Genomic DNA, 55,991 nt, shown 5'->3' on the forward strand with positions numbered 1-55,991 from the left:
TGCAATTGGACCGGTGCGCCCGCCCGCTCAAGGTAGGCAGGCGCAGCGCAGCAGACGATGCGCACCGTGCACAGGCGCCGTGCAACCAGCGATGGATCGAGTTGCGCGGTGATGCGCAGCGCCAGATCGAAGCCTTCCTCGACCAGATCGATCAGCCGGTCGGATAGCGAGACCTCGACGTCCACCTGAGGGTAGCGCGCGCGAAACCCCGCCAGCAGGCCAGCCATGCGTTCCGCGCCGAACGACATCGGCGCGGTCAGGCGCAACAGACCGGAAGGCGCTGCCGATTGCCGCCCCACCAGCGATTCGGTTTCTTCGAGCTCGGCCAGCAGTGGCAGGCTGCGCTCGTAATAGGCCCTGCCTGCATCGGTCAGGCTCAGGCTGCGCGTGGTGCGGTTCAGCAAGCGCCCGCCCAAGTGGGCTTCCAAATCGGCGATCAGGCGCGAAGTCGCTGTAGTGGAAAGGCCCAACTGCTCAGCCGCACGGACAAAGCTGCCCGCCTCGACCACGCGCACAAACACCTGCATTGCGGTAATCCGGTCCATTGCCGCTCCAATTATCCCGAATACAGGGATTCAAATTCACACAATCACCAGTTTATCCCGGAACATGAAACCAACATACTGATTCCATCAACTCAAGGAGATTCACCATGATCGATACCCGTACCGCACCCTATGCCGCGCTGGCACTGCGCGCTGCCCTTGGCATCATGTTTGTCGCACACGGACTGACCAAGCTGCTTGTTTTCACCCTGCCCGGCACGGCCGCTTTCTTTGCCAAGGTCGGATTTCCCGGCTGGATGGCCTATCCGGTCACCGCCGCCGAAATCATAGGCGGGGCAATGCTGGTCATCGGCGTCTATCCGCGCATCGTCGCTGCAGCCCTGCTGCCGGTTCTGATCGGCGCAGCCAGCGTACACTTGAATAATGGCTGGTCTTTCAGCAACCCCCGTGGTGGGTGGGAATACCCGGTCTTTCTGATCTTTGCCGCACTCACCCTGGCGCTTCTGGGTGACGGCGCGTTTGCACTGAAGCCATCGCCAGCACTCGGCCGGAGGTAAGCATCATGAGCACCCTGCCCGCCCTGTTCGTTTCGCACGGCTCGCCCATGCTGGCGCAGGATGCCGGCCACACCGGGGCGGCCTGGCAGCAACTCTTTGCCAGCCTGCCCAGACCGCAAGCCATTCTGGTGCTGTCGGCGCACTGGCTTACCCCCGCTCCACAGGTGAGTGCCACGGCCCTGCCCAAAACGATCCACGATTTCGGTGGCTTCCCGCGCGAGCTCTACGGCATGCAATACCCTGCTCCGGGTGCACCCCAGCTCGCCGGTGAAGTGGCGGCCTTGCTGGATGAAGCCGGTTTCACCGCCAGTCTCGACCCCGAGCGCGGGCTGGATCACGGCGCCTGGGTTCCGTTACGGTTGATGGCTTCCGCTGCCGATATCCCGGTACTGCAACTCTCGCTGCAGCCGCAGTTCGGCCCCGACTACCACTATCGACTGGGGCAAGCGCTGGCTCCGTTGCGTTCGCAGGGCGTGCTGCTGCTCGGCTCGGGCAGTCTCACCCACAACCTGTTCGAGGTGCAATGGAACGCGGGCGATGACGAATCCGCCGTTCCCGAATACGTCTACGCCTTCCAGCGCTGGGTGCACGAAAAGCTGCTCGCGGGCGATACGGCGGCGTTGCTCGACTATCGCCGCCAAGCGCCTTCCGCCGAACGCGCCCATCCCACGGAGGAACATCTGTTGCCGCTGTTCGCCATGCTGGGCGCGGGTTCGCCGGGGGCGGTGCGTCGACATTTTGCGGGGATTACGGAAGGCGTGCTGGCGATGGATGTTTACAGTTTTGGTTTTTGAGCCTGTTGAACCACAGAGGCACGGAGAACACAGAGAAAACCAAAAACACAATGTTTAGTCTTCGGCAATCCGGATTCGGCGGGTTACGCCTTTGGCTAACCCGCCCTACCATCTGCGCCGGTATGACGACAAAAACTCAAACTTCACTTGGCCGGATCAATATGCAGACATGCATTTGCAGTCCTAAGTTCAATTCGCGGATTTCATCCGCTCCCACATGAATCTGCAGGTTCTTTGTTTGCCCTTCTGCAATCTGGACTTCTTGCAAAAATCCCGACGAATCTGCTTGCATGGAGACGGCCAAGGCGATTTAATGACTGACTGGTCAGTTATTTGATTATCTCCGAAATGTCCACTCATCCCCGTCCCCGCCAGCGCCGCAAAGAAGCCCGTCCGGGCGAGATCATTGCCGCCGCGCTGGAGCTGTTTTTGACCAAGGGTTTCGCCGCGACCAGGATCGACGACGTGGCAAAAGCTGCGGGCGTAACCAAGGGCACGGTCTATCTCTACTACCCGAGCAAGGAAGCGCTGTTCCAGGCTGCGTTGCGCGAAACGGTCATTCCCAACATCGCCCGCGCGGACGAGGCCATCGTCACCGCCGGCCAGTCCGCTGCCGGGCAACTGCGCACGACGATCCGCTTCTGGGCCACCAGCATCGCCGAATGTCGCGGCAGCCTGCTCAAGCTCCTGATTGCCGAAGCGGGCAACTTTCCGGAGCTGGCCGATTTTTACTTCGAAGAAGTGGTCAAGCCGGTACAGAACCACGTTGCCTGCATCATCCACCATGGCATCGAGCGCGGCGAATTCCGGCCGCTGGATGCCGAAATGCTGGCACGTACGCTCTTCGCTCCCATCGCGCTGACCAACATCTGGCGCTATACCCATTCCGGCCCGAACGCCCTGCAGAGCGATCTCGTGGCGCTGGCCGAGTTTCATCTGGATGTCGTACTCAACGGCATCATGCTTTCCAGGGAATCGACATGACAGAAAAGAAATCCCAGCCCCTGCGGCAGAAAAAAGCGCGTCAGGTCTTTGCGGCGCTGGCGATTGGCATCGTGCTGCTGCTTGTCTGGCGCTGGTGGTGGAGCACGGGGCATGTTTCCACGGATAACGCGCAGCTCGAAGGACACATCGTCCCCGTTTCCGCGCGCGTGGGCGGTTATGTGAAAAGCGTGGCGGTCGCGGACAACCAGCCCGTCGATGCCTCGCAACTGCTCGTCGAACTCGACCCGCGCGATTTCGCCGCGCGCGCAGCGCTGGCCGAAGCCGATTACCAGCAGGCGCTCTCCTCCGCCGGCAAGGAAGGTCAGCCCGGCATGGCGCTCGCGCAGATCGGCGCGGCTCAAGCCAACGCTGCGGCCGCAGCCTCGCAAACGCGCACCATGGAAGCCCAGATTGTCGAGGCCCGCGCCAACGTGGAAAAAGCCCAGCGCGACTATCTGCGCGCCAAGGAGCTGGCCGACAAGAAAATGGTCAGCCCCGCCGCGCTCGATGCCGCCGATACTGCGGTCAAGACCGCCCGCGCACACGTGGCGGCGCTGGAAGCGCAACTGAAAAGCTCGCGCGAATCCGCAGCGGCGGCGGGCCAGCAAGTCGGCATTTCGACCGCCGGGCTGAAATCCGCCCAGGCCAAGGTCATGGCGACAGAAGCCGCGCTGCAACTCGCGCGCAACCAGTTGCAGGATACGCGCGTGCTGGCACCGGCAGCCGGGCTCGTCAGCAAGAAGGCCGTGGAGCCGGGGCAGATGATCCAGGCCGGACAGACGCTGCTCTACCTCGTCCCGACCGACAACCTCTGGGTCACCGCCAACCTCAAGGAAACCGAGCTCAAGCACGTCAAGCCGGGGCAGGAAGTGGAAATCGAAGTGGACGCCTTCCCGAGCCTGAAGCTCAAGGGCAAGGTGGATTCGTTCAGCGGCGCGACCGGCGCGCGTTTCACGCTGCTGCCGCCGGACAACGCCACCGGCAACTTCACCAAGGTCGTGCAGCGGGTTCCGGTCAAGATCGCGCTCGATGCGCTGCCCAAGGACGTGCAACTGCGCCCCGGCCTTTCCGTCAACGTCACGATCCTGACGCGATGAACCCCATCCTGCCCGGCCTGAGCCGTTCAACCACGCCGGACGAAATCCGCACCAACCGCTACATCATCGCCCTGACGGTAACGCTGGGCTGCGTGCTGGAGCTCGTCGACACGAGCATCGTCAACGTCGCCATCCCGCACATGATGGGCACGCTAGGCGCTTCGCTCGACGAGATCACCTGGGTTTCGATCGGTTACGTGGTCGCCAACGTCATCGTGCTGCCGATCTCGGGCTTCCTGTCGCACGTTTTCGGGCGGCGCAACTATTTCATCCTCTCGATCCTGTTGTTCACCTTCGCCTCGTTTGCCTGCGGTAGCTCAACCTCGCTCGGCGCGCTGGTGTTCTGGCGCATCGTGCAGGGATTGGGCGGCGGCGGCCTGATCGCCACGGCGCAGGTCACGATCATGGACGTCTTTCCGCGCAAGGAAGTGGCGACCGGCATGGCGGTCTTCGGCATGGGGATCATGACCGGCCCGATGCTGGGCCCGACGCTTGGCGGCTGGCTGACCGACGAATATTCCTGGCCGTGGATTTTCTACATCAACCTGCCGCTGGGCATCCTGGCGCTCTTGTTCACGCTGGTCTACGTCCCCGAAGCGCTGCACCGGCGCAAGATCGAAAAGATCGACTACATCGGCCTGCTGATGATGGCCGCCGGAATCGGCGCGCTGCAACTGATGCTGGAACGCGGCGAGCGGCTGGACTGGTTCGAATCGGGCGAGATCGTGGCCTACGCCGTGACCAGCATCCTGGCGCTGGGTGCGTTCGTCATCCGCCAGCTCGAAAGCGAACACCCGCTCGTGGATTTCCGCATCTGCCGCGACATCCAGTATTCATCGGGCCTGTTGTTCACCTTCCTGCTGGGTGCATCGCTGTTTTCCACCGTTTTCGTCTTCCCGGTCTACGTGCAGACGCTGATGGGCTATACCGCGTGGCAGACGGGCTTGTTGATCCTGCCCTCGGCCATGGCCTCCGGCATCGCCATGCCGGTTGCAGCCAAGGCTATGGAGCGCGGCGTTTCCGCGCGCGGCATCATCGTCGCCGGCATTCTGGTCTTCGTTTACTCGATGTGGGGGCACTACCACTTCACAACCGAATCGGGCGTCAGCGACTTTCTGCTGCCACTGATCATCCGCGGCTTGGGGCTCGGCATGATCTTCATGCCGCTCAACGCACTGACCATGGCCAGCATCCCGCCGCAAACCCGCGCCGATGCCAGCGGCCTCTACAACCTGACGCGCCAGTTGGGCGGCAGCGTGGGCATCGCCGCATCGGCCACGCTGATCACCACGCTCGGCAACATCAAGTACGCCGCGCTCAACGAGCACCTGGCCGGCAACAACGCCCTGGCGCTTGAACGCCTCGCCCTGCTCAAGTCCCGGCTTTTAAGCCTGGGCACGCCGGATGCGCTGGCCGATCTGAAGTCCATGGCCATTCTCGGCTCGCAGATCGCCAGACAGGCGCAGATGCTGTCGTTCAGCCACCTGTTCCTCTTGTTCGGACTGGGTATGGTTCTGGTACTGCCGCTCCTGCTCTTCATGAACAAGGAGGGGGCAGTGGATAGCGAGGGCGGATTGCACTAACCCAACAAAATACTTTCAAATCAATCAAATACACCAACAAAAAAGGCGCTCAAGGCGCCTTTTTTACTGCACTCATCCAGGCATCAATGATGCCGTCCGCCCGGGCGTCGTCCGCCACCCAAAAGCGCCGCGACACCACCAGCAGGACGGCGGTTGCCTGATTGCGGCTTGGGGGCAACATTGCCGTTCACATCGGGCTTGGGTTTGGGAATGACATTACCATTCACCTCGCGCGGCGATGCTGGCGGTACGTTGCCCTTGCTGCGTGGCTGCGCATCGGCGGCTGGCTTGCCCTGGCGGGGCGCCGACTGGCTGCGCGGCTTGTTCGCGTTTTGCGAACGCCCACCTCCGCCCTGCCCCTGGCGCGGCTGCCCTTGACGCTGCCCGCCTCCCTGACGCGGGCCACGGCCATTCTGGATCGGCTCGGGTTTGGCTTTCGGATCCCAGGAGAAACCTTCCACGGTGCCAGCCGGAATCTCGCGCTTGATCTTGCGTTCGATATCGGCGAGCAGCTTCAATTCATCCACGCAAACCAGCGAAATGGCCTCGCCCTCCGATCCGGCGCGCCCGGTGCGGCCGATGCGGTGCACGTAGTCTTCCGGCACATTGGGCAGCTCGTAATTCACCACATGCGGCAATTCGGCAATGTCGATGCCGCGCGCGGCGATGTCCGTTGCGACCAGCACCTGCAAATCGCCGCTCTTGAATTCGGCCAGCGCCTTGGTGCGGGCGTTTTGGCTCTTGTTGCCGTGAATGGCCAGGGCGGTGATGCCGTCCTTGCCCAGTTGTTCCGCCAGGCGGTTGGCTCCGTGCTTGGTCCGGGTAAAAACCAGTACCTGATGCCAGTTGTTTTCCTTGATCAGGTGCGCCAGCAGTGCGCGCTTTTGGTCCCGGTCCACCGTGTAGACTCGTTGCGAGATCAGTTCGGCAGTCGCATTGCGGCGAGCCACTTCGATCAAGGCCGGATTGTCCAGCAGGCTGTCGGCCAGCTCCTTGATTTCATCGGAGAAGGTCGCGGAGAACAGCAGGTTCTGGCGTTTCTTCGGCAACAGCGCCAGCACCTTGCGGATATCGCGGATAAAGCCCATGTCGAGCATGCGGTCGGCTTCATCCAGCACCAGCGTATCGACGTGGGAAAGATCGACGCTTTTCTGGCTCACATGGTCGAGCAGACGACCCGGCGTAGCCACCAGAATATCGATGCGCTTTCTGAGCGCCTGCATCTGCGGATTGATGCTTACGCCGCCAAACATCACGAGCGAAGTCACCTTGGTGTACTTGCCATATTCGCGCACGGATTCTTCGACCTGAGCGGCGAGTTCACGCGTCGGCACGAGCACCAGGACACGGATTTTTTTGTGCTCGACCGGCTTGGTAATCAGGTTTTGCAAGATCGGCAGGGTGAAGCCGGCGGTCTTGCCGGTGCCGGTCTGAGCGCCGGCCATGAGATCGCCCCCTGCCAACACAGCAGGAATGGCTTGTTTTTGAATGGGGGTCGGCTCGTTATAACCGAGTTCGCTCACGGCGCGCACAAGCACGTCCGCAAGCCCTAGGGATGCGAAAGACATAAAACTCCAGAAGGGATAAACATCAGCCTGTCATCCATCGGGATGCCAGTCGGAAGGCGGACGGGAAAACAACACGAAAAGCGCTGACTGGTGGCGCAGTAGAACCAGAGAAAACAGACAAAGGGAATGACGCCACAACTGCGGGTTGCAGCGTCATTCAGTAAATCATCAGAGGTGCTGGCGAATCACCTGCAGCATCTGGCCGAACACGCGCGGCGTGCCGCAGAGCACGTTGCCCGATTCGAGAAACTTTTCTTCGCCGCTGAAATCGGTCATCAAACCGCCGGCTTCGGTCACCAGCAGGCTACCGGCCGCGATATCGTGCGGCTTGAGGCCAAATTCGAAGAAACCGTCGAAACGGCCGCATGCCACATAGGCGAGATCCAGCGCAGCAGCACCGGGGCGCCGCACACCGGCGGCCTTCTGCGTCATGTCGCGGAAGATGGCGGTATAGGCATCCAGATTCTGGAATTCGGTATAAGGGAAGCCGGTACCGATCAGGGAATCGGCGAGTTCGCGCGTCTTGGAAACACGGATGCGACGGTCGTTCAGGAACGCGCCCACGCCGCGGGTCGCGGTAAAGAGATCGTTGCGGCACGGGTCATAGACCACGGCCTGGGTCACGATGTCGCGATGCATCAGGGCAATCGAAACGGCGTATTGCGGGAAGCCATGCAGGAAATTGGTGGTGCCATCGAGCGGATCGATCACCCACACATATTCGGAATTGCCCCTGCTCCCGGATTCTTCGGCCTGGATGGCATGGGTCGGGTAGGCTTCGAGAATGGTCTCGATGATGGCCTGCTCGGCGGCGCGGTCCACCTCGGTCACAAAATCATTGTGCCCCTTCTTTTCCGGGGTGATGAACTCGATGTTGTTGGAGGCGCGCTGGATAACGGTAGCGCCACGGCGCGCAGCGCGCACCGCAGTGTTCAGCATGGGATGCATGGCAATTCCTGATTCGCTAAAGATCGATAGTTAGGGGCGCATTGTACCGTCAGATGCAATTTTAGAAAATGCCATCCGGCCGAGTGTTGTTTGAAGTTGACGTCATACCGGCGCAGGCCGGCATCCAGCAACGAAATAGCCTCAAGGGCCTGCGCCGGGGCGACGGGTTCAAATTGAATCCGGCCACGCACAACGCTCGAAATGTACTGCGATTGACGTGTAAACTGCCCGACATTCAAAAATCGCCGCACATCCATGTCCCAAACCGATCTTCCCGCCAACACCGACATCCTGGCCCGCTTCCGGGTTGTTCTTTCGCATACCTCGCACCCCGGCAACATCGGCTCCACGGCGCGGGCCATGAAGACCATGGGCTTTTCGCAGCTCTACCTCGTCAACCCCAAGGAATTCCCTTCCGACGTGGCGCGCTCGCTCGCCTCCAACGCCGACGACCTGCTGGAAAACGCGATTGTGGTGAATTCGCTCGAAGAAGCGCTTTCCGGAACGACCCTGCAGGTCGCGATGACCGCGCGCCGCCGCGAACTGGCGCAGCCCCTGCAAACGCCGCGCCAGCTTGCACCGGAACTGCTATCCGTAGCCCAACAAGGCGGCGAGATTGCGCTGGTTTTCGGCACCGAGATGTCCGGGCTGACCATCGACGAAGTGCAGATTTGCAACCGGCTGGTCACGATCCCCACCAACCCCGATTATTCCAGCCTGAACTTGGCTCAAGCCGTACAGGTATTCTGCTACGAGCTGCGCGCCAGCGTTCTGGACGACGTTTCCTGGCTCGCAGAGGTGCCCCGCTACGCCGATCACGATTACATCGAACGATTTTTCAGCCATCTGGAAGAAACGCTGATCGCCATCGGCTTTCTCAAGCCGGACCGACCCAAGCGCCTGATGCCGCGCCTGCGCCGCCTGTTCCAGCGCGCCCGGCTGGAGCAGGAGGAAGTGGACATCCTGCGCGGGATTCTGCGCGCCGCAGTGGAATTCGAGCGCCCGCAACCCGGTCAGGAAAACGTGCCGCGCAGGAGATAAAACCTGTATCGAACCACAGAGACACAGAGGGCACAGAGGAAAAACCAAAGCAGGCGTAGGGTGCGCCACGCGCACCTTTCACCCCCAGATCAAGCTAATGCCGTTCACTTTAGCCAAGTGAGCGGCATTTTGTATTGAACAGCGCTGCATGCAGCACGCTCCCGCCCTGGAAGGCGCCGAGAAGCACAGCAAGGCGCGGGAATTCGGCGAGCACTGTTTGAGGCCGCAGGCCGAGTTGCGCAGCCGCCGCGTCTTGCGAGCATCGCAGGGAACCCCGCAGGGGCGCCGGAGCGGGCTCGCCTAGGGGTGAAGGGGATTTGGCGAGACAAATCCCTTTCCCGTCTGCCGGGCGGAACCGGCTGTAAACCCTGCGCCGCAGGCGCGTAAAAATCTTTAAGTGAACGGCATTACCCCGATCAAGCGCGCACGGCGCACCCCACCACTCTGTGGTGAAATTTGGGCGTTATTCCAGGTAACGCTTCCCGCCATACCCCGAAAAACCCATCATGAGCCGCGTCAGCCCGAAGCAGGCCCAATCCATCACCCGCTGGAACCAGCCTGCCCGATGCAGGTCTTCAAGCCGGATTTGCACTGAATCCTCGTCCAGAACCCGTTGCAGGTCGGCACGCAGAATCCCGGAAAATTCGCCATCGCGCACGAACACGTTGGCCTCGCGCGCCAGGAGCAGGCTGAACGGATCAAGGTTGCTCGAACCCACGGTGCTCCATAGCCCGTCGATCACCGCCACCTTGGCATGCATGAAGCCCTTGCGGTATTCGTGAATCTCGGTGCCAGCCGCCAATAGTTGATGATAGAAACCGCGCGTGGCGTGGTGCAGAAGGACGTACTCCGTCACCCCCTGCAAAAGCAGCACCACGCGCACGCCGCGCGCCGCAGCCCGCTTCAAGGCATGGCGGAAACGCCAGCCCGGCAGGAAATAGGCGTTGGCGATAACGATTTCACGCTTTGCGGATTCGATGGCTCGCAGGTATTCGCGCTCGATGTCGCGCCGGTGGCGCAGGGTGTCGCGCACCACGAAGCGGGCCTCTGCTGCTCCTGCGATTTCGCCCACGGGACGCAAATGGCTCCTGCGCAGCCACTCGTGCTTGAATCGCGCCCATGCGGAGCGTCGCCATAGCCGGCTCATCGACGCATGCATGCGCGGCACCAGTGGCCCGCGCACTTCGACCGCATAGTCGTAACGTGGCGCCAAGTCGGCAATATCCTGGTTGTAATCGGAAATGATGTTGATGCCGCCGACAAAACCGACCTCGCCGTCGATGACAACCAGCTTGCGGTGCAAGCGGCGCAGGCGCGTACGGGCAAAAAACGAACGCCCGGCTTCCGGGCGGAAAAACAGCACCTGCACGCCCGCTGCAAGCAAACGATCCTGCTGCGCTTGCGGAAAACCGGCCGCACCGAATCCGTCGAGCAGCAGCTTGACCACGACACCTCGCGCCACAGCAGCGGTCAGCGCATCTGCGACCGCTTCGCCAATCTCGTCGAACTCATAGATGTAGGTTTCGATCAGGATCTCGTGCCGGGCGGAGCGGATCGCTTCCAGCAGCGAGGGGAAATACTCCACTCCGTTGAACAGAAGGCGCAGGCGGTTTCCTTTGACGTAGCCGGGCATGAATCGGTTACCCCCGATAATGCATGACGGCAAAAAGCGGCGCATGATCGGAAAGACCCACCCATGCGTCATGCGCCAGCACGTTGGCCTCTTCCACGCTGAAGCCGCGCGAATAGATGCGGTCCAGTTGCAGGAGCGGCAAGCGGGCCGGGAAGCTGCGCGCCGGCGCGCCGTGCAAGGTCTCGAAAGCTTCCGCCAGCCCCAGATCGCTTGCGAGCACGTGCGTGGCCTCGCGCCGCCAATCGTTGAAATCGCCGGCCAGCAGCAACGGCTCGTGCGCGGGAACATTGGTCTCGACATGCTCACTCAGCAATGCCAGTTGCTTGCGGCGGTCACGCGCCAGCAGGTTGAGATGCACGCACAAGGCATGCAGCGGCTGATTCCAGCCTGGCGGTTGCAACACGCAATGCAGCAATCCACGCTGCTCGCGCCGGTGCAAGGTCAGATCTACGTTCTGCCAGCGCAGGACAGGATAGCGTGACAACAACGCATTGCCGTGATGCCCTTCGTGGTAATTGGCATTGCGGCCGTAAACACAAGCCAGATCGTCGCCGGCCAGAAATTCATGCTGTGGCGCCTGCGGCCATGCAGCAAAACGACTCGCCCGGCGCCGGTGTTCTCCCTGCACTTCCTGCAAAAAAACCAGATCGGGAGCCAGGCGTGACAACTCCTGCCGCACCTCATGCAAAACCAGGCGGCCGTTGAAAAACGACACGCCCTTGTGGATGTTGTACGAGGCAACCCGGAGACGTTTTTCCATATCTTAGTTACACACGCGCTCGGGCAATTTGCGGATCGCCTCGGCGTTCGATGGGGAAAACACCATTTCGGCTGCCACGCTCCAGTCCGCCCACTTGTAACGGCGGTGCTCGCGCTCGGACAGCGTCACCGCCAGTGGTTCCGGCACTTCCAAGCTGAAAACATGCTCGGTATTGATCGTCACACCCGGCGCATAACGATGCCGCCAGATGTCGAAAATCTCAAAGTCGGAACAGTATTCCCAGTCGCGCAGCGGATAGTCCTGCGCCGGCAAGCCGGTTTCCTCGCTCACTTCGCGGCGCGCAGTCTGGGCCAGGGGTTCGTCGCCTTCACGGCTGCCGGTCACGGATTGCCAAGCGTTCGGGAAATCCACGCGTTCCAGCAACAGCACCTTGAGATCGGGCGTATGGATCAGGACAAGAACGGAAACGGGTTGTTTGTAGGGCATGTCTTATTTTTGGGTTTGTCTGGACGCATCATATCATTGCGCTTGCACACTCGTTTCTTTGCCCGGCGTCGCACGCAACACGATCTGCGCAATTTCGGATTGAACGCCGAGGCGAACGGGGAATCCGGCCCAAAGGCCGGCGCCGTTGCCAACATAGAGCTGCATCGCGCCCACCTGGTACAGGCCCGAAATGAAGCCCTCGTTCACGATCTGGGAAACAACACGCAACCCCAGAATCTGCCCGCCGTGCGTGTGCCCGGAAAACTGCAAGCCAACGCCAGCCGCGGCATTGATACGCGCACCGCGCGGCTGGTGGTCCATGAGAACGATGGGAGCATCCTTCGGGACACCGGCTAGCGCCTTCCTGATATCCGGCTCGGTCGCGGCGAACCGGGACGCGGCCCGGTCTGTCACGCCGGCCAGCACCAGAGCCCGGCCCTTGCTCTTTATGACCACGTGTTCATTGAGCAGCAAGTTAAAACCCAGCTCGCGGAATTTCTGCGTCCAGCCCGCGAGATTCGAATAGTATTCATGGTTGCCGAGCGCAGCAAAAACGCCATGTCTGGCTTTCAAATCCGCCAGCGGCGCCACATCCTGAGCGCGGACATCCGGTGTGCCGTCGATAACATCCCCGGTCACCAGGATCAGATCCGGATTCAGGGCATTGACCCTCTCCACTACCGCCCTGACCCACGGCCCCTGAAACAGCTTGCTGGCATGCAGGTCCGTGATCTGCACCAGCCGCAAACCGTCCAGTTCGGGCGGAAGGCGCTTCAGGGTGATTTCCACCGTATGCACTTCCGGCACCTTGACGGACTGCCACACGCCGATTGCAGAAAGCGCGAATGCGGCGAAACTGAGCGCGCCCGCCCAGCGGGCATGTGAGGACGGCAAGCTCCACTTCAGCCCGGCTTTGCGCAACAGGAACAGAAGCGCTGCGGCCACGTCTTTCAAGAACAGGAACGAAGCCAGCAAAAGCAGCGCACCGAACAACCAGCCCAGAACGACGATACCAGCGAACGGCACTTCGGGCGAAGCCAGCGTACCGAACCAGGTTCGGGTGACCAGATGATGTTGCGAAATCGAAAACAACCCGAGCGCGGCCAGGCATTTTGCGCCAGTCTTCCATGGCAACGGCAGGACAAGCCGGCCAATCACGTACAGGGCGATGAGCCCGGTCAGAATATGAAACTGATACATTGGTAACGCGCCATAAGGTTGTATTGATCTATCTTGGTTAATATCACGAAGATCACCCAGTGTCAGCTCAACAATCACCATTTCAGCACCGCCAAAGCGATGCCCTATCGGGGGCGGGTTGCGCCCGCGCAAAAACCTGTTGTCTACAAAACCGGCTATCGCTTATAAATTGCCTCTGCGGCCACAAGCTGCATTCTCAAACAAAAACAACCGCGCCCTGATCGGGCAAGGGAAAAGGACATCTGCAAATGAAAGTTACCATCGTAGGAATGGGAGCGGTCGGCACCGAAATCACCGGTTTTCTGGTCAACATGGCCGAAGTTTCCGAGATCGTGGCCATCGACCGCAACCGCGAGCGAGTGGAAGGCGAGATCCTGGATTTCAGCCACACCACCTCTTTCACCTATGCCAAGAATCCGCGCATGGTCGTCGGCGATTATGCCGATTCTGCGGGCAGCGACATCGTGGTCATTACCGCCGGCGCGCAGCTTACCCAAGGCCAGACGCGTGACGATCTGGTACGCGCCAACAGCGTGATCATTCGCGAAATCATTGCCGAGGTTGAACGCTACTCGCCGGGCGCAATCGTGATCGTGGTCACCAACCCGGTCGACGTGATCACCTGGGTGGCGCTGAAGTCCTCTTCCTTCCCGCGCGAGCGCCTGTTCAGCTCGGGCACGCTGCTCGATTCCGCGCGCTTCATGCGCATCGTCAGCGACCATGTCGGTATCGACCCGAAAAACATCTTCGGCTACATGCTCGGCGAACACGGCTCGACCGGCTTCATTCCGTGGAGCATCTGCAACGTCTGCGGGCTGGACATCGACACCTACTGCCGGCTCAATGGCATCCCGTTGATCGACAAGGCTGCCGTCAGTGCAGAAGTCCGCAATGTCGGCTACGAAATCTTCAACCGCAAGGGCAACACCAACCACGGCATTGCCGCTGCGGTCTTCCGCCTGATTCGCGCCATCGAAGCCGACGAGCGCTCGGTGCTGCCGGTCGGCGTGTTGCTGCAGGACCAGTACGGGGTCGACGATGTCGTGATGAGCGTACCCTGCGTGGTGGGGCGCAACGGCGTGGAGCGTATCGTCAACTACGCTTTCGGCTTCGATGAACAGGCCGCACTGCACCGTTCCGCCGATCACATCAAGAGCCTGATCGCTTTGGCACAATGACCGACTCCCGCCCTCCAGCCCCGATGCGCAACGAATTCCCGCTCCTGGCCCGCAACCCCGGCCTGATCTACCTCGACAACGCAGCCACGACGCAGAAACCCGCCTGCGTGCTGGATGCCGAGCGCGAGTTCTACGAAACGGCCAACGCCAACGTGCACCGCGCATCGCACCGGCTGGCCGTTGCCGCAACCGGGGCTTTCGAGAGCGCACGCGCCACCGTGGCGCATTTCCTGAATGCAACCACCCCCAATGAGGTCGTTTTCACGCGCGGCACCACCGAGGCGATCAATCTCGTCGCCCGCAGCTGGGGGCAAGCCAGCTTGCGCCCGGGCGACGAGATCGTCCTGACCGAGTTGGAGCACCACGCCAACATCGTGCCTTGGCAATTCGTGGCACAAGCTACCTGCGCCACGATCCGCGCTGCCCGCATTGCACGGGACGGCACGCTGGACATGGAACACTTCCACAGCCTGCTCTCGCCGCGCACGCGGCTGGTCGGCTGCACGCTTGCCTCGAACGCCATCGGCACGATGCCGCCGATTGCCGAAATCGTTGCCGCAGCCCACGCCCATGGCGCCAGGGTGCTGGTCGATGCCGCGCAGGCCGTGGCGCATCAGCCGGTCGATGTTCAGGCGCTCGGCGCGGATTTCTGCGTCTTTTCCGGGCACAAGGTTTACGGCCCGACCGGTATCGGCGCACTGTGGGCGCGGGAAGACATCCTGCAAGCCATGCCGCCGTGGCAGGGCGGCGGCGAGATGATCGACCGGGTCAGTTTTGCCGGCAGCACGTTCGCGCCCGCTCCGGCCCGTTTCGAGGCCGGCACGCCGCCCATCGCGCAGGCCGTTGGCTTGGCCGCCGCGCTGGAATGGCTGATACAGCAAGACCGCGCCGCCCTCCTCGCTCACGAAAACGCTCTGCGCATCCGGCTGGAAAACGGATTGAAACATATGCCGGGCGTACAAATCGTCGGCCCAAACACCGACAAGGCGCCGCTCACCGCCCTGCGCTTTGCGCACGCCCACCCTTTCGACGTGGCGCAGTTCCTGGACAATCATGACATTGCCGTGCGCGTTGGCCAGCACTGCGCCCAACCGCTCTTGCAGGCGCTGGGCGAAAGCTCGTTGCTGCGCGTCTCGTTCGCCGCCTACAACACGGAAGACGAGATCGACCGTTTCCTTGCCGCACTGGAAGAAACCCTGGAGCTTTTGGCATGAACCTGAAAACTTCGGCGGAACCACAGCGAGTAGGTCGGAAAAGCGAAGCGCCTTCCGACATTTGTGTTTCATACGTCGGATGGCGCCTGCGGCTTATCCAACCTACGCAAGTGTCTCTGTGGTAAGGAATTCAGAATGAACACCCCGCTGTCGATCCCGGAAATCGAAGAACGTCTCCATTCCTGCGCTGGGTGGGAGGCCAAAAGCCGGATGCTGGTCCAGCTCTCGCGCGAGCTGCCGGCTTACCCGGAAACGGACCGCACCGAAGAAAACCGGGTTTCCGGCTGCGAAAGCCAGGTCTGGCTGAAATTGGGCTGGAACAACGGGGCACTGGAACTGGCCACCGACAGCGATTCCCGCATCATCAAAGGCTTGCTGGCGCTGGTCTACGCCGCCTATCGCGGTCGCTCGCCGGAAGCGGTGCGCGACTTCGATTTCGACGGCTGGTTGGCAGGGATGGGGTTGACGCGCCTGCTGACCGCCTCGCGCAGCAATGGTTTGAAGGCCATTGTGACGCACATACGGTCGTCAGCGTCTGAAATTTAGTACCTGTTCTTGGAACCCACCCATCTTCAGCAGGCGGGCAAACCAAAGCAGGTGGCAGGAACCGGCATGTATACGCACCCAACTGCCAGATGCGAAGGCACAGCCGCCTGCTGCTAACGCTCGGGAAGCGCCAGATCATTCTTCTCCTGCAAAGCCTCCACCAACGGCTGGAAGAACTCGCTCGCAGACGGAGAAGGCAGCAAACTCGCGCGCAAGGCCAGATCGCGGACCAGATCGCGCATGCGCCAACGGATCTCGTGCACAACCAGATCCGCCTCGAACCTCAACCATTCGGATGCATCGCCGATCAGCGCCCCCAAACAAGCCGAGTCATGGCACTGGTCGAGCCCGGAGCTGGAAAAGGCGCGCTGGATGCAATGGAAGCGCTCAACCACGCGCTCGAACAAACGCTTCTCTTCGTTCAAGCCCGATACCCGCGGACCAAAGTCTTCGATGACATCGAGTACACGCGCGATACGCAGGAATAGCGCATGCATGTCCTCGTCCGTATGCCCTGTTTCCGGCGGAGGGCCGGTGCGCTCTGCTGCGGCCTGATTGATGACGCTGATCACGTCCTGCGGGAACTCGTTCATCCCCATTCGCAAGGCAATATCGGCCCGTGCCAGCGAATGATTGGATACATCGGCAATCGAAGCCACCAACTCCGCGGCAGACAGAATGCTGCCCAACCGGCTTTGTTCGCTGCTTTTCACTCCCTTGGGATAACCGCTGCCATCGCCGCGCTCGTGGTGATCGAGAATCGCCTGAGCTGCGGCCGGATGCAACCCGCATACCGAAGCCGCGAGCTTGTAACCGATCACGGGATGCGCCGAAACATGGCGCCATGCTTCCAGCGAAATCGGTTTTTTGCGGTCAATGAAATTGGGGTCGAGATAAAGTTCACCCATGTCATGCAACAAACCGGCTATTGCCAGGATTTGCATGTCCGAATCCGGCAACTCAAGTTTGTAGCCTATCGCCAGCGCCACCAGCGCTACCCGCAGGTTGTGCTGCAACCCGCAAGCCTCCTGCCCCGCAGAAACCGAAATCATGCCGTGCATCGCGCCGTTGAGCGGAATCTCGTCGATCCAGCGTGTCAGATCGGTCAAGCCGAACAACGGGCGTAGCTCCGGCGTTTCTTCGATCACACGGTCTGCCGCTTGGGCCAACCAATCGGGATTGATGGAATCCGATACCTTGATGCAAACCTCAAGCGGGCGCTTGAGCTTGTGCATGATCAGGCGTTCTTGCGCCTCCCGGCTGATCCGGGCGCCTTTGCTGAGCAGCTTGATGCCGTTGGCACTGTAGATGTCCTCGCCAGCCTCAACCGGTTGGGAATCCGAAAGGGAAATGACTCGATCCAGATAGTGGCGATTGACTTCGTCAAGCGACAAATCCTGCATGGCGGGCTCCGAACAGAGGAAAGGCGGCAGAATCAGTATCGGAAGTCCGCGTAAATTTACAACCATGATTGCAACGTGGGTATAAACCGCACCACGATCAGCTATGATTACGCCACACGCCCAACTCTCGCCAACGACCATGCTCAGAGAAATCCCCCCCAAACAAGCCGAGACCTTGCTCAAGAGCATGGTTATTCCGCCGCGCCCGGTCATCCTGCTGCAACTGGAGCAGGAGCAACTGAAACCCGAGCCGGATTTCGATCTCATCAGCAAGCTGATTTCGTCCGATCTCACGCTTTCCGCCGCCGTGCTCAAGACGGTGAATTCGCCGTTTTTCCAGCTCTCGAACCGCGTCGCCTCCGTCTATCAGGCATTGCAATTGCTGGGTTTGAAGAACCTCGGCAACATCGTTCGCGGCGTACTGCTACGCCACGCGCTGACACCAGAAGGCGCCACGTCCATGGAGCGCTTCTGGACCATGGCGCTGCGCACGGCGCTAGTCTGCGCTCATCTGGCTGAACACGTCGACGGAGCCGATGCCGAGGAAGCCTATACGTTCGGCCTGTTCCAGGATTGCGGGATGCCACTGATGCAAGCCCGCTTTTCCAATTACCGCGCAACCATGGAAAAAGGCGAAGAACTGTCGCTGGCCAAGTTCATCGAGCTTGAAGATCTGCGCCACCAGACCAACCATGCCGTCGTGGGCTATCTGCTGGCGCGCACCTGGTTCCTGCCGGAACACCTGAGCCTTGCCATCCTCAATCACCAGGACATCGGCATCTTTGCCTCGCCGGACGGCGAAGGCTGGTCTGACACCTGCAACCTGATTGCGATAGCCGCGCTGGCCAGCCATGTTGTGAAACGCCATTTTGAACTACCGGAAGTTCCGGACTGGCGCGAACTTGAACCCGTTTACCTGCGCCACCTGGCAATGGAGCGCTCTGAATACGAAGATGTGGCCGACCGGGTCAACAGGCTATTGGAGCATGCCTGAGCATTGCCACTCACTGTTTGCCTTCTCAGAACCTGTTCACGATCTGTCGCGAGAAGCTGTCAGCGGGGTGAAGAGCAGCGCAGGAACCGGAGTTTATGCGGATAAATGAGGATTCCGAGCAGCACATGAACCCCGATCACGGCTTCGCAGCAAGATCGTGAACAGGTTCTCATTGCGCCCCTTCATTGGGGCGCATTTGCTTTCCAAGCTCAAGTTCCCGGCATCCGGTCCTGTTGGCTCAATTGCGGAAACCACTTCATCCACAAAGCCACCACCAGCAAGGTTCCGATACCGCCGGTCACGACTGAAAGAACCGGCCCAAGCAAGGCCGCGACCACACCGGATTCGAACTCGCCCAACTGGTTGGATGCGCCGATGAACACTGAATTCACGGCACTGACCCGGCCGCGCATTTCGTCCGGTGTTTCCAGTTGAATGAACGAATTGCGGATCACCACGCTGACCATGTCGGCCGCACCAAGGACGGTCAATGCAGCGAAAGAGAGCGGGATTGACGTGGAGACTCCGAACGCAATCGTAGCCACGCCAAACAGCGCCACCGAGACGAACATGACCTTGCCGACCCGCTTGCGGATCGGATAGCGCGCCAGCCACGCCCCCATTGCCAGCGCCCCGACTGCCGGTGCCGCGCGCAAAACTCCCAAGGCCCACGGCCCGGCATGCAGGATATCCTTGGCATAGACCGGCAACAGCGCCGTTGCCCCGCCTAGCAACACGGCAAAAAGATCGAGCGAGATCGCCCCCAGCACCGCCGGCCGGCTCTTGATGAAACGCACCCCTGCCAGCAATCCTTCCAGCCCCGGCTGTTGCGGCGGCGGAGCAGCATTGGATGGCTCGAACTTAACCCGGAGCATCAACAAGCAAGCCATCAGGTACAGCCCCCCGGTCAGGACGTAGACCACGCCGGCACCCAAGGCATACAGCAGCCCGCCAATCGCGGGCGAGGCGATGGTGGCGGCCTGCACCGCCGTAGCGGAAATGGCCACCGCGGGCGGCAGCAATGCGCCTGTTACGATGCGCGGCAACATGGCCTGGGTGGCGGGAAATTCGAAGGTTCGCCCCACGCCGACCATGAAAGACACAAGGTAGATCATGGGCCGGGCGAATTCGGGATACGCCAGACTTGCGGCCAGCCCCAGCGCGCAGGCGGCCTGCAGCAACTGGCTCAGGGCCGCGACCCGGCGGCGGTCGTGATGATCCGCGACATGCCCGGCTTGCAGCACGAACAGCACGCGCGGCAGGAACTGCACCAACCCGATCAACCCCAAGTCCAGCGCGCTGCCCGTGATGTCGTAGAGATGCCAGCCGATCGCCACGCACAGCATCTGGTAACCACTGATGGTGAAAAGCCGAGCAATCCAGAAATTCACGAACGAGGCGTGACGGAACAGGAGGGTCAGTTCGTTTTGGGGGGATGTCATGGCCGGAATGCCAATTCTAAAAGGGCAAGGGTACACTTCATCCTTTGTTACTTCCAATGCCGCACGCAACCACCGTCCATGGACGACACCACTCGCAAACAGCTCAAGCGCTTCAAAAAAACGCTTTCGCAAAAAACCGTCGTAGCGAAGCCTGCGCCCCGCCCCGAGCTGCAGCCGGACGACCATGCGCTATTCATGCAAGCCATGCGCGGTGTCACACCGCTTGCCGATTCCCGCTATCCGCATCCCCCGCTATTTCCTGCGCCGTGGCCCCGCCAACACCAGCACAACGAAGCGCGCGTCACGACCGAAACCATGTCCGATTTCTGGCCATGGGACGAGCTGGAAACCGGCGAAGAGTTGTTGTTCACCCGCCCCGGTTTGCGCATCGACACACTCAAAAAACTGCGGCGCGGCGAATGGGGTGTACAGGCCGAACTTGATCTGCACGGCCACACCTCCGATTCCGCCCGGCTTGCGCTGGCCGCTTTCCTGCACGACTGCCGCCAGCGCAATCAGCGCTGCGTGCGCATCATCCACGGCAAGGGGTTGAGCTCGAAAAACCGCGAACCGGTGTTGAAGCTCAAGCTGAAGAACTGGCTGGCACAGCGCGACGAGGTGCTGGCCTTTTGCCAGGCACGCCCGGCGGACGGCGGCAGCGGTGCGGCACTGGTGCTGTTGAAAGGCCGCAAAGAAAGGTAACCAGAGAGATCGCACCATCCCGGGATTCCCCTCGCCCCTTGCGGGAGAGGGGCTGGGGAGAGGGGGCGATGTATCAAGTGATATGTTTACTTGACCTGTTTCACCCTCTCCCCAACCCTCCCCCATCTAGGGGGAGGGAGAAAAAACGGTACCGTTTGCGTACAGGACTCCCCAAAGGTCATAGTGCGATTACCTTCAGAAAGGTAATTCCGTCAGGTCCAATGATTCAACCGCTTGCGGTATACTTGCGGTTTTCCCTGATCCTGATTCGTCCGCAAGCCATGTCACCGCGACTATCCCTGCTGCAACCCTACCCGTTCGAAAAACTGCGCCAGCTTTTTGCCGGCGTCACGCCCAATCCGGAACTGAAGGCCATCAACCTTTCCATCGGTGAACCCAAGCATCCGACTCCGCAACTGGTACGCGATGCCGTCGTCGCCAATCTGGACGGTCTGGAAAAATATCCCTCGACACTGGGTTCCGAAACGTTGCGCCAGAGCATCAGCCAGTGGATTGCCCGGCGTTACAAGATTGCGGCACCGAACCCCGCAACCGAGATCGTCCCGGTCAACGGCAGCCGCGAAGCCCTTTTCTCCTTTGCGCAAGCGGCCATCGACCCGACCACGGCAGAAAAGCCCGTGGTGCTCTCGCCCAATCCGTTCTACCAGATCTACGAAGGCGCAGCGCTCTTGGCCGGCGCTGAACCGTACTATGTGAACTGCCTTGCGGAAAACCACTTCCAGCCCGACTGGGACAGCGTTCCGGAGGCCGTCTGGCAACGCACGCAGCTCGTTTTCATCTGCTCGCCGAGCAACCCGACCGGCGCGGTGACTTCGCTGGAAGACTGGAAAAAACTCTTTGCGCTATCGGACCGCTACGGTTTCATCATCGCCAGCGACGAATGCTATTCGGAAATCTATTTCGGCGAAGAAAAACCCCTGGGCGGGCTGGAAGCCGCTGCCAAGCTTGGTCGCGACTTCAGCCGGCTGGTGGTGTTCTCGTCGCTCTCCAAGCGCTCCAACGTGCCCGGCATGCGTTCCGGCTTCGTGGCGGGTGATGCGAAGCTCCTCAAGCAGTTCCTGCTCTACCGCACCTACCACGGCTGCGCGATGAGCCCGACCGTGCAGATCGCCAGCGCCGTCGCTTGGGACGATGAAGCGCACGTCGAAGAAAACCGCCGCCAGTATGTGGCAAAATTCGCCGCAGTCACCCCGCGCCTGCAGACGGTGCTGGATGTCTCGCTGCCCGACGCCTCTTTCTACCTGTGGGCCCAAACACCGGTCAGCGACACGGAATTTGCCCGCCGTCTGTACGAAGAGGAGCACGTTACCGTACTGCCCGGCTCGTTCCTGGGCCGCGAAGTGCATGGAATCAACCCCGGAGCCAACCGCATCCGCATCGCACTGGTTGCGCCGTTGGCAGAATGCGAGGAAGCGGCCGAACGCATCGTACGGCTGGCACAACGGATTCGATGAACCCATGTAGGTCGGATAAGCCGAAGGCGCCATCCGACATTTGAAATCACGTGAGGCGGAATCGGCGCAAAGTGCCATTCCGCCATCAACACCCAATTGAACCCACGGCGGATTGCTTCGCGAATCCGCCCTACTTTGAGAGAGCCCAATCATGAGCAACCTGCAAACCGTCATTGAAACCGCCTTTGAAAACCGCGCCGAAATCACGCCGGGCAATGCCTCGGCAGAAGTTCGCGATGCCGTGAATGAAGCCATTGACTGTCTCGATCAAGGCAAGCTGCGCGTCGCCTCCAAAATCGACGGTGAGTGGGTTACTCACCAGTGGCTGAAAAAAGCCGTGCTGCTGTCCTTCCGCATCAATGAAAACGAGATCATGGACGGTGGCTACACCCAGTACTTCGACAAGGTACCGTCGAAATTCGCCAATTACACCGAGGCCGATTTCCGCGCCGGCGGTTTCCGCGTGGTGCCAAACGCCATGGCGCGCAAGGGCTCCTTCATTGCCAAGAACGCCGTACTTCTGCCGTCCTACGTGAACATCGGCGCCTATGTCGATGAAGGCACCATGGTCGACACCTGGGCCACCGTCGGCTCCTGCGCACAGATCGGCAAGAACGTACACCTCTCCGGCGGCGTCGGCATCGGCGGCGTACTGGAGCCGCTGCAAGCCGGCCCGACCATCATCGAGGACAACTGCTTCATCGGCGCCCGCTCCGAAGTCGTGGAAGGCGTGATCGTCGAAGAGGGTTCCGTGATCTCGATGGGCGTCTACATCGGCCAATCGACCCGTATCTATGACCGCGAAACCGGTGAAGTCTCCTATGGCCGCATCCCGGCCGGCTCCGTGGTGGTCTCCGGCAACCTGCCGTCTGCCGATGGCAAGTACAGCCTGTATTGCGCGGTGATTGTGAAGAAGGTGGATGCGAAGACCCGTGGGAAAGTAGGCATCAACGAGCTGCTGCGCGGCATCTGATTTCCGGTTTGCCTTGAGCGCGATGGCTTTGTCGGCTGCGCTGCGCGGTGCCTTGCCTTACTCCATGTAATGTCTGCGGCCCCGCTCGCTTGCCTTCGCGCCCTCGCACTCAATGCTTCCCGGAAACGGCTGCGCCTGCGCATCTTGCGGTCGGGCGGTACTCGGAGTCCTCATTTACCACTTGTAAATTCCGGCTCCTGCGTTCCGTCCTCCCGCAACCTGCTTTGGCTCGCTCGTCAAATAAGCTGGAACTGACCAGATTTTTATTTGTAATACTCCATACCCCAAACCCCGCACCTTCTGCGGGGTTTTTCACATTTGCGCAACGGAAAAGCCCGCGATATTTGACGCCAGCCGCGCCTATCAGCCAGAATAGGGCCGGCTACTAATTTCTCAGGGTTTTCCCGCATCATGGCATTTCACTCCGGACAGATCTGGCTCGAATGGCGATGGCGTCGCGTGTAATCGCGTACCTGCGCCCTTCTGTTGTCACACCTTTTGTTTCGGAGAATTGAAAATGCTTACCCGCACTGAATTTGCGGCCCTCGCGGCTGAGGGCTATAACCGCATCCCCCTGATTCTCGAACTCTTTGCCGATCTCGACACCCCGCTCTCGGTCTACCTCAAGCTCGCCAACCAACCGTATTCCTACCTGCTGGAATCCGTGGTCGGCGGCGAACGTTTTGGCCGCTATTCCTTCATCGGTCTGCCCACCCGCACACGGCTGGTGGTCAAAGGAACGGTCACCGAGGTCATCACCGACGGTGAAGTCGTCGCGCGCCATGAGGGCAACCCGCTCGATTTCATCGCCGATTACCAGAAGCAGTTCCGCTCCCCGCCGCAAACCGGGCTACCGCGTTTCCTTGGCGGGCTGGTCGGTTATTTCGGCTACGACACGATCCGTTTCATCGAAAAGAAGCTGGCCGCTTGCCAGAAGCCCGACTCCATCGGCGCACCGGACATCCAGTTGCTGCTCTCGCAAGAGCTGGCCGTGGTCGACAATCTTTCCGGCAAGCTGTATTTGGTGGTGTATGCCGACCCGAGCGAGGCCGATGCCTACGACAAGGCCGAAGCTCGCCTGGCAGCGCTGCGCATGAAGCTGCGCGAACCGGCGCCCCTGCCGCTCTCCCAGCCCGCACCGGCCGTTTCCACCGCCACCTCCGAATTCGGCGAGGACGCCTTCAAGGCCGCCGTGGTCAAGGCCAAGGAATACATTGCCGACGGCGACATCATGCAGGTCGTGCTCTCGCAGCGCATGACCGCGCCATTTGCCGAATCGCCGCTCGCGCTCTACCGCGCGCTGCGCTCGCTCAACCCCTCGCCGTACATGTTCTTCTACCACTTCGACGATTTCCACATCGTCGGCGCCTCGCCCGAGATTCTGGCGCGGCTCGAAGGCGACACCATCACCGTGCGCCCCATCGCCGGCACCCGCCCGCGCGGCAAAACCCGCGAAGAAGATCTTGCACTGGCCGAAGAACTGCTCGCCGACCCCAAGGAAATCGCCGAACACGTCATGCTGATCGACCTCGGCCGCAACGATGCCGGCCGCGTCGCCCAGACCGGCAGCGTGAAGCTCGTCGACAAGATGGTGATCGAACGCTACTCGCATGTGATGCACATCGTTTCCAGCGTCGAAGGCAAGATCAAGCCCGGCATGGGCGCCATGGATGTCCTCAAGGCCACCTTCCCTGCCGGCACGGTTTCCGGCGCCGCCAAGGTACGCGCCATGGAAATCATCGACGAACTGGAACCCACCAAGCGCGGCATCTACGCCGGCGCAGTCGGCTACCTGGGATTCAACGGCGACATGGACGTCGCCATCGCGCTGCGTACCGCGGTCGTGAAAGACCAGACACTCTACATGCAAGCCGGCGCTGGCATCGTTGCCGATTCAGTCCCGCAAAGCGAATGGCAGGAAACCCTGAACAAAGCCCGCGCAGTGCTGCGCGCAGCGGAGCAAGTTCAGCGCGGACTGGATGCTTGAAAGGCTTTTCTCACCACGAAGCACACCAAGAACACCAAGGGAAAAACGTGGAAGAACAGATTGAAGCAACAGCCAAGCAAGTAGTTGACGCAGCGCTCTGCGTTCATCGTGCACTTGGCCCGGGATTGCTGGAATCTGCCTATGAGCAATGTCTGAAGATCGAACTGATCAATCGCGGGCTAACTTGCGAAACTCAACAGCCGATTGCAATCGATTACTACGGTCAACGGGTTGAAATGGCATTCCGGGCCGACATGATCGTAAATGGCGTTGTACTGGTAGAGCTGAAATCCGTTGAACGTATCCAGCCGATTCACGAAGCTCAATTGCTGACTTACCTGAAGTTATCGGATTTGCGTGTGGGTTTTCTGATCAACTTCAATACCAAATTACTCAAGGAAGGGCTCAAGCGCATGGCGCTCTAAGGCCCCAACCCATCAGAAGAACACTTCGCCTTTCTTGGTGTCCTTGGTGTTCTTCGTGGTGAAAAAAAGGATTCAAACCATGCTACTGATGATCGATAACTACGACAGCTTTACCTACAACCTCGTCCAGTACTTCGGCGAACTCGGCCAGGACGTTCAGGTTTACCGCAACGACGAAATCACGCTCGAACAAATCGAAGCGCTTAAGCCGCAATACCTCGTCATCTCGCCCGGCCCCTGCACGCCGCTGGAAGCAGGCATTTCCGTCCCTGCAATCAAGCACTTTGCCGGCAAGCTGCCGATCATGGGCGTGTGCCTTGGGCACCAGTCGATTGGCGAAGCCTTCGGCGGCAAGATCGTCCATGCCAAGACGTTGATGCACGGCAAGGTTTCCCCGGTCGAACACAACAACACCGGCATGTTCAAGGGCCTGCCCTCGCCGTTCAACGTCACGCGCTATCACTCGCTCGCCATCGAGCGCGAATCGTTGCCCGATTGCCTGGAAGTGACCGCCTGGACCGAGGATGGCGAGATCATGGGTGTGCGCCACAAGACCTTGGCCATTGAGGGCGTGCAGTTCCATCCGGAATCGATCCTGACCGAGCACGGACACCAGATGCTCGACAACTTCCTCAAAGAATTCGCATAAGGGGCTGAACATGATCACCATCCAGGCCGCACTCAACCGCCTGATCGACGGCAACGAGCTGTTCTACGAGGAAATGCTGCACCTGATGCGGCAGATCATGTCCGGTGAAGTAACCCCCGCACAGACTGCCGCATTGCTGATCGGCCTGCGCGTGAAGGTGGAAACCGTTTCCGAAATCGCCGCCGCAGCGACCGCCATGCGTGAATTCTCGACCAAGGTTCAGGTACAAGACTGCAGCCATCTGGTCGACACCTGCGGCACCGGCGGCGACGGCGCGCACACGTTCAATATCTCCACCTGCTCGGCTTTCGTTGCTGCTGCGGCTGGCGCCAAGGTCGCCAAGCATGGCGGGCGCTCGGTATCGTCGAGCAGCGGCAGCGCCGATGTCCTCGAAGCATTCGGCGTGAATCTGGCCCTCACCCCGGAACAGGTCGGCCAATGCATCGACGAAGTGGGCCTGGGCTTCATGTTCGCCCCGAATCACCACAGCGCCATGAAATACGTCGCCCCGGTACGGCGTGAACTGGGCGTGCGCACCATCTTCAACATCCTTGGCCCGCTCACCAACCCGGCCAATGCCGACAATCAGGTCATGGGCGTGTTCCACCCGGATCTCGTCGGCATTCAGGCACACGTTCTGAAGCAACTGGGCAGCAAGCATGTGCTGATCGTGCATGGCAAGGACGGCCTCGACGAAATCACGCTCTCCGGCAACACGCTGGTCGCGGAACTCAAGGACGGCCAGATCAACGAATACGAAATCGACCCGCGCGACTACGGCTTTGAACTCTGCGAACTCAAGGCCCTGCACGCATCAAGCGCAGCCGAATCGCAGGCCATCATTGAACGCGTTCTCGCCAACGAACCCGGCCCGGCGCATGACATTGTCTGCCTCAACGCCGGCGCCGCCATCTACGCCGCCAACCTCGCCCCGACCTTGCAGGATGGCATCGCCAAGGCCAAGGAAATGCTTGCCAGCGGCGCGGCAAGGGCGAAACTGGATGCCTTGGTGAAGATGACGCAGGGATTCAAGGCATAATCGCAAGCAATATGTAGGGCGGAAAAGCCTCTTGAGAGGCGCCTTCCGCCGATTATCTTAAACGTCGGAAGGCGCTTCGCTTTTCCGACCTAGCGAGCTACGGGTTCATGAATTTGGCCCAACTTTCTTTCGCCGCCCAAGCTGAAGCCAGCCCAAGCAACAACCATGGAACAAGAAAGAATAAAACAAAAAATTCAGAAAAATTGGGCCACCCACTGACATTGGCATCGAGCAAAATTGAAACTATTTCGTTTCCTATTTTTGACGCTACCAACGCAATCAACGAGAACAAAACGGCCAAAACAACCCAGCGAATCTTCGACATATTCAAGTTCCTCATTCAAGTAAAGAAGAGACTCTAGATTCGCATAAAAATTGGAATATTGTGGCTGCTAATACCTATGCATATTGACTGCATTTAGCGATTAAAAGCCAATCACAAATTTCATACTTACACCGTAAGGCGGATTCGCGAAGCAATCCGCCTTGATTAGAACCCCATGCGGCGGATTGTCGCTCTCGCTCCGAATCCGCCCTACAAGTGACTCCACCATGTCCGACATCCTGAAAAAAATCTGGGCTACGAAATTTGAAGAAGTGGCTGCCGCCAAGAAAGCCATCCCGCTCGCCGCGATCCGCGCGCAAGCCGAGGCCAATGCCGATCATCGCGATTTCGTCGGTGCCATTCGCGCCAAGCATGCGGCCCAACAGCCCGGCGTGATTGCCGAGATCAAGAAGGCGAGCCCCTCCAAGGGCGTGATCCGCGCCGATTTCGATCCGCCAGCAATTGCCGCCGATTACGCGGCGCATGGCGCGGCGTGTTTGTCGGTACTGACCGATGTGCAGTACTTCCAGGGCCATGCCGATTACCTGAAGGCGGCGCGTGCGGCTTGCCACTTGCCGGTGCTGCGCAAGGATTTCATCGTCGACGAATACCAGATTTTCGAGGCACGTGCGTGGAGCGCGGATTGCATTCTGCTGATTGCGGCGGAATTGTCGGTCGGCCAGATGCAGGAATTCGAGGCGCTGGCGAATGAGCTCGGCATGGCGGTGCTGGTCGAGGTGCACAACGGCCGGGAGCTGGATGCAGCGCTGGAACTGAAAACCCCGCTGATGGGCATCAACAACCGCAACCTGCGCACGTTCGAGGTTTCTCTGCAAACCACGCTCGACCTGCTGCCGCACATTCCGCAAGACCGGATCGTCGTGACCGAGAGCGGGATTCTTTCCACGCCGGACGTGCAACTGATGCACGACCACCGTGTCGATACCTTCCTCGTGGGTGAGGCATTCATGCGACAGCCCTCGCCTGGCGAAGCGTTGCAACAATTCTTCAGCCCGGTTTACGGTTAGAATCACGCCCTCAAAGAACTACCCACCACAGAGTCACAGAGCAAAGGGAAAAAGCAAAACCCGTTCTTCAGGTCTGCTCCCAATCTACTGTGGCTCTGTGGTGAAAAAACGGAATAAAAAATGGAAAACACCCGCAAGGTCAGCTTGTTCATCGCCACCAGTCTGGACGGCTACATCGCCCGCGAAGACGAGAGCATCGACTGGCTGTTCAACGATCAGGATTACGGTTACGAATTCTTCTACGAAGAAGTGGACACCATCGTGCTGGGTCGCCACACCTGGGACAAGCTCAAGGAACTGGGCGACTACCCGTACGAAGGCAAGAAGGGCTTTGTACTGTGCAGCGATTCGGCCGGACAGACCGATCCGAACGTGACCTTCATCACCGAACCGGTGGAAACCTGGCTGCCCAGCATCAAGCAGGAAGCAGGCGGCACCATCTGGCTGATCGGGGGCTCGAAGCTCGTGGACGAATGCCTGCAAGCCGGGCTGGTCGATGAAATCACGCTATCGGTTCACCCGATCCTGCTCGGCCACGGCATTCCGCTCTTCCGCGGCAAGCAACCGGAAACCGCGCTGGAACTGGTTTCCAGCAAGGCCTACCACACGGGCCTCGTGCAACTGGTGTACCGCAAGAAATAACACCACACATTTTTCACCACTAAGCGCACGAAGAACACCAAGAAAATCGAAGAAAAGCGATACCCGGACAGAGCATGCTCAGCTTAGCCAAGCACCGTTTTTACCTTTGCTTTTCTTCGTGTTCTTGGTGAGCTTCGTGGTGAAATTGGTTTTTCAGATTTAAACAACTTTCCGGTATTCGACAAAATCGTAACGGATACCGCTGGCCGCATCCTGATGCGCTTCGCGGCTGACTTCCTGCCATACCGCCGCCTCCAGCTCCGGGAAAAACACATCGCCATGCGGCGCATCGTCCACTTCGGTGAGATCCAGCACGTCGGTCAGCGGCAGCGCCTGGCGGTAGATTTCCGCGCCACCGATCACGAACACCTTTTCCGCACCGGCACATGCCGCGAGCGCGGCTTCCAGCGAGGCAAACACTTCCGCCCCGGCCGTTTGCCATTCCGGATTGCGGCTCACCACCACATTGCGCCGCCCCGGAAGCGGACGCCCCAACGATTCGAAAGTCTTGCGCCCCATCAGGATGGGGTGACCCGTCGTCAGCGCCTTGAAGCGCTTGAGGTCTTCCGGCAGACGCCAGAGCAACTGGTTATCAAGGCCGATGGCTCGGTTGCGCGCCACGGCGGCGATCAGGATGACTTGCGGTTTGATCATTTTCATTCAATCCAGAAATGCGGGTTCCATGCGACTTCCCACAGGAAGCCATCCGGATCGGCAAAGTAACCGGAAAATCCGCCCCAGAACGTATCTTGAGCCGGCTTCACGATCTTGCCACCGGCTTTTTCGGCCAGATCCAGGACCGAAACCACTTCTTCACGGGTGCGTACATTGTGCGCCAACGTAATGCCACGAAAACCGGAACCTTCCGGCGACACCCCGGCATCCTCGGCCAGCGCTTCGCGTCCGTAGAGCGAAAGCCACACCGACTTCAGGCCGATGAACACGACCTGCTCGTTGCTCTGCGGCATGGCGGGCAGGCCAAGCCCATCGCAGTAAAAAGCGCGTGCCCGGGCGAGATCGGCAACGCCCAAAGTAATCAGGCTGACTCGGGGTTCCATTTTTTGCTCCCTCAGGTTCTTTCTTCAGGCAAAACCAGATTGCCCAGTTCCGCCAATGGCGGCAGGTCACGCAGGCTGGTCAGCCCCAGATCGTCGAGGAACTGCTTGCTGGTCGCCAGCAATTCCGGGCGGCCCGGCACTTCCTTGTGGCCGACAACTTCCACCCAGCCCCGCTCGCGCAGGGTCTGCACGATCTGGCTCGCGACCGATACGCCACGGATTTCCTCAATCTCGCCGCGCGTAACCGGCTGTTTGTAGGCGATGATCGCCAGCGTTTCCATGACCGCGCGCGAATAGCGCGGCGGTTTCTGCGGGCTCAGGCGATCCAGATAAACCTGCATCTCCGGCCGGGCACGGAAGCGCCAGCCGCTGGCGAGCCGTACCAGTTCGATACCCCGCCCTTCCCACTGTTCCTGCAGGTCGGCCAGGTGCAGGATCAGCGCCTCGCCGGCGACTTCCTCGCCGAACAGCTTTCTCAATTCGGATAGCGGCAGCGGCGCATCGGCCACCAGCAGCGCGGTTTCCAGCACTTTGCGGATTTCTTTCTTGTTCATCTGCCCCCCTCTTCCACCCCGGCCAGCCGCGCATAGATCGGCAAGCCAGCGGCTTCCTGCGAGACGGTAATCATCTTTTCCTTCACCAGTTCCAGCAGGGCGGTGAACGTGACCACCAGCATCGGCACGCCGCGCGCATGGTCGAAAAGATCAACGAATTCCACGTAGCGCCCGCCCGCCAATACCTTGAGGATGTGGCTCATCTGCTCGCGCACCGAAAGCTCGTCTGCCTTCACCGTATGGTGGCGCTTGTTCTTGGCGCGCGACAGGATCGTCATCCAGGCCGCCTTCAAGTCGGCAGCCGAGACGTCCGGCAACAGCAGCACGGCTTCTTTCTCGAACACCACGGCGGCCCAGGAAAAATCGCGCCCGGCCTGCGGTAACTGGTCGAGCTCGAACGCAGCGAGCTTCATCTGCTCGTATTCCAGCAGGCGGCGTACCAGCTCGGCGCGCGGATCGTGTTCGTCTTCCTGAGCGTGAACAGGCTTGGGCAGCAGCAGGCGCGATTTGATCTCGATCAGCGTGGCGGCCATCAGCAGGTATTCGGCTGCGAGTTCGAGGCGGCTGACCTTCATGGCCTCGACGTACTGCATGTATTGCGCCGTCACCGCAGCCATCGGGATGTCGAGAATGTCGATGTTCTGGCGGCGGATCAGGTAGAGCAAGAGATCAAGCGGGCCTTCGAACGATTCCAGCAGCACCCGCAACGCATCGGGGGGAATGTAGAGGTCGTGCGGCAACTCCAGCACCGGCTCGCCAAAAATATGCGCGAGCGGCGCTGGAGCTGGAATAGCAACATCAAGCGGCAGGTTCATGCTGTCCAACGCTTGCATTCAAGCTGCCGCATGACGGAAATCATTTCTGCACAACAACCGGCGGCAGCTTGCTGCTGTAATCCTGCGCTTTTTCCGCCACCTTGGCCGCCATCTTGCGCGCCATGGCTTTGTATAGGCCGGCGATCTTGCCATCGGGTTCGGCTACGACGCTGGGCAGGCCGGAATCCGCCCCGAGGCGAATCGAGAGATCGAGCGGCAACTGGCCGAGCAGCGCCACATCGTAATCGGCGCACATCTTCGCCCCGCCGCCTTCGCCGAAAATCGGTTCGACGTGGCCGCAGTTCGAGCAGACATGCATGCTCATGTTCTCGACAATGCCGAGGATCGGGATGTTCACCTTCTCGAACATCTTCAGGCCCTTGCGTGCATCGAGCAGCGCGATGTCCTGCGGCGTGGTCACGATCACCGCGCCCGTCACCGGCACCTTCTGCGAAAGCGTGAGCTGGATGTCGCCCGTGCCCGGCGGCAGGTCAACGACCAGGTAATCGAGCTCGCCCCAGTGCGTATCGTTGAAAATCTGCATCAGGGCTTGGGTCACGATCGGCGCGCGCCAGATCATCGGCTGCTCGGGATCGACCAGCGCACCGATCGACATCAGCTTCACGCCGTGATTCTGCAACGGCAGCAGAGTCTCGCCGTCCGACTCGGGCTGCACCCCGGTCAATCCCATGATCTGCGGCAGCGACGGGCCGTAGATGTCGGCATCAAGCAAACCGACCTGCGCGCCTTCGGCGGCCAATGCCAGCGCCAGATTGGCAGCGGTAGTGGATTTGCCCACCCCGCCCTTGCCGCTCGCCACGGCAATGATGTTCTTGATGTTGCCCAGCCGCTTCACGCTCGGCTGCACGGCATGGGCGATGACACGGCTGGAAACATTGACCTGGACGGTTTTCACGCCATCAACACCGGTCAGCGCGGCTTCAAATTGCTGCCGGATCTCGTCAAACCGGCTCTGTCCCGGATAGCCCAGCACCACATCCAGACTGACGGCCCCGCCTTCGACCTTGAGGTTCTTGATGCAACGCGCGCTGGCGTAGCTTTTTCCGGCATCCGGGTTTTCCAGTTCGGCAAGCAGGGATTGAATGGCTTCGAGAGTAGGCATGACGGTTCGACCAGCAAAGAATGAGTTTCAGAAATGGCATCGGGCAGCCATATTTCAAGCTGCCCGAATGGAAACACCACAGATCAGTGCAATTTACTTCTTGAGGCAATTGCTCATAAAGGCCTTGCGCTCGTCACCCTTGAGCTTCTTGTCGCCGGCTTCCTTGTTGCAAACCTTCATCTTGTCCTGCTGGGTCGCAGCCGCTGCCGGCTGGGATGCAGGCGGAGCCTTCTTCAGGCAATCGCTCATGAATTTCTTGCGCTCATCGCCCTTGAGCGCCTTGGCCGAAGCCTCCTGGTTACAGGTTTTCATTTTTTCCTGCTGCGGCGTTGCGGCAAAAGCGCTGGCAGCAAACAGGGATGCAAAACAAACAACAGCAATACGGGAAGCGATCATGGATAACTCCTGAATGGTCGTTTAAGGCCATCTGGCCTGCCTGCAAGTTTAGAACAAACCGCGACCATCAGGAACTACCGTGAGCAGCGGTGTAACGGCTTTTCTGGCGAAAATCTTCGATTGCCTCATCCAGATGCGCATGGAAATGATCCCAACCCAAGGCCTCGACCACGCCATAACGCGACAGGGATTCACGCAACGGCCGGTTGCAGCGCGCGAAGCGCAGATGGATGCCCTTTTCGCGCAGTTCGCGATGCAGGGCCAGAATCATGTCCGCCGCAGTCACGTCGATTTCCACGATGGCCTGCGCATCGATCACGACCCAATCCACTCCAACATTGCGCGCAACCAGCCCCTTCAAGCGCGCAACGAAATAACCGGCATTCGCAAAAAGCAGCGGCGCATAGAAACGGTAAATAATCAGGCCCGGCATGGTGCAATAGGCGCCATTCGATTCTGCTTCGCCGACGTCATGGAAGCCCGCCCGCCCGGAAACCTCGCACAGCATGGCGTCGTAAGGCCGGGAAAATGACCGGATCAAATGCACCAGCGACAAAAAGATGCCCACCAGGATACCGGGAACGATACCGACAACCAATACGCCGGCAGTTGTCAGCACGGCGAACCAGGCGGAAGGCCGGTCCAGTTTGAACAAGTGGCGCAGGGCACGGGGTTCGAACAGGTGCATGCCGGCATGGATCAACAGCGCCGAAACCGCCACGGCCGGCAAGTGGTTGAGCGCCTTGGTCAGGAAAAACAGGAAGAATCCGACCAGCAGCGCCGCGATCAACCCCGACAACTGGCTTTGTGCGCCGGCAGAGTGGTTGAGCGTGGTTCGCGACTGACTGGCCCCGAGCGCGAATCCGCCCACCATGCCGGCCAGAACGCTCGCCACGCCGATGCCTATCAGTTCCTTATTGGCATCGCTGGCTTCATGATTGCGCTCGGCGAAGGCGCGCCCGAGCAGAATCCCGGCCGGCATGGCCAGAAGCGCCACGCCTACGGCGACCGGAAGCAACTGGATCATTTCCTGAACACCGACAATCGGGGGAGAAAACCCCAATTCGGGAACCGGCAGCGGGCCGACCATGGCCAAACCGAAATGGCGGAAATCCAGCCAGAAATCAAGGCCGATCAGTACGCCGAACACCAGCAAGGGCGCGGGCCAGCGCGGCGCAAACCTGCCGAGCACCGCAAACACAAGCAAAACACCCAACCCGGACAACAGGCTGGGCCAGTGCCATTCGCCATGCCGGGCAACGAATTCTTGCACTCGCGACATGAAATCCGTCTGTTCGACATCGATCCGCCCGAGTCTGGGCAACTGGGCGGCAATCAGGATCAGGGCCGCCCCCTGCATGAAGCCGATCAGGATAGGCTTGGAAAGAAAATCGGCCATCGCGCCCATGCGCGCAAGCGCGGCAATCAGCATGAACGCGCCGACCATGATGGCTAGCAGGCTGGCCAAACCGGCCGCGCGCCAGGGGTCGCCCTCTGCCAGCGGGGCGATACTGGCCGCGATCAAAAGACAGATGGCCGCATCCGGACCAACAATGATTTGCCGGGAAGGACCGAAAAAAGCGTAGGCGAGCATGCCCACCACCGCCGTGACCAATCCGGTTTGCGGCGGCAATCCGGCCAGTTCCGCATAGGCGATCACGGAAGGGATCACCAGCACGCCCACACTGACCCCCGCAAACAGATCCGCCTTCAGCCATTTGCGTTGATATTCCCGCAAGACGCGCCAGCCGGATTCGACCGCCATCGCCCCCTCCTTCTCTGCAGACAGCCTGCACTGTTCTTCTACTTGTGTGAACGCTTCGAATTCAAGCCGTTTTGTAACCGGCATCAACAAAGCCTACAATTGATTTATAGCGTTCAGGGAGCAAGACCATGCGCCCAATTGCTCACCGCGGGTTTTCCCGCATCGCACCGGAAAACACCTTGGCAGCCTTTGCATGCGCACTCGCTGCCGGTTTCAGTAGCCTGCACACCGATGTACGCCTGTCGGCCGATGGAGAGCTGGTGCTCTACAGCCCCCGCGTCACGCCTGAAGGCCATCCCGTGGCTGCACTTTCTCGCAGTGAACTATCCCTGTCCGCAGGCTATTTGGTGCCGACATTGGTCGAGGCCCTAGATGCCTTTCCCGATGCTTTCTGGAATATTGAAATCAAAACCCCTTCCGCCGCACCTTTTTTCATGGAACTCGCACAAAACATGTCACTGGATTCGGGCAAAATATTGCTCTCGTCTTTCAGGCATGAAATCATTGTGCAAGTGGCAGAGCTGCTGAACATCGAATGCGGTCTGCTGGCTGCCCACCGTCCGCCAGCGCTCAACACCCTGCTCTATGCCGCCATGCCACATCCGCGCTTGCGCACGCTGATATGGCATTACGAAGCACTCGATATCACCCTGCTGGAACAAGCCAATGCATTAGGCTTTCACAACTGGGCTTATGGCGCCGAGACCGATTATGAACACCAGTTGTGCCAGGAATTCGGCATACAGGGAATCATCACCGATTACCCCGAATTTTTCGGCTTATCCGTCTCTTCCGGATTGCAGTAACCATGCAGGCAAGGAATATGTAGTTCATGTTATCGATCCGTAACACATTGATCCTTGCCTTCGGGGGCCTCATTCTGGCCGTAATGATCCCGCTGGGCATGCTGGTTCACGGCGAAGCACGCAGAATTTTGGTCGAAGCCACGCTGCACAACACCCAGCAAACTGTAGCCCTGCAAAGCCAGCGCATTGCCGAATGGCTCGATGGCAATGAAAAAGAGCTCGCGCTGTTTTCCGAACTCGACATCATCCGCGAATTTTCGCCCGACAAGATTCGCCCTTATCTGCAACGAAAAATAAGTGCCCGGAAAGATTTTCAGGAAATTTTTTATGCCACGCCAAGCGGCAAGGCCTGGTCCACACAAACCCCCCAGCAAACATTCGACGTTTCCGACAGGGATTTTTTCAAAGCCATCCTGAAAGAACAAAAATCCGACACGCTGCTTTCGACTGCGGAACATGGCAAGGAGGACGGCAACGGCAGGTTTTTCATTGTTCGCGCCATATTCTCCCCGACCACGGAACGCATCGGGTTGCTCGGCGCCAGCATTCGGCTCGCCGTACTGAATCAACTGGTAACTCCAGCCAATTTTCACGATGGTTATGGCTGGTTGATCGATCGCAGCGGACAGATCATTGCCCACCCGCAATCCCAGCTACGCCTGAAACTCAACGTGACGAGAACACCCCAAACGGACGGCTTTGTGGGATTGGACAGCATTGGCAAGCGAATGCTGGCCGGCGAGACGGGGCACGGCGAGATCACGACGCAGGATGGTGAAAAACGTCTGGTGGTATTTACGCCGGTTCCCGGAAATTCGGGCTGGAGTTACGCTCAAAGCATTCCGACAGGATCGCTGTTTGCGCCAGTCAAGCAGCTTTCCGTGCTGATCGCCTTGACCGTTTGCGTCGCCCTGCTGGGCGTAATTGCACTTGTCTGGGCACTCTCCCGCCGCATCAGCAAACCGATTGAACTGCTGGCAACCCATACCCATCGCCTCTCGCAAGGGCATTTCAGCGAGCATCTGGAATTCCCGGACCGGACCTCACGCGAGATCCGCAACCTGATCGATGACTTCAATCGCATGGCCGGTAATATCGATACCATGGTGAACAATCTTCTGGTTTCCGAACGCTCCACCGCGCTCGTCAACGCCGAGTTAGCCAGCCAGCAGAAAGCACTACTGGAAAGCGAAGAACGTTACCGGCTAGCCATGGATGCCGCCAACGACATTCTCTGGGATCTGGACCTGCAAAACGGCAAAGCTGTCATCTCGAAACGCTGGGAGGAGCTGCACGCATTTCCCATTCAAACGCCCGATGACTGGTTTGGCGCCTTGCGGGAACTGGTGCATCCGGAAGACTGGCCTGCCACGCAAAAAAAACTGGATGCCACCCTGGCCGGCCGCACGGCACTGTTCCAGGCCGAATTCCGGCTGAAACTCAAAAACGAGCGCATGGTCTGGCGCCTGTGCCGCGGCAAGGCCCTCAAGGATGCCGAAGGCCGGGTAACACGCATCTGCGGATCGATTTCCGACATTGATGAACAAAAGGAAAGCCACAACAAGATTCGCCAGATGGCTTTTCACGACTCGCTGACCGGGCTTCCAAACCGTTGGTATTTCATGGAATGCCTGCGCAATGCCTTGGCAGGCGAAAAACCGCAGGGCGGTGCACTGCTTTTCCTGAACATCAACAACTTCAAGACGCTCAACGATCTGTTCGGCCACCAGGAAGGCGATGCCCTGTTGAGACTGGTAGCCAGCCGACTGAACGACCTGTGTCACGAAAACAGCACGCTGGCACGCTTGGGCGGTGACGAATTCGTGATGCTGCTTCTCGACGTTCCTGACGAAAAAACCCTGAGCGAGAGCATCGAAGGGCTGCTGCGTTTCATGCGCGCCCCTTTCGATACCAGGCTGCGCGAGCATCGCATCACGGTTTCGATCGGCGTCTCGTTCTTTCCGCACGACGGCACGGAACCTTCCGAGCTCCTGCGCAAGGCGGACATGGCCCTGCAGGCCGCCAAGGATACCGGGCGCAACAGCTGGAAGATGTTCGACCCCAAGATGTTCGAGCGGGTGCGCTATCGAGGGGAAATGGAACAAGCCTTGCGCCAAGCGCTCCATTCGAGAGAATTCGAGCTGCACTACCAACCTCAGCTCGATATCGCGTCAGGGCGCATTCTAGGCTTCGAGGCCCTGTGCCGCTGGACCCGGCCGGATTACGGCCCGGTATCGCCCGCGAAATTCATCCCGCTGGCCGAAGAAACCGGGCACATCCAGGCGCTGGGCGAATGGATATTGAAAACGGCCTGCTTCCAGCTGGCGCAATGGCAGCGCGCGGGCTTCGGGCACGTCGAACTCGCAGTCAATGTCTCGGCGCTGCAACTCAAGGACGGGTTCACCGAGCGGCTCAAGAGCATGATGGAAAACGCCGGGATCACGCCGGAACGGCTTGAAATCGAAATTACCGAATCGGTGATGATGCAATCCTTCCACAACCAGCTGGCCATCCTGGACGAACTGCGCGCGATAGGTGTGCGCATCTCGCTCGACGATTTCGGTACGGGTTACTCATCGCTGAGCTACCTGCGCCAGCTTCCCATACAGACGGTCAAGATCGACAAATCCTTCATCGACCACATGGAACAGGACGAAACCACGCGCCATATCACGGAAAGCATCATTTCACTTTCCCACGGGCTGAAGCTCAGGGTCGTGGCAGAGGGCGTGGAAACCGTTTCGCAACTACAAATGCTGCGAGAAGCCGGTTGCGAGATCGCACAGGGTTACCATATCGGCAAACCCATGCCGCCCGGCGAGGCGGAAAAAATGCTCGCACCCAAATGAAAACTGCCACGCAGATCGCGTGGCAGTTCCGGGTTGCACCTGTTGCATTTACTCTTCAGCGGTCAGACGCACGGCATCGGACAATTTCTTGTCCGATGTCACCTCATGGAAAGTCAGCCATTCTTCAAGATAGGAAAACAGGTTCCCCGTCAACGCGACAGAACCGGCATTGAAGCGCACCAGTAACTCCTGCACCTCTTCAAGCAGCATATCGTGCTCCGCCTTGTGCTTGGCGTAACCGGGATAACCCATCTTCTGCATCAACGCTTCCTCGCGCTGGAAATGCTCTTTCGTTTGCCCGATCAACTGGGCAAACAAATGCGATTGCTCGCTGACCAATGCGCCCGAGTCCACCGCCTCATACAACAGGTTGATGTACTCCGCCAGCATCCGATGGTCGGTATCGATCATGGGGTGGCCCACGCAGTACTTGTCAACGTTCGCGATGAAAGACATCCTCTCACTCCCTCCGTTTGCTGCAGCCTGACCCTCGGGCCGCAATCCCCTTTTTTCATCCCGGTATTATGAACCGGCTGGCGAAAAACAGGAATCTTGTTTATCGCTTGATTTTCAGTCCGGCCAACGCCGCAGACAAGGCATTTTGCGGCTCTGGCTGGCGACCAGCAACTCGGGGTTGCCGGCCGGAATGCTCACGCTTGATCTCACCGGAACCGGCATGATGATGCGCGCTGTCGGTCAGGCGCATCGTCAACGCAATCCGCTTGCGCGGCAGATCGACTTCCAACACCTTGACCTTGACCACGTCGCCCGCCTTCACAACCTCGCGCGGGTCTTTGACAAAGCGGTTCGCCAGGGCCGACACATGCACCAGGCCGTCCTGATGCACGCCGATATCGACAAACGCGCCGAAGTTGGTCACGTTGGTGACCACCCCCTCCAGCACCATGTCGACCTTCAGATCCTTGAGATCCTCCACGCCCTCGGCGAAGCTCGCCGTCTTGAATTCGGGGCGCGGATCGCGGCCCGGCTTTTCCAGCTCGGAAAGAATATCCTTCACGGTCGGCAAGCCGAACTGCTCGTCGGTAAACTCGGCCGGGTTGAGTTTCTTGAGAAACGCCACGTCGCCGATCAGTGCTTTCACGTCTTTCTGTACTTTGGCCAGGATTTTCTCGACGACCGGGTAGGCTTCAGGGTGGACAGCCGAGGCATCGAGCGGGTTGTCGCCGTTGCCGATACGCAAGAAGCCTGCGGCCTGCTCGAACGCCTTGTCTCCCAGACGCGGCACTTTCATGAGCTGGCGACGGTTGGCAAAAGCGCCGTGCGCATCGCGGTAACTGACAATATTGGCCGCCAGCGTCGGCGTCAGGCCGGATACGCGCGCCAGCAAAGCGGCGGAGGCCATGTTCGCATCGACGCCGACCGCGTTCACGCAATCTTCGACCACCGCATCAAGCATGCGCGCCAGTTCGGTCTGGTTCACGTCGTGCTGGTATTGGCCTACGCCGATGGCCTTGGGATCGATCTTCACCAGTTCCGCAAGCGGATCCTGCAGGCGCCGGGCGATCGAAACCGCTCCGCGCAGGCTGACATCGAGATCCGGAAATTCACGGGCAGCGAGCTCGGAGGCCGAATAAACCGAGGCTCCGGCTTCGGACACCACCAGTTTCTGCATGCCGAGCTCAGGATGCCGTTTGATAAGTTCACCGGCCAGCCTGTCTGTTTCGCGGCTCGCCGTGCCATTGCCGATGGCGATCAGCTTGACCTGATGCTGGGCGCAGATCGCGGCCAGAACGGCAATCGACTGGTCCCACTGGTGACGTGGCTCGTGCGGATAGATCACCGCAGTATCAACAAGTTTGCCAGTCGCATCGACCACGGCGACCTTCACCCCGGTGCGGATACCGGGATCGAGACCCAAAGTTGCCTTGGGGCCAGCCGGCGCGGCAAGCAACAGGTCTTTCAGGTTGGTCGCAAAGACCTTGATCGCCTCAGTCTCGGCAGATTCGCGCACCCGGCCCAAGAGCTCCGTTTCCAGACTCAGAAAAATCTTGGCGCGCCAGCTCAGGCGCACGGTATCGGTCAGCCATTTGTCTGCGGCACGCCCCGCGTTGGCAATGCCGAATTTCTTCGCGATCTTCAGCTCGCAAACACCGGGGCCAGCCGGCTTGGCCGCGGCATCAAGCTCTTCGGGCAAAACCAGCGCCAGATTCAGTACGCCTTCGTTGCGTCCGCGCAGCACGGCCAGGGCGCGGTGGGAAGGCATCTCGCGCAACGGTTCGTGGTAATCGAAATAATCGGCAAATTTCGCGCCCTCCCCGGCCTTGCCTTCGACCACCGCGGTTTTGACATGCGCCTGGTTCCAGAGGTAATCGCGCAATTCGCCGATCAGGCCGGCATCTTCAGAAAACTGCTCCATCAAGATCGCACGCGCGCCGTCGAGCGCAGCCTTCACGTCCGCCACACCTTTCTCTGCATTCACATATGCAGCCGCTTCCGCTTCCGGATTCAGACCGGGATTGCCAAGCAAGCACTCCGCCAAGGGTGCAAGCCCCGCTTCGCGCGCGATCTGGGCCTTGGTGCGACGTTTCTGCTTGTACGGCAGATACAGGTCTTCCAGGCGCTGCTTGTTGTCCGCTTCCAGGAACTGGGCGTGCAACTCATCGGTCAGCTTGCCCTGTTCGCGCACACTGGCAATGACTGCTTCGCGCCGTTCTTCCAGCTCGCGCAGGTAGCGCAGGCGCTCTTCGAGCAGGCGCAATTGCGTATCGTCCAGGCCGCCGGTCACTTCTTTGCGATAGCGGGCAATGAAGGGCACGGTCGCGCCTTCATCAAGCAGTTGGACAGCGGCGGCAACCTGCGCTTCGCGACAGGCAAGTTCTTCGGCAAGACGTTGCAAAATGGATTTCATGCGGGGAGTTCAACCAAACCAGACGAGGGGCGGATTGTACCAGTGCATAACGGCGCGCTGAACCTTCGCGGCAAAACATGGATCGTCCATACCTGCATGCTATATTGAACCTGTACCCCTCAGCCCAACCCGACAATATGCGTATCAGCAAAGCCATTGCTCAATCAGCAAACGCATTCCTTCAGTGGCTGCACGAGAAAACTTTTTCCCAATCATTTGCCGTGAGCACGGCGGCCCTGGTTTTTCTGGCCATTGTTTTGTCCACCGAAGTCCTGTTGCACTTTCATGAGAGGGAGGCGATCTCGGAACGCCGCGCAGCCAGCCTGGCCTTTGCCAGCCAGCTTCGTGCACGGGTCGACCGGGAGCTGAACGCGGTTCTGTACCTGTCGAGCGGCTTGAGCAGCTATCTGGTGGTACGCCACCAACAACTCAACCAGAGAGAAATGCGCGACATTCTTGCCACCTTGCATGGGAACAGCCGTCACATCCGCAATTTCAGTGTCGCTATCGGCCATAAAGTCGCTTATGTCCATCCCTTGGTCGGCAATGAAAAAATCGTTGGTATCGACTACCGGGAAATCACTGCGCAGTGGCCGGCCATCAAACTTGCCATCGAAAGCGCAAAGGGTACTTTGACCGGCCCCGTGCAATTGCTGCAGGGCGGAACCGCCTTCATCTACCGCACGCCGATCCTGGTAAACGGCCAGTATTGGGGGCTGCTATCCACCGTCATCGACAGCCATTCATTCTTTGACGCGGCATTCAGGGAAATCGATTCCGAGCGTTATGAATTCGCCATTCGTAGCGGCAACGCTTCATCGGCAGAAACCAACGCGATCTGGGGCGACATGGCCTTGTTCTCCGACTCTACCGCAACCCGGCTTGAGGTAGAGGTTCCCAACGGAAAATGGTTCTTCGCCGTCCGCCCCAGGCAGGCCAGCGGGACAAGCATGCTGGTATGGATCATCCGCATCATGGGCTGGCTGCTGGCACTACTGAGCAGCGTCGGCGTAGGCGCACTGTTGCGCCAGCGCAGCGAACTCGCTCGCCATGCCGGCTTTGACAGCCTGACCAATCTGCCCAACCGTCGCCTGTTTGACGACCGCCTTGACCAAGCCATCCGCCGGCACACCCGAAACGAGAACCAGCAAATCGGCATCCTGTTCATCGACCTGGACGACTTCAAGGAAATCAATGACCGTTACGGTCACAAGGTAGGCGACATCACCCTGCGCACGACTGCGTTACGCATCCACGACGAGGTCCGGATCAGCGATACGGTCGCACGCTGGGGAGGCGATGAATTTGTCGTCATCATCGAAGAAGCCGACGCCGATCTCATGAACCAGTTGACGGAACGGCTTCGCCAGCATGTCGGCAAGCCTTTTGAGGCCGAAGGGAAAATCATCGAAATAGCAGCTTCGTTCGGGTCCGCACTCTATCCGGGCGATGCATCCACCTTGGCAAGCTTGCTTGAGTTGGCGGATCAACGCATGTACACGGAAAAGCAACGCCACAAGGACGTACTCCCCTGACTGTTTCAAGATCATCCAGTTCCGGATCGCCACGGCATCATCGCTTCACTGCCTGAAAAGCAGATCACCGTTTATATCAAAAACAAATAAACATATTTCTATTGCTTATATACAATCATGCTTTCCGCAAGACTCGGGTTTCGTTGAAAGGGGCCTGCAAGATGGAAATTATTCTGCTGGTGTTGATCGGATTGAGCGCCGGGATCGCTTCCGGACTGTTCGGCATTGGCGGCGGCGTCATCATCGTCCCCGCCCTGCTTTACCTGCTGAAGTTCCCCGTTCATCGCGCCATCGGCACCAGCCTTGCAGCGCTGCTGCTGCCAATCGGCGCAGCCGCCGCCTTCACCTATTTCCGCGCTGGCCATGTCGACATCAGGGCAGCCATCATCATCGCACTAACCCTGTTTGCGGGAGCATGGGGCGGGGCCATGATCGCCACGCGGCTGGACAGCAGTACATTGCGGATTTTGATGGGGCTGTTCCTGATCGCGCTGGGCGTCTATACGCTGCTGTCCCACAAGGGATAAGCGCCCGCACACGGCCCCGATCCGCCGTGACCGCCCGCCCCGGCTCGGGTATATTGGCACCCCCGATCCAATCCGATATTCGCAATGAAACAGATCACCTATCCGTTGCTGGACAACCTTTCTGCGGCAGCAAAACAATCGCCGCGCCTGCGCGCCAACCTGAACCTGCATCCGGAACTGGATGATCCGATCCAGCGTCTGGCCATCGCCATGGAACCGGGAACCTGGGTTCGCCCGCATCGCCATCCGCACACTTGGGAGTTGCTCTATCCGCTGAACGGACGCTTCGTCGTGCTGCATTTTGACGAGAGCGGTGTCGTCATCGACCGCACGGTACTGGGCGAAGATTGCGCCGTACTGGAAAACCCTGCCGGAGCCTGGCATGCCGTACTGTCGCTGGATGAGGGGGGCGTGATTTTCGAGGTCAAGCATGGCCCGTACATGCCAATCGCACCTCAGGATTACGCGCCGTGGTCGCCGGCCGAGGGCGACGCAGCCATCGCCGACTGGCTGGCTTGGTACCAGCGCGCGCAAATAGGCGAGCGCGCGCCCATCTAAGAACCTGTGCACGACCTGTCGTGAGAAGCCGTCAGCGGGGTGAAGAGCAGCGCAAAAACCGGAGTGTACAAGTAGTACATGAGGATTTTGAGCAGCGCATGAGCCCCGATCACGGCTTCGCAGCAAGAGCGTGAACAGGTTCTAAAAGCACGACAGGAGCACTCAATGCTGGGTGCTCCTGCAAATTTCGTTACTGCTTAGCCTTACTCGTTGGCATCCAGAAACGCACCGTTTTCATCCCGGTCAAACTCGGCGCCAATCGGTTCGTCGAGCAAGGCGATGATCCCCTCGTCGTAATTGGCCACAACGTTGATATCGAGCACGCTGAAATTCTTGGTGTTGTCGATATAGGCATCGCTTTCCGTGCCTGACAGGAATCGCCAGCCGCTATCAGCCTCGTCCTGCGGCTCTTCGCGGCAGGCAAAACCCACCGGCAGGCCATCCACCGTGATCTTGTCGCTCACCACGCACAGCCCATAACCTTCTGCCAGCGCGCGAATCTGGTTTTTCGAAAGACGGAATTCCTTGTGCATGGCGGGCTCCTTTTGAATACTGCAGTGCAGCATAGACTTAAATGTAGTCCAACGGCAGGGCCGTCGTATATTTCACCTGCTCCATGGCGAAGCTGGAGCTCACGTCCTGCAATTCCGCGCAGGCGATCAAACGTTGGTAGACCGCATCATAAGCCTTGATGTCCGGCACCACCACCCGCAGCAGATAATCGACATCTCCACTCATGCGATAGAACTCGACAACTTCCGGCATGGCACTGACCGCATCGCGAAAACCTTCGAACCAGTCCCGGCTGTGCCGCCCGGCCTTGATCGAAACGAACACCGTCACGCCCACTCTGAGCTTTTCGGCATCGAGCAAGGCCACCTTGCGGCGGATGAAGCCCTCTTCCTGCAAGCGCTGGATGCGCCGCCAGCACGGTGTGGGGGACAGATTGACCCGCGCGGCGATTTCTCCCAAGGGAAGATCAACGTTTTGCTGCAGGATATCGAGCAACGCCTTGTCCGCGCGATCCAGTTTCTTTTTCATGGCAATATGAGAAAAATTTTTCTCCATATTCCTCATTAAGCATCAAATTTGCAAACATTTTTCGCGCGATTGCCGCGATACTGTGCTTTCGAACAAGGAGACACGACATGGAACAGCGCAACCTGAAAACCATCGGCCTGATCGGCGGAATGAGCTGGGAATCGACCACGCTCTACTATCAGGTCATCAACCGCGAAGTCGCCCGCCGCATGGGCGGACTGCATTCTGCCCGCATCCATGTTGCCAGCCTCAACTTTGCCGAAATCGCCGCCATGCAGAAAGCCGGGCAATGGGACGAGATGGCCGGGCTGCTGGCCGATACCGCCCGCAAGCTGGAAAGCGCCGGCGCGGATTGCATCCTGATCGGCACCAACACCATGCACAAGGTCGCGCCGCAGGTACAGGACGCCATCCGCATGCCGCTGCTGCACATCGCCGATGCCGCAGCCGAAGCCATCCGCGCACAAGGGCTGAAGAAGGTCGGCTTGCTGGGCACCCGTTTCACGATGGAGCAACCGTTTTACGCCGAGCACTTGGCCCGTCATGGAATCGAAACGCTGATTCCCGAAGAAGCGGACCGCGCCGAAGTCCACCGGATCATTTTTGAAGAACTGTGTCAGGGAAAAATGCTCGACACATCGCGCCAGACCCTGTTGCGCATTGCCGAAAACCTGGCCGAACAAGGCGCAGAGGGGCTGATTCTGGGCTGTACCGAGTTGCCGCTACTCGTCGACCAGCAGCATTGCACGCTGCCGATCTTCGATACCACCACCCTGCATGCCATCGCGGCCGTGGATTTCGCACTGCAATAATCCTGAAAATCCCGGTTGAATCACAGAGGCACTGAGAACCTATTCACGATCTGTCGCGAGAAGCCGTCAGCGGGGTGAAGAGCAGCGCAAAAACCGGAGTATACAAGTAGTACATGAGGATTTTGAGCAGCGCATGAGCCCCGATCACGGCTTCGCAGCAAGAGCGTTAACAGGTTCTGAGAACACAGAGAAAAAACTGTCATGCCTCGAGATTGGCTTGGATAGATGTAGCAAAACAACACGCAAGAGGCTGATTTATCGCTCTTCTCTGAGCCTCTGTGTCTCTGTGGTAATGGATAGGGCAATCACCTGCTACGCGCGGCCTTGGCCATGAGTTTGTCCAACTGCGCCGCAAACGCCTGCCGGTCCGCGGTACTGAATGCCGCGGGCCCGCCAGTTTCGATGCCGCTGGCGCGCAAGGTATCCATGAAATCGCGCATGTTGAGCCGTTCGCGGATGGTTTCTGCGGTATAAAGCTCGCCGCGCGGATTGAGCGCAACGGCCTGCTTTTTCAGTATCTCATCGGCGAGCGGAATGTCGGCGGTAATCACCAGATCGCCGGCCTGCGCCTGCTGCACGATCCAGTTGTCCGCCACGTCAAACCCGGAAGGCACCTGCACGGCGCGAATCCATTGGGACGGCGGCGTATACAGCAACTGGTTGGCGACCAGCGTTACTTGGATTTGCCAGCGCTCGGCGGCCCGGAAAAGAATCTCCTTGATGACCTTGGGGCAGGCATCCGCATCGACCCATATTTGCATCATCGTGCTCCTTCCAGATACGCCAGTACGCCCTGCCCCGCCACCCTGCTGCTCGCCAGGCAAGCCGTCAGCAGGTAGCCACCGGTCGGTGCTTCCCAATCGAGCATCTCCCCGGCGCAAAACACACCCGGCAAGGCATTCAGCATCAAGCGCTCATCCACCCCTTCAAAATGCACGCCACCCGCAGAACTGATCGCCTCGTCCAGCGGACGCGGTGCAATCAATCGCACCGGCAACGCCTTGATGGTCGCAGCCAGTCGCACGGGATCGGCAAAGTCTTCTTTTGAAACCAGTTCGCGCAGCAAACCGGCCTTGACGCCCTCGATACCCAGCTTGCGCCGCAGATGGTTGGCCATGGAATCCGCACCGCGCGGGCGGTTCAATTCTTCCGTCACCCGTTCCAGGCTGCGCCCCGGCAGCAGATCCAGCTCGATCACGGCACTGCCGTGCGCCTCAATGGCATCGCGCAACCGGCCGGAACAGGCATAGATCAGGCCGCCCTCGATGCCGGTCGCGGTCACCACGCACTCACCCTGCCGGCGTTCGCCATCGAAGCACAGCGCAACCGTTTTGAGCGGTGCACCGGCGAAACGCTGGCAAAAATGCGCCGACCAGCCGACGTCGAATCCGCAATTCGCCGGCTTCAGCGGTACAACTGCAACGCCTTGCCTTTCCAGCGCAGGAATCCATTTCCCGTCCGAGCCCAATCTGGACCAACTGCCGCCGCCCAGCGCAAGAATGACCGCATCCGCTTGCACGGCCATCTCGCCGGCATCGGTTGCGAAACGCAAATCGCCTTCGTCCGACCAGCCCAGCCAGCGGTGGCGCACATGGAAGCGCACGCCCTGCTCGCGCAGGCGATGCAACCAGGCACGCAGCAGCGGCGCGGCCTTCATGCCTTGTGGGAACACCTTGCCCGAACTGCCGACGAAACTCTCGATTCCCAAGCCGTGCATCCAGGCACGCAACTGCTCCGGACCGAAGGCCGACAGCCAGCGCGCAATCTCTTCGCGCCGTGCCCCGTAGCGGCCGACAAAGACTTCCAGCGGCTCGGAGTGCGTAATGTTCATGCCGCCGACACCCGCGAGCAGGAACTTGCGGCCGACCGAAGGCATGGCATCGTAGACATCGACCTGCACGCCGGCTTCCGACAGCACTTCCGCAGCCATCAGCCCTGCGGGGCCGCCGCCAATGATGGCGACATGCTTGAGTTCGTTTCCGCGCATTACTGTTCCGCCTGCAAGCCCAGCAGACTGGCATGCACCTTCACCACCACCTTGCGGATGGAGGTCGACTCCTGAACAGCCACGCACGGGCGATGCAGTTCGCCCGGGAAGAACACGACGAACGAACCGGGATCGAGATCGAGGAAAAACTCGTTTTCCGGCGCGGCATAAAACGCCACGTCCTTGCTATCCAGCAGGTCTTCGACGGGCTGCATGCCGGCTACAGGCAAAGCCGCGCCGTAGCGCTCGCGCCCGGAAACCGGAAGCTGGATATCGGCATGGCTGCGATGCGCTTCCGGTCGACATTCTTCTGCCGGACGCAACACCGCATCCTGCACCAGGAAAAACAGTTTTTCGCCTTCGATCTCGTAGCGACCGGCCGGCAAACCGGCAAGATCCCTGCCCTCCAGCGCTCCCAATCCGCGAACGATCGCAGCCGGCAAAAGGGCTTTGTGCCGGGCAGAATCGGCAAGCAGTCCAGTAATCATGTCGTTCCCTCTTCAAGAAGCGCGATGATACTGCGTAGCGCCATTTCTTGCCCAATAACCATGGTGTTAGCGCAGTTGTAGTCGCTCCGGCTCACTTGTAGAATCGTTTTCATTGCTATTCATTCTCAATACACTGGAGCACAAAATGAGCACATCCGTACACGGCCACGAAGTCATGCATTTCATGCTGGAAAAAGGCGGCAGCTTCACCAAGGAAAGCCTGCAGAACGCCATCATCGAGCGTTTCGGCGCCGATACCCGTTTTCACACCTGCAGTGCCGAAGGCATGACCGCCGCAGAACTGATCGACTTTCTGGCAGCCAAGGGAAAATTCATCGAGGATGATGCCGGCTTCAACACGCAACCGGACAAAATCTGCAATCATTGATTGGCATTACCCCTTTGAGGAGTTCCCCACCATGAAGAAATTTGTTCCCCTGATCTGCGCAGCCATACTCTCCCTGGGCTTTGCTAGCCAAGTCCAGGCCGAAGTTTCCGTCAAGGCGGAAATGAAAGCCATGGGGCAAAGCTTCAAGGCAGCGGATTCCGCGAAGGATGCCGCCACGCTCAAGAAAGAGCTGGTTACGGTGCGCGACCTCGCGAAAAAGACCCAAGCCCAGGTTCTGGCATCCAGACAACAAGGCAAACCGGAGCAAACCTATCTGGAAGGAATCGGCAAATTGCTTGCCGCGCTCGATAATTCCATCGCGCTTGCCGATGCAGGGAAATTCGATGCGGCCAAGGCGTCGCTCGCCCGCGCCAAGGAATTGCGCTCCGAGTATCACAAAAAAATGCGCGACTGATCCGATCCGATCACAACATACGGCCGGTGCAAACCGGCCGTTTTTGTTTCGGCCATCCGACTCAACGATACGCGGGCTTGTAACCCGGCCTGACAATCCCTAGACTTTGCCCCCTTAACATCATGAGGCACGCCATTGTGAGCTCCCATCCCTTTTCCACTTTGGCTCTTGCCCCCGCACAACTACGCAATCTCGCCGATCTGGGCTACCAGCAGATGACACCGATCCAGGCGCAAAGCCTGCCGCTTATTCTGTCCGGGCGCGACCTGATTGCCCAAGCCAAGACCGGCAGCGGCAAGACCGCGGCTTTCGGCTTGGGCATTCTGCATCACCTCAACCCCAGCTACTTTGCCGTGCAGGCGCTGGTGCTCTGCCCCACGCGCGAGCTCGCCGACCAGGTCGCCAAGGAATTGCGCCGGCTGGCGCGCTGCATGGACAACATCAAGATCCTGAGTTTGTGTGGCGGCGTGCCGATGGGGCCGCAGATCGGCTCGCTCGAACACGGCGCACATATCGTGGTCGGCACACCGGGGCGCATCCAGGATCATCTGAGCCGCAAGACGCTTGATTTGAAAGCGGTCAAAATGCTGGTGCTCGACGAGGCCGACCGCATGGTCGACATGGGTTTCTACGACGAGATCCGCTACATCGTCGATGCCACGCCCAAACGCCGCCAGACGCTGCTGTTTTCCGCGACCTACCCCGAAAGCATCCGCAAGGATAGCTCGCGTTTCCTGACCGATCCGGTCGAGGTCAAGGTAGAAGCGTTGCACAGCAGCAGCCACATCGAACAGCGCTTCTATGCGATTGAACCCGCAGAACGCAACGCTGCCGTCGCGCAACTGCTGAACCATTTCCGCCCGACGTCGACACTGGCGTTCTGCAACACCAAGATTCACTGCCGCGAGCTGGTCGCCGAATTGCAGGCCCAAGGCTTCTCCGCGCTGGCGCTCTACGGCGAACTGGAGCAACGCGACCGCGACGAGATTCTGGTGCGCTTTGCCAACCAGAGCTGCTCGGTGCTGGTGGCAACGGACGTTGCCGCGCGCGGGTTGGACATCTCGACACTGGATGCCGTCATCAACGTCGATGTCTCGCGCGATGCCGAGGTGCACATCCACCGCATCGGACGTACCGGGCGCGGCGGTGACAAGGGGCTGGCGCTGAGTCTTGCCGCAGCCAACGAGAAAAAATGGGTGCAGCTCATTGAGCAATACCAGCAAACCAAGGCGGAATGGCACAAGCTGGAGGAATTGGGGCCAGTCTCCGATGAGGCACTGGTTCCGCCCATGGTCACACTCTGCATTGCCGGTGGACGCAAGGACAAACTCCGCCCCGGCGATATTCTTGGTGCCCTAACCGGCGACGGCGGCCTCGTTGGCGCGCAAGTCGGCAAGATCAACGTCTTTGAATTTTTCAGCTACGTCGCGCTCGACCGGCAGGTTGCCGAACGGGCATTGCGCAAGCTGAACGGCACCATCAAGGGGCGGAATTTCAAGATGCGGTTTGTTGAATAACCCTGAAAACCGCGGTTATCGTTGGGGAAATTCGTCCACTTTTCGATCAATTCAGGACGAACAGCCATCGCCTACGGCGACCCGGATTACGCCGCTATGCGGCTAATCCGGCTACGCGGTCTGATTTCCCGCTCTTCTCTGTGCCTCTGTGTCTCTGTGGTAAGGAATTCAGAATCAGACCAGTTGCTCAAGCTGGTCGCTGATTTCCAGCCACTCCATCTCCAGCGTTTCCAAGCGTTCCTTGGTTTCCGCTTCCGCCTTCAACAAGACCTGCAGCTCGTCCTTGCTCTCGGGCGCGTAAACGGATTCGTCGGCCAGCCGGGCCGTCTGGTCGGCATGCACGGTATTAAGCGATGCCAACTCCTTCTCGATCTTGGCCAGCTTCTGCTCCAGCGGCTTGCGCTGAACGGAAAGGCGCTGGCGAGCTTCGGCCTCCTGGCGTTTTTGCGCCTTGCGGTCGACCTGTTCGCCGGAAGCGGCCAGCCGCGCCTGCCCGGCCGCTTGGCGGACTTCCTGGCTATAGCGCGTGTAATCATCGAGATCGCCATCGAAGGGGCGTAGTGTGCCGTTCTCGATAAGCCAGAAATCGTCGACCGTGGCGCGCAGAAGATGGCGGTCATGGGAAACGACAATCAGCGCGCCTTCGTAATCCTGCATCGCCAGCGTCAGCGCCTGACGCATTTCGATGTCGAGGTGGTTGGTCGGCTCGTCGAGCAGCAGCAGGTTGGGCTTTTGCCAGATCAACAAGGCCAGTGCCAACCGGGCTTTTTCGCCGCCCGAAAACGGCGCGACCGGGCTCGTGGCCATCTCGCCGCGGAAATCGAACCCGCCCAGATAATCGCGATGTTCCTGCTCGCGCGTGGCAGGGTCGAGCTTCTGCATATGCCAGAGCGGCGACTCATCCAAACGCAGACAATCAAGCTGATGCTGGGCGAAATAGCCGATCTTCAACCCCTTGCCTTCGGTTTTGATCCCTTCGAGCAGCGGAATTTCGCTGGCCAGCGTCTTGATGAAAGTCGATTTGCCCGCACCGTTGACGCCCAGCAACCCCAGGCGTGCGCCTTTTTCGATGCTGAGGTTCAGCCGACTCAGAATCGGGCGATCAACTTGATAACCGGCCACACCTGCTTCTATGCGCAACAAGGGATTAGGGCTGCTGTCCGGTTCGCGGAAGGCAAAATTGAACGGCGAATCCACATGCGCGGCGGCGATACGCTCCATGCGTTCCAGCGCCTTGACGCGGCTCTGCGCCTGACGCGCCTTGCTGGCCTTGGCCTTGAAGCGGGTGATGAACGCTTCCAGATGTTCGATTTCGCGCTGCTGTTTGTCATAAGCTTGCTGCTGCAAAGCCAGCTTCGCGGCTTTCTGTGCTTCGAAATCGGCGTAGTTGCCGGTGTAGAGATTCAACTCGGCGCGGTCGACATGCAGGATGGCATTGACCGTGTTGTCGAGAAAGTCGCGGTCATGGGAAATCACCAGCAACATGCCGGGATAGCTGCGTAACCAGTTTTCCAGCCAGACCACGGTTTCCAGATCCAGGTGGTTTGTGGGTTCGTCGAGCAACAGCAAATCGGAACGGCGCATCAGGGCCTGCGCCAAATTGAGGCGCATGCGCCAGCCGCCGGAAAAACTTGCGACCGGATTGGCCATCTCGGCATCGGAGAATCCCAGCCCGGACAGCAGCTTGGCAGCACGTGCCCGCGCCGAGTAACCATCGATCAATTCAAAGCGTGCCAGGCATTCCGCATGGCGAATCCCGTCGTGTTCGCTGACCTGCAATTCCCGCTCAATGGTCCGCAACTCGGCATCGCCATCGAGCACATAGTCGAGCGCCGAACACGGCAAGGCCGGCGTTTCCTGCGCCACGTGCACAATCACCGCATTCGGCGGCAATTCCAGATCACCGGCATCCTGATGCAGTTCGCCGCGCAGCAGCGCAAAGAAGCTCGACTTGCCCGCCCCGTTGGGGCCAACCACGCCGGTCTTGCTGCCGGGATACAACGTCAGATCGGATTTTTCGAGCAGCACCTTGGTGCCACGACGCAGATGAAGGGATTTGAGGCGAATCATGGAGACGTATTCTGAATGTCAAAAACAAAAAAGCAGGCACCCGACTCTCCGGATGCCTGCTGGATCAGCTTGTAACGCTACAGATCAAGCCTTGATCTGGTAGAACGCTTCACGACCCGGATAGTAGGCGGCATCGCCCAGTTCTTCTTCGATGCGCAGCAACTGGTTGTACTTGGCCATGCGGTCGGAACGGCTCAGGGAGCCGGTCTTGATCTGCATGCAGTTGGTGGCTACGGCCAGATCGGCAATCGTGCTGTCTTCGGTTTCGCCGGAACGATGGCTCATCACCGAGGTGTAACGGTTGCGCTTGGCCAGATCGACGGCCTGCAGGGTTTCGGACAGCGAACCGATCTGGTTGACCTTGATCAGGATGGAGTTGCAGATGCCCTTCTTGATGCCTTCGGCCAGGATCTTGCTGTTGGTCACGAAGAGATCGTCGCCCACGAGTTGCACGCGTGCGCCCAGACGGTCGGTCAGGATCTTCCAGCCGTCCCAGTCACGCTCGCCCATGCCGTCTTCGATCGAAATGATCGGGTAGGCGTTGACGAGGCTTTCCAGGTAATCGACCTGCTGGGCGCTGGTCAGCTCGCGCTTGTCGCTCTTCTTGTACACGTACTTGCCGGTTTCCTTGTCGTAGAACTCGGAAGCCGCGCAGTCGAGGGCGATGCAGATGTCGGTGCCCCAGCCATAACCGGCCTTCTCGACCGCAGCCTTGAGCATGTCGAGCGCTTCTTCGGCGTTCTTCACGTCCGGCGCGAAACCGCCTTCGTCGCCGACCTGGGTCGGCAGGTGCTTGTCGTGCAGGATCTTCTTCAGGTTGTGGAACACTTCGGCGCCGTAACGCAGCGCTTCGCGGAAGGTCGGCGCGCCCACCGGGATGATCATCAGTTCCTGGAAATCCAGGCTGTTGCTGGCGTGTTCGCCGCCGTTGATCACGTTCATCATCGGCACCGGCAGCGCCATCGGGCCGGAACCTCCCACGTAGCGGTACAGCGGCAGGCCGGCTTCTTCGGCGGCGGCCTTGGCCACGGCCATGGAGACGGCGAGGATTGCGTTGGCACCCAGACGGCCCTTGTCTTCAGTGCCATCGAGATCGATCATGGTCTTGTCGATGAAAGCCTGTTCGGAAACATCCAGACCGATGATGGCTTCGCAAATCTCGGTATTGATGTTTTCAACCGCCTTCAGTACGCCCTTGCCCATGTAGCGGGACTTGTCGCCGTCGCGCAGTTCCAGGGCTTCACGCTCGCCGGTGGAGGCGCCGGACGGCACGGCCGCGCGGCCCATGACACCGGATTCCAGCAAAACATCGGCTTCAACAGTCGGGTTGCCGCGGGAATCCAGGATTTCGCGGGCGATGACTTCAACAATAGCGCTCATTTGCAAACCTCAAGTAGGTAGTTCAGAAGTACAACGTTGAAAGAGTGCCACGACTGGCATGGCTCGGATATATTCAACTGCATAAGAATCAGGTACTAATTTCGCACGGGTGCTCAAACCGGCGTCTATTTGGCGCACTCATGCAAGGGGTGCGCCTTGACCACTCGGTCGATATCTTTCAGCACCGCCAGCAGCTCGCGCATGCGCGGCAACGGCCAGGCATTCGGGCCGTCCGACAACGCCTTGGCCGGATCGGGGTGCGTTTCCATGAACAAACCAGAAATACCGGTCGCCACGGCTGCGCGCGCCAGCACCGGGACGAATTCACGCTGCCCGCCCGACGACGTGCCCTGCCCGCCCGGCAATTGCACCGAATGCGTGGCATCGAACACGACCGGGCAACCGGTTTCGCGCATGATCGCCAGGCTGCGCATGTCGCTGACCAGATTGTTGTAACCGAACGAAGCGCCGCGCTCGCAGACCAGAATGTTATCGATCCCGCCGTTGGCTTCCCTGGCCTTGTCGACGACATGCTTCATGTCGCCGGGCGCCATGAACTGGCCCTTCTTGATATTGACCGGCTTGCCGCAGGTCGCCACAGCCTGGATGAAATCGGTCTGGCGGCACAGGAATGCCGGGGTCTGCAGCACATCGACCACGGCTGCCACGGCCGGGATTTCCTGTTCGGTATGCACATCGGTCAGCACCGGCACGCCGATTTCGCGACGCACCCGCGCCAGAATCTCCAGCCCCTTGTCCATCCCCGGCCCGCGGAACGACTTGCCGGAACTGCGGTTGGCCTTGTCGTAGCTCGCCTTGAAGATGTAGGGAATCGCCAGCTCTTCGGCAATCGCCTTCATCTGCCCGGCAATATCCAGCGCCATCTGCTCGCTTTCGATCACGCAGGGGCCGGCGATCAGGAAAAACGGCTGATCGAGGCCAACTTCAAATCCGCAGAGTTTCATCGGGTACTCCGTGAGGAGTGAGGCGTGAAGGGTGAGGGGTAAAACACCTCACTCCTCTCTCCTCACCGGTTTAGCAAGACAAGCCTTCGCGACCGTTGTCCTTGGCGTAGGCAATCGCAGCCTCGACGAAGGACTTGAACAGCGGATGCCCGTCGCGCGGCGTGGAAGTGAATTCCGGGTGGAACTGGCAGGCGAAGAACCAGCGATGGTTCGGCAGCTCAACCGTTTCCACCAGTTGTTCGGCACCGGCCGACTTGCCGCTGATCTTGAGCCCTGCGCTTTCCAGGCGACCCAGATAGTGGTTGTTGACCTCATAACGGTGACGGTGGCGTTCGGTAATGACTTCGGCGCCGTAAACCTTCGCAGCCAGCGAACCGTTGGCCAAGCGGCATTCCTGCGCGCCCAGGCGCATGGTGCCGCCCATGTTGGAGTTTTCGTCGCGCTTTTCGATCTTGCCGTCACGATTGACCCACTCGTCGATCAGCGCCACCACCGGGTACGGGGTCTCCAGATCGAATTCCGTCGAGTTGGCACCGGCCATGCCGGCCATGTCGCGAGCATATTCGATCAGCGCAATCTGCATCCCCAGACAGATGCCGAGGTACGGGATGTTGTTCTCGCGCGCAAAACGCACCGCCTTGATCTTGCCTTCGACGCCGCGCTTGCCGAAGCCGCCCGGAACGAGGATGGCATCCATGTTCTTCAGGCAGTCGATGCCTTCGGTTTCAAGCGCCTCGGAATCAACGAAAGTGATCTTGACCTCGCTACCGGTGTGGATACCGGCATGCTTCAGCGCTTCGATCAGCGACTTGTACGATTCGGTCAGGTCGACATACTTGCCAACCATGGCGATATTGACCGTCTGCTGCGGCGAGTTGATCGCATCGACGATACGATCCCAGACCGAGAGATCGGCCTTCGGGATGTTGAGAT

Annotated in this window: 57 protein-coding genes (2 of these 57 cut by a window edge); 29 read left to right on the top strand and 28 right to left on the bottom strand. The window is 59.6% G+C overall.

What is annotated here, in order from left to right; genetic code table 11:
- Positions 1-545: the 5' portion of a LysR family transcriptional regulator gene (locus BMZ36_RS04785; protein ID WP_091192077.1), read on the bottom strand. The gene continues 373 nt to the left of window position 1, outside the view; the window shows 545 of its 918 coding nt (coding positions 1-545); its start codon is at positions 543-545; its stop codon lies off the left edge, out of view.
- Between the two features lie 107 nt (positions 546-652).
- On the opposite strand from BMZ36_RS04785, the gene BMZ36_RS04790 reads away from it, so the two are divergent.
- The 5 genes from BMZ36_RS04790 to BMZ36_RS04810 all read left to right on the top strand — a co-directional run bounded on the left by BMZ36_RS04790 (position 653) and on the right by BMZ36_RS04810 (position 5,521).
- On the top strand, positions 653-1,063 hold the full coding sequence (locus BMZ36_RS04790) for a DoxX family protein (RefSeq protein WP_091192079.1): 411 nt from the start codon (positions 653-655) through the stop codon (positions 1,061-1,063).
- Between the two features lie 5 nt (positions 1,064-1,068).
- Positions 1,069-1,857, top strand: coding sequence for a dioxygenase family protein (locus tag BMZ36_RS04795; RefSeq protein WP_091192081.1), 789 nt, complete (start codon positions 1,069-1,071; stop codon positions 1,855-1,857).
- 348 nt (positions 1,858-2,205) lie between these two features.
- Entirely contained in the window at positions 2,206-2,841 is a 636-nt protein-coding gene (locus BMZ36_RS04800; protein WP_091192083.1) for a TetR/AcrR family transcriptional regulator, read from the top strand.
- On the top strand, positions 2,838-3,938 hold the full coding sequence (locus tag BMZ36_RS04805; protein ID WP_091192085.1) for an HlyD family secretion protein: 1,101 nt from the start codon (positions 2,838-2,840) through the stop codon (positions 3,936-3,938). Before BMZ36_RS04800 ends, BMZ36_RS04805 begins: the two co-directional genes overlap by 4 nt.
- Positions 3,935-5,521, top strand: coding sequence for a DHA2 family efflux MFS transporter permease subunit (locus tag BMZ36_RS04810; protein WP_091192087.1), 1,587 nt, complete (start codon positions 3,935-3,937; stop codon positions 5,519-5,521). Before BMZ36_RS04805 ends, BMZ36_RS04810 begins: the two co-directional genes overlap by 4 nt.
- 83 nt (positions 5,522-5,604) lie before the next feature.
- Here the strand turns inward: BMZ36_RS04810 and BMZ36_RS04815 are convergent, their stop codons facing one another.
- Both BMZ36_RS04815 and BMZ36_RS04820 read right to left on the bottom strand, forming a co-directional pair.
- Positions 5,605-7,089 (bottom strand): DEAD/DEAH box helicase, encoded by a 1,485-nt coding sequence (locus BMZ36_RS04815; protein WP_091192089.1) that lies wholly within the window; start codon positions 7,087-7,089, stop codon positions 5,605-5,607.
- Positions 7,090-7,257: 168 nt separating this feature from the next.
- Entirely contained in the window at positions 7,258-8,037 is a 780-nt protein-coding gene (locus BMZ36_RS04820) for an inositol monophosphatase family protein (RefSeq protein WP_091192091.1), read from the bottom strand.
- 255 nt (positions 8,038-8,292) lie between these two features.
- Between BMZ36_RS04820 and BMZ36_RS04825 the strand changes: the two genes are divergently transcribed.
- Together BMZ36_RS04825 and BMZ36_RS14505 are read left to right on the top strand one after the other, a co-directional pair.
- A complete protein-coding gene (locus BMZ36_RS04825; protein WP_091192094.1) occupies positions 8,293-9,078 on the top strand; it encodes an RNA methyltransferase in 786 nt (261 codons plus the stop codon).
- 148 nt (positions 9,079-9,226) lie between these two features.
- On the top strand, positions 9,227-9,382 hold the full coding sequence (locus tag BMZ36_RS14505; RefSeq protein ID WP_177187780.1) for a hypothetical protein: 156 nt from the start codon (positions 9,227-9,229) through the stop codon (positions 9,380-9,382).
- A 159-nt stretch (positions 9,383-9,541) separates the two neighbouring features.
- On the opposite strand, the gene clsB is transcribed toward BMZ36_RS14505, so the two are convergent.
- Genes clsB through BMZ36_RS04845 form a run of 4 tightly spaced genes read right to left on the bottom strand, consistent with a single transcriptional unit; the run spans position 9,542 to position 13,118 of the window.
- Positions 9,542-10,711, bottom strand: a complete 1,170-nt coding sequence (gene clsB, locus BMZ36_RS04830; RefSeq protein WP_091192096.1) for a cardiolipin synthase ClsB — start codon at positions 10,709-10,711, stop codon at positions 9,542-9,544.
- 7 nt (positions 10,712-10,718) lie between these two features.
- A complete protein-coding gene (locus tag BMZ36_RS04835; protein WP_091192099.1) occupies positions 10,719-11,471 on the bottom strand; it encodes an endonuclease/exonuclease/phosphatase family protein in 753 nt (250 codons plus the stop codon).
- Positions 11,472-11,474: 3 nt separating this feature from the next.
- Complete coding sequence (nudB, locus tag BMZ36_RS04840; protein WP_091192102.1) at positions 11,475-11,918, bottom strand: dihydroneopterin triphosphate diphosphatase; 444 nt, start codon at positions 11,916-11,918, stop codon at positions 11,475-11,477.
- Positions 11,919-11,951: 33 nt separating this feature from the next.
- Entirely contained in the window at positions 11,952-13,118 is a 1,167-nt protein-coding gene (locus BMZ36_RS04845; protein WP_091192106.1) for a metallophosphoesterase, read from the bottom strand.
- A 248-nt stretch (positions 13,119-13,366) separates the two neighbouring features.
- On the opposite strand from BMZ36_RS04845, the gene BMZ36_RS04850 reads away from it, so the two are divergent.
- The 3 genes from BMZ36_RS04850 to BMZ36_RS04860 all read left to right on the top strand — a co-directional run bounded on the left by BMZ36_RS04850 (position 13,367) and on the right by BMZ36_RS04860 (position 16,056).
- Positions 13,367-14,296, top strand: coding sequence for an L-lactate dehydrogenase (locus tag BMZ36_RS04850; protein ID WP_091192109.1), 930 nt, complete (start codon positions 13,367-13,369; stop codon positions 14,294-14,296).
- Entirely contained in the window at positions 14,293-15,510 is a 1,218-nt protein-coding gene (locus BMZ36_RS04855; RefSeq protein WP_091192112.1) for an aminotransferase class V-fold PLP-dependent enzyme, read from the top strand. The genes BMZ36_RS04850 and BMZ36_RS04855 overlap by 4 nt, the downstream gene beginning before the upstream one ends.
- 135 nt (positions 15,511-15,645) lie before the next feature.
- The gene (locus tag BMZ36_RS04860) at positions 15,646-16,056 is read left to right on the top strand and encodes a SufE family protein (RefSeq protein ID WP_091192115.1); all 411 of its coding nucleotides are present in this window, start codon (positions 15,646-15,648) and stop codon (positions 16,054-16,056) included.
- A 113-nt stretch (positions 16,057-16,169) separates the two neighbouring features.
- Here BMZ36_RS04860 and BMZ36_RS04865 read toward each other — a convergent pair whose 3' ends face one another.
- Positions 16,170-17,459 (bottom strand): HD-GYP domain-containing protein, encoded by a 1,290-nt coding sequence (locus tag BMZ36_RS04865; RefSeq protein WP_177187781.1) that lies wholly within the window; start codon positions 17,457-17,459, stop codon positions 16,170-16,172.
- A 103-nt stretch (positions 17,460-17,562) separates the two neighbouring features.
- On the opposite strand from BMZ36_RS04865, the gene BMZ36_RS04870 reads away from it, so the two are divergent.
- Complete coding sequence (locus BMZ36_RS04870; protein ID WP_091192261.1) at positions 17,563-18,453, top strand: HDOD domain-containing protein; 891 nt, start codon at positions 17,563-17,565, stop codon at positions 18,451-18,453.
- 209 nt (positions 18,454-18,662) lie between these two features.
- Here BMZ36_RS04870 and BMZ36_RS04875 read toward each other — a convergent pair whose 3' ends face one another.
- The gene (locus tag BMZ36_RS04875) at positions 18,663-19,895 is read right to left on the bottom strand and encodes an MFS transporter (protein ID WP_091192121.1); all 1,233 of its coding nucleotides are present in this window, start codon (positions 19,893-19,895) and stop codon (positions 18,663-18,665) included.
- Positions 19,896-19,973: 78 nt separating this feature from the next.
- Here BMZ36_RS04875 and BMZ36_RS04880 point away from each other — a divergent pair, with 78 nt between their 5' ends.
- The 7 genes from BMZ36_RS04880 (at position 19,974) to trpD (ending at position 27,145) form a co-directional block, all read left to right on the top strand.
- Positions 19,974-20,597 (top strand): Smr/MutS family protein, encoded by a 624-nt coding sequence (locus BMZ36_RS04880; protein WP_091192124.1) that lies wholly within the window; start codon positions 19,974-19,976, stop codon positions 20,595-20,597.
- Positions 20,598-20,878: 281 nt separating this feature from the next.
- Positions 20,879-22,072, top strand: a complete 1,194-nt coding sequence (gene dapC / locus BMZ36_RS04885; protein WP_091192264.1) for a succinyldiaminopimelate transaminase — start codon at positions 20,879-20,881, stop codon at positions 22,070-22,072.
- A gap of 151 nt (positions 22,073-22,223) precedes the next feature.
- The gene (gene dapD / locus BMZ36_RS04890) at positions 22,224-23,045 is read left to right on the top strand and encodes a 2,3,4,5-tetrahydropyridine-2,6-dicarboxylate N-succinyltransferase (RefSeq protein WP_091192126.1); all 822 of its coding nucleotides are present in this window, start codon (positions 22,224-22,226) and stop codon (positions 23,043-23,045) included.
- A 517-nt stretch (positions 23,046-23,562) separates the two neighbouring features.
- Positions 23,563-25,032: an anthranilate synthase component I gene (trpE, locus tag BMZ36_RS04895; RefSeq protein WP_091192130.1), complete on the top strand. Its 1,470-nt coding sequence runs from the start codon at positions 23,563-23,565 to the stop codon at positions 25,030-25,032.
- Between the two features lie 47 nt (positions 25,033-25,079).
- Positions 25,080-25,457 carry a GxxExxY protein gene (locus BMZ36_RS04900; RefSeq protein WP_245747776.1) on the top strand — a complete coding sequence of 126 codons (378 nt, stop codon included), beginning with the start codon at positions 25,080-25,082 and terminating at the stop codon, positions 25,455-25,457.
- Positions 25,458-25,536: 79 nt separating this feature from the next.
- Positions 25,537-26,106 (top strand): aminodeoxychorismate/anthranilate synthase component II, encoded by a 570-nt coding sequence (locus BMZ36_RS04905; RefSeq protein WP_091192266.1) that lies wholly within the window; start codon positions 25,537-25,539, stop codon positions 26,104-26,106.
- Positions 26,107-26,116: 10 nt separating this feature from the next.
- Positions 26,117-27,145 carry an anthranilate phosphoribosyltransferase gene (gene trpD / locus BMZ36_RS04910; protein WP_091192135.1) on the top strand — a complete coding sequence of 343 codons (1,029 nt, stop codon included), beginning with the start codon at positions 26,117-26,119 and terminating at the stop codon, positions 27,143-27,145.
- 97 nt (positions 27,146-27,242) lie between these two features.
- On the opposite strand, the gene BMZ36_RS14265 is transcribed toward trpD, so the two are convergent.
- Positions 27,243-27,470 (bottom strand): hypothetical protein, encoded by a 228-nt coding sequence (locus BMZ36_RS14265; protein ID WP_143085972.1) that lies wholly within the window; start codon positions 27,468-27,470, stop codon positions 27,243-27,245.
- Between the two features lie 227 nt (positions 27,471-27,697).
- Here BMZ36_RS14265 and trpC point away from each other — a divergent pair, with 227 nt between their 5' ends.
- The gene (trpC, locus tag BMZ36_RS04920) at positions 27,698-28,498 is read left to right on the top strand and encodes an indole-3-glycerol phosphate synthase TrpC (protein ID WP_091192141.1); all 801 of its coding nucleotides are present in this window, start codon (positions 27,698-27,700) and stop codon (positions 28,496-28,498) included.
- Positions 28,499-28,618: 120 nt separating this feature from the next.
- Entirely contained in the window at positions 28,619-29,140 is a 522-nt protein-coding gene (locus tag BMZ36_RS04925) for a dihydrofolate reductase family protein (RefSeq protein ID WP_091192144.1), read from the top strand.
- Between the two features lie 159 nt (positions 29,141-29,299).
- On the opposite strand, the gene BMZ36_RS04930 is transcribed toward BMZ36_RS04925, so the two are convergent.
- The 7 genes from BMZ36_RS04930 to BMZ36_RS04960 all read right to left on the bottom strand — a co-directional run bounded on the left by BMZ36_RS04930 (position 29,300) and on the right by BMZ36_RS04960 (position 34,851).
- Positions 29,300-29,794, bottom strand: coding sequence for a dihydrofolate reductase (locus BMZ36_RS04930; protein ID WP_091192146.1), 495 nt, complete (start codon positions 29,792-29,794; stop codon positions 29,300-29,302).
- Between the two features lie 2 nt (positions 29,795-29,796).
- Positions 29,797-30,198, bottom strand: coding sequence for a VOC family protein (locus tag BMZ36_RS04935; RefSeq protein ID WP_091192149.1), 402 nt, complete (start codon positions 30,196-30,198; stop codon positions 29,797-29,799).
- Between the two features lie 11 nt (positions 30,199-30,209).
- Positions 30,210-30,752 (bottom strand): SMC-Scp complex subunit ScpB, encoded by a 543-nt coding sequence (gene scpB, locus BMZ36_RS04940; protein ID WP_091192152.1) that lies wholly within the window; start codon positions 30,750-30,752, stop codon positions 30,210-30,212.
- Positions 30,749-31,585, bottom strand: coding sequence for a segregation and condensation protein A (locus BMZ36_RS04945; RefSeq protein WP_245747777.1), 837 nt, complete (start codon positions 31,583-31,585; stop codon positions 30,749-30,751). Before BMZ36_RS04945 ends, scpB begins: the two co-directional genes overlap by 4 nt.
- Positions 31,586-31,607: 22 nt before the next feature.
- The gene (apbC, locus tag BMZ36_RS04950; protein ID WP_091192155.1) at positions 31,608-32,690 is read right to left on the bottom strand and encodes an iron-sulfur cluster carrier protein ApbC; all 1,083 of its coding nucleotides are present in this window, start codon (positions 32,688-32,690) and stop codon (positions 31,608-31,610) included.
- Positions 32,691-32,783: 93 nt separating this feature from the next.
- A complete protein-coding gene (locus tag BMZ36_RS04955) occupies positions 32,784-33,086 on the bottom strand; it encodes a PsiF family protein (RefSeq protein WP_091192157.1) in 303 nt (100 codons plus the stop codon).
- 67 nt (positions 33,087-33,153) lie between these two features.
- Entirely contained in the window at positions 33,154-34,851 is a 1,698-nt protein-coding gene (locus BMZ36_RS04960) for a SulP family inorganic anion transporter (RefSeq protein WP_177187782.1), read from the bottom strand.
- Positions 34,852-34,979: 128 nt separating this feature from the next.
- Between BMZ36_RS04960 and BMZ36_RS04965 the strand changes: the two genes are divergently transcribed.
- Together BMZ36_RS04965 and BMZ36_RS04970 are read left to right on the top strand one after the other, a co-directional pair.
- On the top strand, positions 34,980-35,657 hold the full coding sequence (locus BMZ36_RS04965; protein WP_091192161.1) for a glycerophosphodiester phosphodiesterase: 678 nt from the start codon (positions 34,980-34,982) through the stop codon (positions 35,655-35,657).
- 26 nt (positions 35,658-35,683) lie between these two features.
- Positions 35,684-38,506: a bifunctional diguanylate cyclase/phosphodiesterase gene (locus tag BMZ36_RS04970; RefSeq protein ID WP_091192164.1), complete on the top strand. Its 2,823-nt coding sequence runs from the start codon at positions 35,684-35,686 to the stop codon at positions 38,504-38,506.
- 48 nt (positions 38,507-38,554) lie between these two features.
- Here BMZ36_RS04970 and BMZ36_RS04975 read toward each other — a convergent pair whose 3' ends face one another.
- Together BMZ36_RS04975 and BMZ36_RS04980 are read right to left on the bottom strand one after the other, a co-directional pair.
- Entirely contained in the window at positions 38,555-38,962 is a 408-nt protein-coding gene (locus BMZ36_RS04975; protein ID WP_091192167.1) for a bacteriohemerythrin, read from the bottom strand.
- Between the two features lie 100 nt (positions 38,963-39,062).
- The gene (locus BMZ36_RS04980; protein WP_091192170.1) at positions 39,063-41,375 is read right to left on the bottom strand and encodes a Tex family protein; all 2,313 of its coding nucleotides are present in this window, start codon (positions 41,373-41,375) and stop codon (positions 39,063-39,065) included.
- Between the two features lie 221 nt (positions 41,376-41,596).
- On the opposite strand from BMZ36_RS04980, the gene BMZ36_RS04985 reads away from it, so the two are divergent.
- The 3 genes from BMZ36_RS04985 to BMZ36_RS04995 all read left to right on the top strand — a co-directional run bounded on the left by BMZ36_RS04985 (position 41,597) and on the right by BMZ36_RS04995 (position 43,995).
- The gene (locus BMZ36_RS04985; protein WP_177187783.1) at positions 41,597-42,910 is read left to right on the top strand and encodes a diguanylate cyclase domain-containing protein; all 1,314 of its coding nucleotides are present in this window, start codon (positions 41,597-41,599) and stop codon (positions 42,908-42,910) included.
- Between the two features lie 101 nt (positions 42,911-43,011).
- Entirely contained in the window at positions 43,012-43,437 is a 426-nt protein-coding gene (locus BMZ36_RS04990) for a sulfite exporter TauE/SafE family protein (protein ID WP_281242189.1), read from the top strand.
- 84 nt (positions 43,438-43,521) lie between these two features.
- A complete protein-coding gene (locus tag BMZ36_RS04995; protein ID WP_091192174.1) occupies positions 43,522-43,995 on the top strand; it encodes a WbuC family cupin fold metalloprotein in 474 nt (157 codons plus the stop codon).
- 203 nt (positions 43,996-44,198) lie between these two features.
- Here the strand turns inward: BMZ36_RS04995 and BMZ36_RS05000 are convergent, their stop codons facing one another.
- Both BMZ36_RS05000 and BMZ36_RS05005 read right to left on the bottom strand, forming a co-directional pair.
- Positions 44,199-44,528 carry a DUF2185 domain-containing protein gene (locus BMZ36_RS05000; protein WP_091192276.1) on the bottom strand — a complete coding sequence of 110 codons (330 nt, stop codon included), beginning with the start codon at positions 44,526-44,528 and terminating at the stop codon, positions 44,199-44,201.
- Between the two features lie 37 nt (positions 44,529-44,565).
- Positions 44,566-45,036 carry an Lrp/AsnC family transcriptional regulator gene (locus BMZ36_RS05005; protein ID WP_091192279.1) on the bottom strand — a complete coding sequence of 157 codons (471 nt, stop codon included), beginning with the start codon at positions 45,034-45,036 and terminating at the stop codon, positions 44,566-44,568.
- Positions 45,037-45,158: 122 nt separating this feature from the next.
- On the opposite strand from BMZ36_RS05005, the gene BMZ36_RS05010 reads away from it, so the two are divergent.
- A complete protein-coding gene (locus BMZ36_RS05010) occupies positions 45,159-45,848 on the top strand; it encodes an aspartate/glutamate racemase family protein (RefSeq protein WP_177187788.1) in 690 nt (229 codons plus the stop codon).
- Positions 45,849-46,153: 305 nt separating this feature from the next.
- On the opposite strand, the gene BMZ36_RS05015 is transcribed toward BMZ36_RS05010, so the two are convergent.
- The 3 genes from BMZ36_RS05015 to BMZ36_RS05025 are packed head-to-tail and all read right to left on the bottom strand — an operon-like array spanning position 46,154 to position 48,323.
- Positions 46,154-46,612 carry a YaiI/YqxD family protein gene (locus BMZ36_RS05015; RefSeq protein ID WP_245747779.1) on the bottom strand — a complete coding sequence of 153 codons (459 nt, stop codon included), beginning with the start codon at positions 46,610-46,612 and terminating at the stop codon, positions 46,154-46,156.
- The gene (locus tag BMZ36_RS05020; protein ID WP_091192178.1) at positions 46,609-47,835 is read right to left on the bottom strand and encodes a TIGR03862 family flavoprotein; all 1,227 of its coding nucleotides are present in this window, start codon (positions 47,833-47,835) and stop codon (positions 46,609-46,611) included. Before BMZ36_RS05020 ends, BMZ36_RS05015 begins: the two co-directional genes overlap by 4 nt.
- On the bottom strand, positions 47,835-48,323 hold the full coding sequence (locus BMZ36_RS05025; RefSeq protein WP_091192181.1) for a NanQ anomerase/TabA/YiaL family protein: 489 nt from the start codon (positions 48,321-48,323) through the stop codon (positions 47,835-47,837). Before BMZ36_RS05025 ends, BMZ36_RS05020 begins: the two co-directional genes overlap by 1 nt.
- A gap of 145 nt (positions 48,324-48,468) precedes the next feature.
- On the opposite strand from BMZ36_RS05025, the gene BMZ36_RS05030 reads away from it, so the two are divergent.
- The 3 genes from BMZ36_RS05030 (at position 48,469) to dbpA (ending at position 50,643) form a co-directional block, all read left to right on the top strand.
- Complete coding sequence (locus BMZ36_RS05030) at positions 48,469-48,711, top strand: YecH family metal-binding protein (protein WP_091192285.1); 243 nt, start codon at positions 48,469-48,471, stop codon at positions 48,709-48,711.
- Positions 48,712-48,742: 31 nt separating this feature from the next.
- The gene (locus tag BMZ36_RS05035) at positions 48,743-49,126 is read left to right on the top strand and encodes a cytochrome b562 (protein ID WP_177187784.1); all 384 of its coding nucleotides are present in this window, start codon (positions 48,743-48,745) and stop codon (positions 49,124-49,126) included.
- Between the two features lie 137 nt (positions 49,127-49,263).
- Entirely contained in the window at positions 49,264-50,643 is a 1,380-nt protein-coding gene (gene dbpA, locus BMZ36_RS05040) for an ATP-dependent RNA helicase DbpA (protein WP_091192287.1), read from the top strand.
- A gap of 174 nt (positions 50,644-50,817) precedes the next feature.
- Here the strand turns inward: dbpA and BMZ36_RS05045 are convergent, their stop codons facing one another.
- The 4 genes from BMZ36_RS05045 to pyrG form a co-directional block, all read right to left on the bottom strand.
- Positions 50,818-52,713, bottom strand: coding sequence for an ATP-binding cassette domain-containing protein (locus tag BMZ36_RS05045; RefSeq protein ID WP_091192186.1), 1,896 nt, complete (start codon positions 52,711-52,713; stop codon positions 50,818-50,820).
- A gap of 84 nt (positions 52,714-52,797) precedes the next feature.
- Complete coding sequence (eno, locus tag BMZ36_RS05050) at positions 52,798-54,093, bottom strand: phosphopyruvate hydratase (protein ID WP_091192189.1); 1,296 nt, start codon at positions 54,091-54,093, stop codon at positions 52,798-52,800.
- Between the two features lie 125 nt (positions 54,094-54,218).
- Complete coding sequence (gene kdsA, locus BMZ36_RS05055; RefSeq protein ID WP_091192192.1) at positions 54,219-55,058, bottom strand: 3-deoxy-8-phosphooctulonate synthase; 840 nt, start codon at positions 55,056-55,058, stop codon at positions 54,219-54,221.
- 70 nt (positions 55,059-55,128) lie between these two features.
- Positions 55,129-55,991: the 3' portion of a CTP synthase gene (gene pyrG / locus BMZ36_RS05060; RefSeq protein WP_091192195.1), read on the bottom strand. It continues 790 nt past the right edge of the window; the window shows 863 of its 1,653 coding nt (coding positions 791-1,653); its start codon lies off the right edge, out of view; it ends in the stop codon at positions 55,129-55,131.

Origin of the sequence: Formivibrio citricus (assembly GCF_900115065.1) — a bacterium.
GTDB lineage: Bacteria > Pseudomonadota > Gammaproteobacteria > Burkholderiales > Chitinibacteraceae > Formivibrio > Formivibrio citricus.

Coding starts and splice junctions, on each gene's coding strand:
- BMZ36_RS04790 (WP_091192079.1), top strand. CDS start 653: ATGATCGATACCCGTACCGCACCCTATGCCGCGCTGGCACTGCGCGCT.
- BMZ36_RS04795 (WP_091192081.1), top strand. CDS start 1,069: ATGAGCACCCTGCCCGCCCTGTTCGTTTCGCACGGCTCGCCCATGCTG.
- BMZ36_RS04800 (WP_091192083.1), top strand. CDS start 2,206: ATGTCCACTCATCCCCGTCCCCGCCAGCGCCGCAAAGAAGCCCGTCCG.
- BMZ36_RS04805 (WP_091192085.1), top strand. CDS start 2,838: ATGACAGAAAAGAAATCCCAGCCCCTGCGGCAGAAAAAAGCGCGTCAG.
- BMZ36_RS04810 (WP_091192087.1), top strand. CDS start 3,935: ATGAACCCCATCCTGCCCGGCCTGAGCCGTTCAACCACGCCGGACGAA.
- BMZ36_RS04815 (WP_091192089.1), bottom strand. CDS start 7,089: ATGTCTTTCGCATCCCTAGGGCTTGCGGACGTGCTTGTGCGCGCCGTG.
- BMZ36_RS04820 (WP_091192091.1), bottom strand. CDS start 8,037: ATGCATCCCATGCTGAACACTGCGGTGCGCGCTGCGCGCCGTGGCGCT.
- BMZ36_RS04825 (WP_091192094.1), top strand. CDS start 8,293: ATGTCCCAAACCGATCTTCCCGCCAACACCGACATCCTGGCCCGCTTC.
- BMZ36_RS14505 (WP_177187780.1), top strand. CDS start 9,227: ATGCAGCACGCTCCCGCCCTGGAAGGCGCCGAGAAGCACAGCAAGGCG.
- clsB (WP_091192096.1), bottom strand. CDS start 10,711: ATGCCCGGCTACGTCAAAGGAAACCGCCTGCGCCTTCTGTTCAACGGA.
- BMZ36_RS04835 (WP_091192099.1), bottom strand. CDS start 11,471: ATGGAAAAACGTCTCCGGGTTGCCTCGTACAACATCCACAAGGGCGTG.
- nudB (WP_091192102.1), bottom strand. CDS start 11,918: ATGCCCTACAAACAACCCGTTTCCGTTCTTGTCCTGATCCATACGCCC.
- BMZ36_RS04845 (WP_091192106.1), bottom strand. CDS start 13,118: ATGTATCAGTTTCATATTCTGACCGGGCTCATCGCCCTGTACGTGATT.
- BMZ36_RS04850 (WP_091192109.1), top strand. CDS start 13,367: ATGAAAGTTACCATCGTAGGAATGGGAGCGGTCGGCACCGAAATCACC.
- BMZ36_RS04855 (WP_091192112.1), top strand. CDS start 14,293: ATGACCGACTCCCGCCCTCCAGCCCCGATGCGCAACGAATTCCCGCTC.
- BMZ36_RS04860 (WP_091192115.1), top strand. CDS start 15,646: ATGAACACCCCGCTGTCGATCCCGGAAATCGAAGAACGTCTCCATTCC.
- BMZ36_RS04865 (WP_177187781.1), bottom strand. CDS start 17,459: ATGCAGGATTTGTCGCTTGACGAAGTCAATCGCCACTATCTGGATCGA.
- BMZ36_RS04870 (WP_091192261.1), top strand. CDS start 17,563: ATGATTACGCCACACGCCCAACTCTCGCCAACGACCATGCTCAGAGAA.
- BMZ36_RS04875 (WP_091192121.1), bottom strand. CDS start 19,895: ATGACATCCCCCCAAAACGAACTGACCCTCCTGTTCCGTCACGCCTCG.
- BMZ36_RS04880 (WP_091192124.1), top strand. CDS start 19,974: ATGGACGACACCACTCGCAAACAGCTCAAGCGCTTCAAAAAAACGCTT.
- dapC (WP_091192264.1), top strand. CDS start 20,879: ATGTCACCGCGACTATCCCTGCTGCAACCCTACCCGTTCGAAAAACTG.
- dapD (WP_091192126.1), top strand. CDS start 22,224: ATGAGCAACCTGCAAACCGTCATTGAAACCGCCTTTGAAAACCGCGCC.
- trpE (WP_091192130.1), top strand. CDS start 23,563: ATGCTTACCCGCACTGAATTTGCGGCCCTCGCGGCTGAGGGCTATAAC.
- BMZ36_RS04905 (WP_091192266.1), top strand. CDS start 25,537: ATGCTACTGATGATCGATAACTACGACAGCTTTACCTACAACCTCGTC.
- trpD (WP_091192135.1), top strand. CDS start 26,117: ATGATCACCATCCAGGCCGCACTCAACCGCCTGATCGACGGCAACGAG.
- BMZ36_RS14265 (WP_143085972.1), bottom strand. CDS start 27,470: ATGTCGAAGATTCGCTGGGTTGTTTTGGCCGTTTTGTTCTCGTTGATT.
- trpC (WP_091192141.1), top strand. CDS start 27,698: ATGTCCGACATCCTGAAAAAAATCTGGGCTACGAAATTTGAAGAAGTG.
- BMZ36_RS04925 (WP_091192144.1), top strand. CDS start 28,619: ATGGAAAACACCCGCAAGGTCAGCTTGTTCATCGCCACCAGTCTGGAC.
- BMZ36_RS04930 (WP_091192146.1), bottom strand. CDS start 29,794: ATGATCAAACCGCAAGTCATCCTGATCGCCGCCGTGGCGCGCAACCGA.
- BMZ36_RS04935 (WP_091192149.1), bottom strand. CDS start 30,198: ATGGAACCCCGAGTCAGCCTGATTACTTTGGGCGTTGCCGATCTCGCC.
- scpB (WP_091192152.1), bottom strand. CDS start 30,752: ATGAACAAGAAAGAAATCCGCAAAGTGCTGGAAACCGCGCTGCTGGTG.
- BMZ36_RS04945 (WP_245747777.1), bottom strand. CDS start 31,585: ATGCAAGCGTTGGACAGCATGAACCTGCCGCTTGATGTTGCTATTCCA.
- apbC (WP_091192155.1), bottom strand. CDS start 32,690: ATGCCTACTCTCGAAGCCATTCAATCCCTGCTTGCCGAACTGGAAAAC.
- BMZ36_RS04955 (WP_091192157.1), bottom strand. CDS start 33,086: ATGATCGCTTCCCGTATTGCTGTTGTTTGTTTTGCATCCCTGTTTGCT.
- BMZ36_RS04960 (WP_177187782.1), bottom strand. CDS start 34,851: ATGGCGGTCGAATCCGGCTGGCGCGTCTTGCGGGAATATCAACGCAAA.
- BMZ36_RS04965 (WP_091192161.1), top strand. CDS start 34,980: ATGCGCCCAATTGCTCACCGCGGGTTTTCCCGCATCGCACCGGAAAAC.
- BMZ36_RS04970 (WP_091192164.1), top strand. CDS start 35,684: ATGTTATCGATCCGTAACACATTGATCCTTGCCTTCGGGGGCCTCATT.
- BMZ36_RS04975 (WP_091192167.1), bottom strand. CDS start 38,962: ATGTCTTTCATCGCGAACGTTGACAAGTACTGCGTGGGCCACCCCATG.
- BMZ36_RS04980 (WP_091192170.1), bottom strand. CDS start 41,375: ATGAAATCCATTTTGCAACGTCTTGCCGAAGAACTTGCCTGTCGCGAA.
- BMZ36_RS04995 (WP_091192174.1), top strand. CDS start 43,522: ATGAAACAGATCACCTATCCGTTGCTGGACAACCTTTCTGCGGCAGCA.
- BMZ36_RS05000 (WP_091192276.1), bottom strand. CDS start 44,528: ATGCACAAGGAATTCCGTCTTTCGAAAAACCAGATTCGCGCGCTGGCA.
- BMZ36_RS05005 (WP_091192279.1), bottom strand. CDS start 45,036: ATGAAAAAGAAACTGGATCGCGCGGACAAGGCGTTGCTCGATATCCTG.
- BMZ36_RS05015 (WP_245747779.1), bottom strand. CDS start 46,612: ATGATGCAAATATGGGTCGATGCGGATGCCTGCCCCAAGGTCATCAAG.
- BMZ36_RS05020 (WP_091192178.1), bottom strand. CDS start 47,835: ATGCGCGGAAACGAACTCAAGCATGTCGCCATCATTGGCGGCGGCCCC.
- BMZ36_RS05025 (WP_091192181.1), bottom strand. CDS start 48,323: ATGATTACTGGACTGCTTGCCGATTCTGCCCGGCACAAAGCCCTTTTG.
- BMZ36_RS05030 (WP_091192285.1), top strand. CDS start 48,469: ATGAGCACATCCGTACACGGCCACGAAGTCATGCATTTCATGCTGGAA.
- BMZ36_RS05035 (WP_177187784.1), top strand. CDS start 48,743: ATGAAGAAATTTGTTCCCCTGATCTGCGCAGCCATACTCTCCCTGGGC.
- BMZ36_RS05045 (WP_091192186.1), bottom strand. CDS start 52,713: ATGATTCGCCTCAAATCCCTTCATCTGCGTCGTGGCACCAAGGTGCTG.
- eno (WP_091192189.1), bottom strand. CDS start 54,093: ATGAGCGCTATTGTTGAAGTCATCGCCCGCGAAATCCTGGATTCCCGC.
- kdsA (WP_091192192.1), bottom strand. CDS start 55,058: ATGAAACTCTGCGGATTTGAAGTTGGCCTCGATCAGCCGTTTTTCCTG.